Origin of the sequence: Aquimarina litoralis (genome assembly GCF_019295435.1) — a bacterium.
Lineage (GTDB): Bacteria > Bacteroidota > Bacteroidia > Flavobacteriales > Flavobacteriaceae > Aquimarina > Aquimarina litoralis_A.
In genome coordinates this window covers 1-57,671 of sequence record NZ_WEKL01000022.1, presented here as the reverse complement: position 1 = coordinate 57,671, position 57,671 = coordinate 1, and the positions used below count along the sequence as shown (strand labels likewise).

28 protein-coding genes (1 of these 28 running past the window's edge) are annotated in these 57,671 nt (G+C 33.3%); 12 read left to right on the top strand and 16 right to left on the bottom strand.

The genetic code is table 11. The annotated features are described in order from the left end of the window. The 4 genes from GBO31_RS13000 to GBO31_RS12985 all read right to left on the bottom strand — a co-directional run. Positions 1-1,985, bottom strand: partial view of a CHAT domain-containing protein gene (locus GBO31_RS13000; RefSeq protein ID WP_219008788.1) — the 5' portion only. The gene continues 790 nt to the left of window position 1, outside the view; the window shows 1,985 of its 2,775 coding nt (coding positions 1-1,985); the start codon lies at positions 1,983-1,985; its stop codon lies beyond the left edge, outside the window. Between the two features lie 9 nt (positions 1,986-1,994). After that, complete coding sequence (locus GBO31_RS12995; RefSeq protein ID WP_219008787.1) at positions 1,995-2,597, bottom strand: hypothetical protein; 603 nt, start codon at positions 2,595-2,597, stop codon at positions 1,995-1,997. A gap of 1,035 nt (positions 2,598-3,632) precedes the next feature. Beyond that, positions 3,633-4,109 carry a hypothetical protein gene (locus GBO31_RS12990; protein WP_219008786.1) on the bottom strand — a complete coding sequence of 159 codons (477 nt, stop codon included), beginning with the start codon at positions 4,107-4,109 and terminating at the stop codon, positions 3,633-3,635. A gap of 1 nt (position 4,110) precedes the next feature. Next, positions 4,111-4,683, bottom strand: a complete 573-nt coding sequence (locus GBO31_RS12985) for an RNA polymerase sigma factor (RefSeq protein WP_219008785.1) — start codon at positions 4,681-4,683, stop codon at positions 4,111-4,113. A 130-nt stretch (positions 4,684-4,813) separates the two neighbouring features. On the opposite strand from GBO31_RS12985, the gene GBO31_RS12980 reads away from it, so the two are divergent. From GBO31_RS12980 to GBO31_RS12950, 7 genes are all read left to right on the top strand, one after another. After that, on the top strand, positions 4,814-5,152 hold the full coding sequence (locus GBO31_RS12980) for a DUF6249 domain-containing protein (protein ID WP_219008784.1): 339 nt from the start codon (positions 4,814-4,816) through the stop codon (positions 5,150-5,152). 254 nt (positions 5,153-5,406) lie between these two features. Further along, positions 5,407-7,125, top strand: coding sequence for a serine hydrolase domain-containing protein (locus GBO31_RS12975; protein WP_219008783.1), 1,719 nt, complete (start codon positions 5,407-5,409; stop codon positions 7,123-7,125). A gap of 140 nt (positions 7,126-7,265) precedes the next feature. Then, on the top strand, positions 7,266-8,393 hold the full coding sequence (locus GBO31_RS12970) for a trypsin-like peptidase domain-containing protein (protein WP_219008782.1): 1,128 nt from the start codon (positions 7,266-7,268) through the stop codon (positions 8,391-8,393). 347 nt (positions 8,394-8,740) lie between these two features. Continuing rightward, positions 8,741-9,805, top strand: coding sequence for a serine hydrolase domain-containing protein (locus GBO31_RS12965; RefSeq protein WP_219008781.1), 1,065 nt, complete (start codon positions 8,741-8,743; stop codon positions 9,803-9,805). 254 nt (positions 9,806-10,059) lie between these two features. Next, on the top strand, positions 10,060-10,446 hold the full coding sequence (locus GBO31_RS12960; RefSeq protein WP_219008780.1) for a hypothetical protein: 387 nt from the start codon (positions 10,060-10,062) through the stop codon (positions 10,444-10,446). Between the two features lie 91 nt (positions 10,447-10,537). After that, complete coding sequence (locus GBO31_RS12955) at positions 10,538-11,188, top strand: hypothetical protein (RefSeq protein WP_219008779.1); 651 nt, start codon at positions 10,538-10,540, stop codon at positions 11,186-11,188. Positions 11,189-11,406: 218 nt separating this feature from the next. After that, positions 11,407-11,595: a hypothetical protein gene (locus GBO31_RS12950; protein WP_219008778.1), complete on the top strand. Its 189-nt coding sequence runs from the start codon at positions 11,407-11,409 to the stop codon at positions 11,593-11,595. Positions 11,596-11,676: 81 nt separating this feature from the next. On the opposite strand, the gene GBO31_RS12945 is transcribed toward GBO31_RS12950, so the two are convergent. The 8 genes from GBO31_RS12945 to katG form a co-directional block, all read right to left on the bottom strand. Next, positions 11,677-12,261: a hypothetical protein gene (locus GBO31_RS12945; RefSeq protein ID WP_219008777.1), complete on the bottom strand. Its 585-nt coding sequence runs from the start codon at positions 12,259-12,261 to the stop codon at positions 11,677-11,679. Positions 12,262-13,585: 1,324 nt separating this feature from the next. Further along, positions 13,586-13,813, bottom strand: a complete 228-nt coding sequence (locus GBO31_RS12940) for a hypothetical protein (RefSeq protein ID WP_219008776.1) — start codon at positions 13,811-13,813, stop codon at positions 13,586-13,588. Positions 13,814-13,852: 39 nt separating this feature from the next. Next, positions 13,853-16,849, bottom strand: coding sequence for an immunoglobulin-like domain-containing protein (locus GBO31_RS12935; RefSeq protein WP_219008775.1), 2,997 nt, complete (start codon positions 16,847-16,849; stop codon positions 13,853-13,855). Positions 16,850-16,997: 148 nt separating this feature from the next. Then, entirely contained in the window at positions 16,998-17,822 is an 825-nt protein-coding gene (locus GBO31_RS12930) for a T9SS type A sorting domain-containing protein (RefSeq protein WP_219008774.1), read from the bottom strand. A gap of 262 nt (positions 17,823-18,084) precedes the next feature. Then, positions 18,085-26,514: a hypothetical protein gene (locus GBO31_RS12925; protein WP_219008773.1), complete on the bottom strand. Its 8,430-nt coding sequence runs from the start codon at positions 26,512-26,514 to the stop codon at positions 18,085-18,087. A gap of 38 nt (positions 26,515-26,552) precedes the next feature. Further along, the gene (locus tag GBO31_RS12920; protein WP_219008772.1) at positions 26,553-31,763 is read right to left on the bottom strand and encodes a matrixin family metalloprotease; all 5,211 of its coding nucleotides are present in this window, start codon (positions 31,761-31,763) and stop codon (positions 26,553-26,555) included. 285 nt (positions 31,764-32,048) lie between these two features. Further along, a complete protein-coding gene (locus tag GBO31_RS12915) occupies positions 32,049-33,755 on the bottom strand; it encodes a 7TM diverse intracellular signaling domain-containing protein (protein WP_219008771.1) in 1,707 nt (568 codons plus the stop codon). Between the two features lie 294 nt (positions 33,756-34,049). Further along, the gene (gene katG / locus GBO31_RS12910) at positions 34,050-36,323 is read right to left on the bottom strand and encodes a catalase/peroxidase HPI (protein WP_219008820.1); all 2,274 of its coding nucleotides are present in this window, start codon (positions 36,321-36,323) and stop codon (positions 34,050-34,052) included. 134 nt (positions 36,324-36,457) lie between these two features. Between katG and GBO31_RS12905 the strand changes: the two genes are divergently transcribed. Beyond that, on the top strand, positions 36,458-37,393 hold the full coding sequence (locus GBO31_RS12905) for a hydrogen peroxide-inducible genes activator (RefSeq protein WP_219008770.1): 936 nt from the start codon (positions 36,458-36,460) through the stop codon (positions 37,391-37,393). Between the two features lie 199 nt (positions 37,394-37,592). On the opposite strand, the gene GBO31_RS12900 is transcribed toward GBO31_RS12905, so the two are convergent. After that, positions 37,593-44,366, bottom strand: a complete 6,774-nt coding sequence (locus GBO31_RS12900; RefSeq protein WP_219008769.1) for an ELWxxDGT repeat protein — start codon at positions 44,364-44,366, stop codon at positions 37,593-37,595. A gap of 621 nt (positions 44,367-44,987) precedes the next feature. On the opposite strand from GBO31_RS12900, the gene GBO31_RS12895 reads away from it, so the two are divergent. Beyond that, positions 44,988-46,574, top strand: a complete 1,587-nt coding sequence (locus tag GBO31_RS12895; protein ID WP_219008768.1) for a tetratricopeptide repeat protein — start codon at positions 44,988-44,990, stop codon at positions 46,572-46,574. Between the two features lie 221 nt (positions 46,575-46,795). Here the strand turns inward: GBO31_RS12895 and GBO31_RS12890 are convergent, their stop codons facing one another. The 3 genes from GBO31_RS12890 to GBO31_RS12880 form a co-directional block, all read right to left on the bottom strand. Continuing rightward, entirely contained in the window at positions 46,796-49,471 is a 2,676-nt protein-coding gene (locus GBO31_RS12890) for a TonB-dependent receptor (RefSeq protein ID WP_219008767.1), read from the bottom strand. A 106-nt stretch (positions 49,472-49,577) separates the two neighbouring features. Beyond that, positions 49,578-50,486 (bottom strand): FecR family protein, encoded by a 909-nt coding sequence (locus GBO31_RS12885; protein ID WP_219008766.1) that lies wholly within the window; start codon positions 50,484-50,486, stop codon positions 49,578-49,580. An 84-nt stretch (positions 50,487-50,570) separates the two neighbouring features. After that, entirely contained in the window at positions 50,571-51,092 is a 522-nt protein-coding gene (locus GBO31_RS12880) for an RNA polymerase sigma factor (protein WP_219008765.1), read from the bottom strand. Between the two features lie 471 nt (positions 51,093-51,563). Between GBO31_RS12880 and GBO31_RS12875 the strand changes: the two genes are divergently transcribed. From GBO31_RS12875 to GBO31_RS12865, 3 genes are all read left to right on the top strand, one after another. After that, entirely contained in the window at positions 51,564-55,913 is a 4,350-nt protein-coding gene (locus GBO31_RS12875; RefSeq protein WP_219008764.1) for an immunoglobulin-like domain-containing protein, read from the top strand. Positions 55,914-56,042: 129 nt separating this feature from the next. Then, positions 56,043-56,729: a fibronectin type III domain-containing protein gene (locus GBO31_RS12870; RefSeq protein ID WP_219008763.1), complete on the top strand. Its 687-nt coding sequence runs from the start codon at positions 56,043-56,045 to the stop codon at positions 56,727-56,729. A 269-nt stretch (positions 56,730-56,998) separates the two neighbouring features. After that, positions 56,999-57,671: hypothetical protein (locus GBO31_RS12865; RefSeq protein WP_219008762.1), on the top strand; the 673-nt coding region annotated here is incomplete at its 3' end.

Below are 57,671 nucleotides of genomic sequence, written 5' to 3'. Positions count from 1 at the left end.
CTTTTGTCTTCGATTACATATCGAATTGTTTTATCCCTGGTATTTAAACTTTCAAATGGCACAAAATGTAAAGGTCCATCTGGCATAATTATCAAGTGTTCTTGCTGTAAATCCTTAATAAAAGGTTTTAGAATTAAATCATAAACATACTTTGTTTTTCTCGCTAATAAAGAAGTATCTGATTTCGAATTACTAAATAAGTTATAAATTTCTTTGATATCCTTTTCAAAAGAATCTGGAATTTCGATTCTATCCAGATTTTTATACTCTTTTCCAATGCTAATCACATATATTGCTTTATCACCATAGAAATAAGAAATCATGGTCTGATTCTCAGAAAGAGATTTCTGAATAGTACTAAGATCGCTTACCTGGGTATTATATTTTAAATCGTAATATTTTTTGTAGTTTTTTTCTAAGGTGTCTATAAAGGATCTATGTTTTCGTTTTACTTCAAACAATTCATTTTTTAATCTATCACTTGGTTTTTTGTTGATACGCTTTTCTAACTTTGTAATCTTAACTTTTAATTGTTTCTCTTTTTCAATTAAATCTTTCGGAATCCCTACAAAATTATTAGCTTTAGAACTTAGTAAGGTCTCTAACAACAAAGAACTCTTACTCTTTTCTGAGTAATAAAATGCTTTCTTAATATATTTTTCGTCTTTAGTATCATCATATAGATTATAAGTTGCTTCTAGTGCATTCTCAAACATTAGGAATGTATCTGCCATTAAGGAAAGTTTATCGGTATGCACTCTAAATGTAGGTCTAATCTTATCCAACATTGAAATTGAGCTATCTGCTACTTCTAGGGATTGCTTATAATCTGATAATTTGTTGAATACGTCTATCTTATTTTTTAATGTTTTTAAAATCAATCCTTGATCAATATTAGACAATACTTTATCTTTCGAAAAACTCTCAATTACCTTATCAAAACTTTTTGTAGCCCCATTTAAGAAATTAAATTTCTGGTGTAACTTTCCCAATAAATAGTGGGATTCAGAAACCTCATAATGCGACTCGTTTTTCCATTTGTTTTTGATAAACTCCGCATTCTTGGTTAATGCCAGTAAAGCATTGTTATAATCATTTTGTTGTTCAAAAACCTTAGAATTCGCTTTATAATAATGATCATACATTGGGTGGCTCTCAGAAAACTCTTCCTTTATTAGATTAAGATAGTATCTCGCACTATCCAATTTCTGAAGTTTCAGGTAATTTTCTATCAAGTGTTCATAAGCTACAAGAACCCTATTATTAGACTTTTTCGTAAGTTTTCTGTAGAATGGTAAACATTTTAGAATGTATGAATTGGATTTCTGATAGTTTTTATTAAACCTATATACATCAGCAATATGCATCAGAGTGCTAAAAGCCAAGGATTTATTTTTAGTTTTAGAATTAGCTAATCGTAAATTTTTCTTATAATATTCTAAGGCTTGATTATATTTCTTTTCTTCGGCATGAATAGCTCCCACATATATGTTGCTTTCTATCCATAAATGTAGAAAGTCTTCCGAAAGGATTGAGTCAGGCAATTTTTCACAAACAGAAATAACTTTTTCAAAAAAAAATTTAGACTTATCATACTCCTTAATTTCATCAAAGTATTGTCCTTTAGTATAGTTGAATTGACATTGACGCTTTATTCGATTATCTAACCTATCAAAAGCATTTTTAAAAACAATAGTCAGCGAGTCAAGAACATCAATGTTCAGTTTAATTTGTTCTAAATCTTCATAATTACTAGCATCCCACGAATCTACTATATAAGCTTCATATAGATTTGAAATATCAGAATTTTTTAATGCCATTAATTTAACCTTATCTAAATAATAGGTAACAGAATCTCTATCATTAAAATAAAAATCATAAGCTTTTTCTAGATGATATTGGATTTCTTTTTGAGAAAATTCTTTTTGAGAAAAAATATTAAATGAGAAAAAAAAGCTAACTATTACAAAAAAAATATACTTCATAAGAACTATTTATTTTTGTAATTGATTAAATTCTTTCTTCACAAATTCAACATTTGATATTGTAAATCTTTCTATCTTATTATTTGGAAGTTTTTCTTCAATCGTGATATCATATCGAATATTTGTCTTTAAAAAGTTTGTGTTTTTATTAATTGACTCACCTAATTTGAGGTTGCTAAGTTTTACTTTATCAAATGCTATATTAGTTATTTTCCCCGTTTGTTTCTCTTTAAATGTAATCGTATACGGGTTTGGTGCAATACCAGGATTTGTAAGTAAAATATGTGTAAAAAGATACGATGGACAACTAGAAGGCATACATTTTCCTGGGGGGGGTACACTTTTAGCAAGACAATTTATAGGTTCGGTACACGCGGAAGGACACATGTTCCCGATTTTTTTACAATCTACATCAAATCTTTCTTTTATACTTGTTAACTCTTCTTCATCGGGTTGTTCTTGTTCAAGACTATCGATTAGTGCTTTTTGAGAAGCTAGATACATAAGTTTCAGATCATCAATACTTGTAGTATTTTTATAGGGGTCACAAGAGATAGATATGCTTGCTAATAGAACTAAAATTTTGCTGTAACATACTATTTTACATTTCATAATCAATTGGTTTTAAGATTAATTCTCCAATTAATAATTGAAGTCCAATAAAGTTAACATTTCTTATTAAGTTTTATATGAATATTCTCAATAATTAGATCATTTAAATCATTCAACATCTTTATAAACAGAATTTTAAGCCTCTAAATAAAAATCTTTTATAGAAGAATTAATGTATTCCTTGAAAAGAATATCTGGAAAAACTATATACTAAAAAAAGCAGGATAAAATTGTCAAGCTTAATTAAAAAAATGTCATGAACATAGCAGTCCTATCCTTGGACTTTAGGGTTATGAATTAGATGAATACCTATACTTCACAATTTATATTATTAATAGCTATGCTTTAAGATTTATAAGTCTAGAGGTTTAATCTGATGAAAATTTATTTTTGTGTTTGTAAATTAAACTGAATATTATGTCAAATAATGATTTTTCAAATCATTTGATAATCTGATAATTAAATCAACATCTTGTTCGAAAAAGTTTGAACTATTTCCCGTTGAGGTCACAATACTAAATAATCCCTTGAAAATCAATAGGTTTTATGGGATTGTTGATTTTAAATAATTAGTTAAGATGTTGAAAATCAGAGTTAATAAGTTCGAATCCTGTCTGGGGCACTAAATATTGTAAATCCCTTTTAAATACTAGTGTTTACAATGTATTTTTTTATGAAATTTGCAAGAATATATAATTTACTGATATTCAATAACAAAAAGTTTGAACTATTCATCTAGGTAAAGTAGGAAAAGGTTTACTGAAATTTATTAATAAGACTGCATAAGGATAAAAAAATATCATTTTGGATACATGATTTTATTAATGGAAGTAGACAAACGAATATATCCACTAATTAAAAAAGTATATTCCGGATAGGAGTAGACTTAACCCTTTTTTCGTTAATAAAAATTTGTTTTTAGATAMTCTGAGCATAAAAAGATTCGATGAAATATTTATATGACTTCCTACCTGATTTAAGTATTGGATAAAAGTAGAAAATCAGAGCTATTTGAAAAAACATTGAATTTATATACTATTCACTTAATGACATGTTCTTTTTAATAATGGAATCTAGTAGGATCAAAATAGTCAAGACCATCATACTAATCCAAAACACTTTTGGTATATTATATAATGCTTGAAACCATTCTACATTGAAAAAGGATTCATCGGATAAATAAAGTACGTTAAAAAAAAGCGCATCAATTACTAAAAAAAGATAACCTATAATTAATATGCTTATTGCCATAGTTTTTAAAGATACTATTGGCTGTAAAGCTGGTTTTTTAGCTCTATCCTGTATTTCTCTCATTGTTTTAATCGAAAAATCACTTGGTGCCAACGGCAATAGGTTTCTTCCCAGATTTTTTTCTGATATTATTTCTATCTTTTCATCCAATGTAGATTCCTCACTTAAGAAGGTGATCACATTTTCTGTAAAATCTGGACTTGGAGTATCTAATTGTACAGATTTGATAAACTTGATAAGAAGTTCGTCCTTTCTTTTCATCCTATAAAATTGAACTTGTATCCCCATTTAGCAAGATATTAAGCTTTTTTCGTATTTTTTTTCGAGCCCTAAATAGCTTCACTTTCACATTGGTGACAGATAAGCCTGTGATGGAGCTAATTTCCTCCACGGTGTTTTCGTCAATATAAAACAAGGTTACCAAAAGTCCTTCTACAGCTGGTAAAGAGTCGATAGCAATTTTAATAAATTTCTGCTGCTCTCCTATTTTAAGATCTTCAATTTGCGAACTGGAATTCGTCTGAAAATTCTTTTCGTCATTTGTTTCTATAGACCTAGTATCAATCTTGTTTTTTCGTTTATGATATAGTGCCGACCGATATGTTATAGTGTATAACCAAGTTGAAAATTTGGACTCAAACTTGAACTCTCCTATATTCTGATAAGCTTTTATAAAACTTTCTTGGGCGACATCTTCAGCATCGATAGTGTTACCTATAATTTTTAAAGCTAATGCATATACCATGTCTTTATGTTTTTCTACCAGATAAGAAAAGGCGGTCAGGTCTCCTTTTTTTACTTTATCAATATATATTAAGTCGTTTTTAAAACCCATCTTATATTTAAGATGCAAGTTTTTAAGATCACGTTACAGTTTCGGATCATATTAATTAAAAAGTTTACAAGTTTATGTAACCTGAATCGTCATTCTTGCATCACATTAATAACAATAAAAATTATTTGTAATGAATGGAGATATTATAGTACCAATAACATTTATAGTTTCGATTTCTGGACTTATTTATCTCTATCTGAAGACGAGACATCGAGAACGTATGGCTATGATTGAAAATGGTGTGTCCGCAAGTTCACTGTATAATAAAACCAAGATCTTAGCAATAACTTTAAAAATTGGAATGGTCAGTGCTGGAATTGGTATTGGTATTTTAATTGGGAATTTTGTCAATTATTTATTTACAGTAGAGGATGCTAATGTATTCTATTTTGCATTCACATTTATATTTGGTGGATTAGCACTTATATTGAACTACAGAATTGAAAAAAACAAGATAGACGACTATTAAAGTGGTAAATATATTTTGTGTATTCTATTCGATATACCTAAAAACTCGAATTATTCCACAGAGCTTAATTGATAATCAAGAAATACAATCCTAGTATAAGGGAAAACTTAGGGGAATTATTTTGATATCAAGATTCGGCAATAGTGTTTTGATATTCACAAATAGCGAAAAAGAGCATTGAATTTATTAAGAATTAGACCTAAAGTTATTAGATACCTGTACCAAAATAATTGAAAGAATTTAAAAGTAATAAAATGATAAACAAACAATTTAGACAACTCCTTTTTGTAACACTTTTTGTATTACAAAACGTAATGATTAATGCTCAACATAATAAGGGTATTGATAAGATTGATAAGTTAATGGAGCAGGAAATAAATCATCTTTTTAAATCTTGGGATATAGATGATACTCCAGGAGCTACTGTAGCTATTATAAAGAACAATACCATTGTATTTAAGGGAGTATACGGTTTTGCAAACCTTGAATTTGGTATAAGAAATACCCCATCAACCCTTTTCAATATTGCTTCGAATTCAAAACAATTCACGGCATATGCCCTCTTAAATTTGGTGGAGGAAGGAAAAGTTGCTTTAGATGATGATATTAGAAAGTATATTCCAGAATTACCAGATTTTGGAAAAACTATTAAAGTGAAGACATTAGCACAGCATACCCATGGTATAAGAGGTATCACTTATTTATTAGGTATGGCTGGTTGGAACATTGAAGATGTGATTTCTAGAAAAAACGTTTTAACACTACTTAGTCAGCAAAAAGAGTTGAACTTCACTCCTGAGACAGATTTCTCTTATAATAATTCTGGTTATATGCTATTGGCAGAATTAATCGAACGTGCATCTGGGAAACCTTTTCATCAATATCTAAATGAAATCATTTTTCTTCCATTAGAAATGAAAAACACTGTTTTGTTTGAGAATAATGAGAAAATCATTCCTAACCTCGCAAGTCCATATTTCTTTGATGGCAAGAGCTATAAGAAAGGTATAAGAAACTCAAAAGATATCGTTGGAAATACTGGCATACGCACAAGTATTGAAGACTTGAGCAAGTGGGTCATTAATTTCGAAAGACTAAAAATTGGGAGTAAAAAGCTCTTTGATAAATTAGCTAATACCGTGATTTTGAAAAATGGTGATACTTTGAGCTACGCTTTTGGGCAGAGAGTATCGAGATATAAAGGCAGAAAAGTCATTAGTCATGGTGGAGCCGATGCTGGCTATAGAAGCCAAATTTTAAGATTTCCTGACGAAAAATTATCCATTATTGTTCTCACAAATGATGGATCATTGAATGCAGATGAAAAGGCTTATACCATTGCGGATATTTACCTAGATAATAAGCAAACATTTGGAGGTAGAAAGTCTATTGATACTATACAGAAACCATCAAGAGCTGTTGCTAAAGAAACATTAAAAAGATATGTGGGTAAATTTGAGCTGCAACCAGGTTTCATAATGGAATTCAATGAAAAGGAAGAACAACTGTACATAACAGCAACTGGACAGGGTACACTTCCTTTAGAAACCATTAATGAAAAACAGTTTCAAATTAGAAGAATAAGTGCCACAATTACCTTTGTGAAAAATAAAAATGGTGATTTTGATACGTTGATTTTTAATCATAATGGTCAAAATTCCAGAGGCAAAAGAATAAAATATCATGTGGACAATTCAAAACTTCAAGAATATACAGGTTTTTATTATAGTCCTGAACTGCGTACTACTTATGAATTAATTCTTGAAAATGGAAATTTGATTGCTAAACATCAACGGCAAGAAAAAACAACATTGTCTCCCTTAGATCATCATAAATTTTCAGGTGATACTTGGTTTTTTGGAACACTTTTATTTGAGGAAAAGGATAATAAGATTAAGGGCTTTATTGCTACTACAGATAGAGTTGAAAATTTAGTATTTAACAAGGTATATCAACCTTTTACCTACCAATAAAATTTGTCTATACAAAAATACAAGACAAATAGAATTCATAAAACTAAACCTCAAAATTAATAACTAAGTGTATTTCTTTAATATTTGATATTCTTTTAATAGTAACTAATAAAATGATAAAATATTCAATTTCTTAAAACATGAATAAACTTAAAATTTTCCTGTTAACCATTATTTTTACAAGTTGCGCAGTAAATCCTCAAGAATCTTGGATTGATCAACCAAAAGAACAATGGCCAGCAATTGCAATGATAAATAATGTAGAATATAAAAATGGGGAAAGCTATATCCATTCTTCTTTTGAATATGCTGGAACAGGATTTCTAGTCGACACAGGATCTGATACCTTGGCTGTAACTGCTAAGCATATACTTTGGATTGCTAAGACTAAATCGATGAATTCTGTAGATTTACAAGGAAACTTGAAAAAATGGATAATGCATCCCAAAGGCAACCCTAAAGACTCTGTTGTTATTACGAAACTCATAAATACAGACTCTTCTGAAATACTTAATGGACCTAAATCAACAATTACTGAACGTGATTGGATTGTTTTTGAAACAGGATATATTTCTCCTAAGATAAAACCTTTAAAACCCAGATATAATGAGGTTAACATTGGCGAAAGTGTTTATTATTTTGGATGCCCATATAAAGATAAAAAATGTGTAATAAAAGAAGGTGAAATATTAGAAATCGAAGGTAGTAGAATTGTGTTTTCATCAAAAGCGGAAGCTAATATAGCTGGTGCTAGCGGTTCTCCAATTGTGGATCAAAATGGGTTATTAATAGGAATTGTAGGAGGTTCTGCAACAGCTAAATCTACTGGAGCAAATGCTATATATGGTACTTCTACGAAGTATCTTAAAAAAATTCTTACCAAAGAACAACCATTAAACGTTCCTCTCATTTCTGTTGGAAATGTTATAAAAAAAGTAATTCTTCAAGAAGGGTTAGATGCGGGTATCCAAAAGTTCAATATTTTGAAAAAAAATAAGGATAACTATTTTATATATAATTTTTCACCGGAAAAGATTAATGCATTGGCGGATGAATTTATTGAAAATGAGGATTATGATACAGGTATTGGACTTTATGAATTAAGTATTAAAGAACTTTCACTTACTGGGACTTATACCAAATTGGGGAATGCCTATCTAAAAGTTGATAAAAAAAACAAAGCAATTGACGCTTTTAAAACTGCAATCAAATTATGGCCTGATAATGAAGAAGCCATTAACAGACTAAAAAGACTAGACGAAAATTGAAACAAGTCCTTAATAATATTTTTTAGTTCAAGTGTTTTAATTGTTATGGTAACGTCCAGAATTGGATGGAAAATATTATTTTACTATTTCTTTTTGTAAAGAGCACTTTAGGGGGGAAACTTATAGTTTGAGGGGGCATAAAAATTATATAGGTATTGTGTACTTTGAAAGTTTTTTGAATTTCTAATCTGTTGCATACTTAAAAATGTTCTTAGTACTTAATTGGGAATCAAATGTATCCAGATTCCTTGTAATTAGCTTTTAAAATTCAAAAAAAACTTTATTAGACTGTAACAATCTATTTTTTTCATCATCCTTATAAAATACTAATCCTTATAAACTAAATCATGAAAAATATCAGTCTATTAATTGCTCTAATTGTATCATCATCGATATTTTGCCAATCTAATGATTTCGAAAAGCCACTTCAAGATTATATCTTAAATCACTCATTTAATGGTAATATACTGATACAACAAAAAGACAGTATTATATTTTCTAAGTCATATGGATATGCAAATGAAGAATTTAAAGTGCCTAATAAACTGAATACCAGATTTAGGATAGCTTCCGTGACAAAACTATTTACCTCGGTTTTAATATACCAACTTGTCGAAGAGGGAAAAGTAAAATTAGAAGATAAAATTGGAAAGCATCTCCCAGAATATAATGGAGAAGCTAAAGATAAAGTAACAATATACCAATTGCTCACATCAACTTCTGGTTTGCAGGATTATGAAAATAAGGGTGATGAGGTATATGAAAAAAGACTAACGACTGACCAAATCGTGGATAATTATTGTTCTGGACCATTACAACATGTTCCAGGTGAAAAATTTAATTATAATAATGCTGATTTTGTTATACTTGGAAAGATTCTTGAAAGCATTTACAAAAAAACTTTTTATGAAATCCTTAGCCAAAAAATTATCAAACCTTTACATCTTACAAACACTGGTATGTTTAATTATTCAATCGTAGATAATTTAGCTCAATGTTATTGGTATAACGAAGAAACCAAAAAACTAGAACGAGATATTCCGTATTTTGTTGAGAATTATTATGCTGCAGGAGCAATGTATTCAGATGTAAAGGATTTGCTTACTTTTTCGAATTCACTTCATAAAGGGAAGTTAATAAGTAAAAATACTTTAAGAACACTTTTAACACCACAAAACAATGTTAAAGATCGTGATAATTATGCCAGTGGATTATGGGTTTATGAATATAACATATCCGATAAAGAAAAGCATAAAGCAGCTTCTAGACAAGGAAATATTTGGGGAGCAGAAGCTATGGTTTTAAAAATTTTTAATAATGATATTACTATAATAATATTATCAAATAACATTGGTGATCAGGGAATGTGGGATTTAGTTTGGAAAATTAAGCGTATTATTTACAAAAAGTAAATAAACTACAACACATTAATAATTCAAACAATTTTTGTGCTTTTAGTAGGTAAAATATTTAAGAAAATGAGTAATTGATAATCGTCTTATAATGTTAGATATAAGGAAGTTACAAAAGAATATGATTTATATTGTAAAATAAGTTTAGATTCGGCTCTATTACTAATTGAAAATGGGAAAAACATATAAACATTATGAATAAAAACTTTCTAATAATATTTTTAATAATATTTATCCCTGATTCTTTTGCTTGTATGTGTACAAAATTTTGGAATGAATGGAATGAGCAACAAACTTCTCAAATTATTGAAAGCAGTGATATTATTTTCATAGGTAAACTGATGGCGTCTTCAAATGATTGCTATGAATTTGAAGTTATTGATGTGTTTAAGGGGAGTGTAAATATAGGAGCAACTTTGGAGGGTTATTATCTTACATCTTGTTCTGGTTTACCAAATGTAAAAGGAAAATGGATATTTTATGGAAATTATAGATTAAGAAACGATAATAGAGTCTTAAATTATAGTCAATGTAGTCCTACAAGAAACTTAAGTAGAATTTCAAGAAAAAGAAAACAAGAATACCTAGATAAAGAACTTAAATTACTTAACACGTGTTTTGATAAAAACATAGTTCTATAATTAAAATTATAAATACCATAGCTCGGATTTTCTGCTTTTAACCATTGCCTATATCTGAGAGGAGGTCTGTCATGAGAATTAAAGTTTAAAAATGAAGAAAGATTTACTTTTTATTCTTTTATTGGTCATATTTTCTTGTAAAAATGAGCAATCTAAAATAACGAAACGTACACAGAACCACAGTCTAATTATTGAAGAGATTGGATCTATCAATGACAGATGGATTACAGGAAATGTTACTTATTGGATAAGAACGAAAGAGGACAGCATTTGGACTGATATTCAACCTAATGACACATTGACTTGCATTAAACCAGAGGATACGACAAAATACACTAAATTTTGGAGGCGTAATAAATTCAATTTGGTAATGAGTGACTACTTATCAATAGAAAAAAACTTATTACTCAATCCCTTTACTGAAAACAAAATTTCAGAAACAATTATATACTCAAGAAAAATAAATGAAAATGTAGAAACAAGAATTGGGTTAATATATAATTATAGTAATAAAACTAGTGAATCTTTTATCCTAGATTCAATACATAGAACTAAGAAAAAGAAAAATGAACTAAAATTAGATAACATGTCAAAACACCTTGAAAAAAATAGTGTATATCTATGTCAAACAGCTTTTAATGAAATTTCACGAAAAAAGTTTCCAAAATTGAATGCTTCATATCGTGCAATAAGTTTAGATTCTGCTCTATTAGTAATTAACAAATGGAAAAAACAATATTAATATGAAAAAGTATGTTTTAGCACTATTATCTATTTTATCTTTTAATTGCAATAAAAAAAATGAAAATCACAAGTCATAAAAGTACAGAAGGTAGAAAAACCTATATTCTATAGTATTCAAACTTTAATAGGATCAATATAGGAAAAATTAAGTCAAACTTTTTAATTCAAAATAAAAGGATTTTTCATACTCTTAGATATAATTATATAAATGTTAGAATGTTTGTTGATCCAATGCAAAAAGATGAAAAATGGCAGAAATTTCAAAAAGAACAATTTAATTCATCTATTCAACCGTATTATTATATTCTAAATCCTAGAGGAGAACAATTAGTTGATGGAATGGACATGAAAACCGCTAAGTTGAAACTAAAAGATGATTTGCTAAAATATAAGAAGAAAAACTAGTCAACATTGTATAATAATTCCCTTGCTTTTCTTTGGATAACAAGGATTATAAATAATTCGAATGGAATGAAAATGTTTAATTCAATTACAAATGATCTGATTTGCAGTAAACAATAAATCACCACTATTTTTCATTTCTCTTTTTGTTTGGGGCAGAAATTCATTCAAGCAATCGCCAAAATATTTTTTAATAATTTCGACACTCTTCTTTTTATTTCGATTTAGTTTAATAAAAACAATTTCATTTCCACTATTATCAAAGATGCCAAAATAATCCCTATAAAAGGTGCTATCACCTGACTTTTTCATTCTATATGTCACCCCTAAAGTATACTCATCATTTTTAGCTACTATTCGGAAAATATATGGGCGTTTTGCATTCGGATCCAATGGAAGATGAAGTTCATTTCGTATAACTATCTTTTTTACATTGGATTTTTTAATTTTCATATACTCCCCTTGTTTACCATTTTTATTAGGTCCTATTACATGAACATATTTACTAAAACTAGTCACTGTTTTACCCGGATGGAGTTCAATGAATTTCCCGTCTTTAGTTAATAAATAATTTTTTATTTCACTTTTTTCATTAACTGTTTGACCATAACAAAATGTGATAATCAGATTAGAAGAAAAAAATAGAAATAATTTAATTAAATATTTCATTGAAGGTTAGTGCATATTATTTTTCAAAAATAAATAAAACAACTTAAATTTATGAAGCGATTTTATTTATTTCTGTATGGTGAATTGATAAACTCTGCTAAAACATAGAAATGAACAACCAAAAAATGGTAATGGTTGAAAAAAAATAGAACTTCGGATAGATTAATTATCTAAAATTCTATTAAAAAATTAAGCAAAATTGTAATTTGAAAAAGTAAAACTCATTTACACTTGAAGCTGGTCTTTTTTACCCCGAAAGTGTGGTTTTTCTCTTTTTAAGTAATTGTAAGGTAGTTTATGATCTTTCTTAAACTATAATATATTTGCAAATTAATTTATTACTATGTCAAATACTTGTTTTTTAAATCCATTGATAATCTGATAATTAAGCTAGCATCTTCTTTCAAAAAGTTTGAATTATTTCTCTCCATGTTTACTAACTATTGCAAATCCCTTGTAAACACTGATATTTGCAAGGGATTCGTTTTTTGGATATAACTCGTGATAACATGCGAGTTTTTGATTTTTGTATCTAGAGGTTTAAACACCCCAGCTAGGTGTACTAAGAAAAGATTTACTTAAGTTTATTAGTGGGAGCAGGATTTGAACCTACGACCTTGATTTTATGAACCCTTAGGTTCAAGAATAGAGTAGAAGTGAAGTCACATCATTCTGGCTAATTTATACTAAGCAACTTTAAAGTGCTCTGCTAATTCTTTGATTTTCAACAATTCTTTTTCAAAAGGGTTCGACATATGTTCATTCTGGGTCACATCAAACAAGAAACCACGGCATTTGGCGTGGTTCTTTATTTATGGAAAAGCCAAACGTAGTTTGAAGCTTTGGAATAAAATAAAGAACTAGAGCGCTAGCTCGTGGTTTCTTATTTGGAGGAGTGAGCTTCAAGGGATCAACACAGTTAATCCAAAATGTGAATTGCAAACGTAGTTTGAAGCTTTGGAATAAAATAAAGAACTAGAGCGCTAGCTCGAGGTTTCTTATATGCAGGAGTGAGCTTGAAGGGATGAACAAAGTTAATCCCTCCACGATTACAAAACATTGCAAATCCCTTTTGAAAATTAGTATTTACAAGGGATTTGTTTTTAATTAACCATAGTTTTGCTAAAAACATTCTTATACAAAAAACTGCTCAAAATTAATTTTGAGCAGTCATCGTCATGAATTGCCAATTTGAATTTATATAAAGCCCCTTAATTCTCTATATAAGAACTAGCAATTTATTAGATTATCAAATCAAGCAAAAGATAATCGTAGAATGATATACAACAGTATTGTATAAAAAATTGTGAGGGTTACCTGTAACCTATATTTCAAGATTGTCTTCTTTTTTATCATAGGTTGTTTTTTTTAAATTGTTTAAATCATTTAAATCATTTTGTAGATTAGTTTCTATCTCTTCGAGCGATGCTAATTTTTCTTTTAATTGTTTTAATTTATTTTCCATAGATAGCAAAGAGTCTACAGTATTGTCCATTGAAACCGAACTGATAAAACGTAAAAACTTTTTTAAAAATTCTTGACTCTTTGCCATCTTGTTAATTTTTACTACATAAAACAATCATCAACTTGTTTACTTTTTAAGCACTCGTTTGATAGCATTTCCTTTCTCAGTAAAAATGTGCAGAAAATATACTCCAGCTCCAAATTCACTCATTTCAATACTATTATTAGCAGTTTCTAGTATCTTTTGTCCTGTGACGCTATAGATAATCACTTTTTTAACATCTAAAGAAATAAATAATCTATCAGTTGTTGGGTTCGGATATATTTCTAATCCATCAATCTCATTATCCTCTATCCCTAAAACAGAAGAAACGGTTACTGTTCTGATTATTTCTGCTGCTGCATTACCTGCTGCATCCATTACATTATAGGTAATAGTGTACGTTCCATCTACCGAAGTGTCTACTGGATTTACAACTACAATATTTGCAGTAATATCTCCATCTAATGAATCACTTGCTGTTGCTCCAGCATCTGTATAAACTTCTCCTTGCGCTATTTCTAATGGATTATCTCCTAATAAGGTAATCACTGGAACAGTAGTATCTTCTACGGTAACTTCTCTGGTAACTTCTATAGCTGTATTTCCTGAAGAATTCGTTACGTTATAGGTAATGGTGTACACTCCAGGTACAGCCGTATCTACTGGATTTACAGTAACAATATCTGCTGTGATATCCCCATCTACAGAGTCGCTTGCTGTAGCTCCTGCATCCGTATAGGTAGTTCCTGCTTCTACAGTTACTGTTGCATCACCTGATAATGTTATTACTGGTACAGCTGTATTTACTATGGTTACTTCTCTAGTTACTTCTACAGCTGCATTTCCTGCTGCATCGCTAACATTATAAGTTACTGTATATACTCCTAGTACAGCAGTATTCACTGGATTTACAGTAACAATGTCTGCTGTGATATCTCCATCTAATGAATCAGATGCTGTAGCTCCGGCATCCGTATAGGTAGTTCCTATTTCTACGGCTACTGTTGCAGAACCAGATAATGTAATTACAGGAATAGTTGTATCTGACACCGTTACTTCTCTAGTTACCTCCAGCGCAGCATTTCCAGCAGCATCGCTTACATTATAGGTAACAGTGTACACTCCTGGTACGGAAGTATCTACTGGGTTTACAGTAACGATAGCTGTTGTGATATCTCCGTCTAAAGAGTCAGATGCTGTTGCTCCTGCATCTGAATACGTAGTTCCTGCTTCTACAGTCGTAGTTGCATCTCCTGTTAAACTAATCACCGGGATAGTTGTATCTGCTACCGTCACTTCCCTTGTTACTTCTATAGCATCATTCCCTGCTGCATCACTTACATTATAAGTAACAGTATACACTCCAGGAACAGCTGTATCTACCGGATTTACAGTAACGATGTCTGCTGTAATATCTCCATCTAGAGAGTCACTCGCTGTTGCTCCTGAATCGGAATAGGTAGTTCCCGCTTCTACAGTCACAGTCGCATTTCCTGTTAAACTAATCACAGGTATGGTTGTATCTGAAACAGTTACTTCTCTTGTAACTTCTACAGCAGCATTCCCTGCTGCATCACTTACATTATAGGTCACCGTATACGCTCCTGGTACGGATGTGTCTACTGGATTTACAGTAACAATAGCTGCTGTAATATCTCCATCTAGAGAGTCACTCGCTGTTGCTCCTGCATCTGAATATGTAGTTCCTGCTTCTACAGTTACAGTCGCATCTCCAGTTAAACTAATTACAGGAATAGTTGTATCTGCTACCGTTACTTCTCTTGTTACTTCAATAGCAGCATTTCCTGCTGCATCACTTACATTATAGGTCACCGTGTATACTCCTGGAACTGTAGTATTCACTGGATTTACTGTAACAATGTCTGTTGTAATATCTCCATCAAAAGAATCACTTGCTGTGGCTCCGGCATCGGAATAGGTAGTTCCTACTTCTACAGTCACCGTTGTGTCTCCTGCTAAACTAATCACAGGAATGGTTGTATCTGCTACAGTCACTTCTCGTGTTACTTCTATAGCATCATTTCCAGCAGCATCACTTACGTTATAAGTAACAGTATATACTCCTGGAATAGAAGTGTCTACGGGGTTTACCGTTGCAATGTCTGCTGTAATATCTCCATCTAAAGAATCGCTTGCTGTTGCCCCTGCGTCTGAATAAGTAGTTCCTGCTTCTACGGTTACTGCTGCATCTCCAGTTAAACTAATGACAGGAACCGTAGTATCTGCTACCGTTACTTCTCTGGTAACTTCTGTGGCAGCATTCCCAGAAGCATCACTTACATTATAGGTAACGGTGTATACTCCTGGAATAGAGGTGTCTACTGGGTTTGCCGTAACAATATCAGCTGTGATATCTCCGTCGATATCATCCGTTGCTGTTGCTCCTGCATCAGAATAGGTAGTTCCAGCTTCAACAGTCACCGTTGCATCTCCTGTTAAACTAATTATAGGTGCCGTAGTGTCCACAACTATAGTAGCTCCAGAAGAATCGAAGGTATCATTGGTAATTTGAACTCCAGGGTTGTCTGTACAATCTGGAAAACCAAATGTTGTAGGACCACAAGCAGTAAAGAACTGATCTAAAAATACAGCTCCAGTTTCAAAGGTGATCATAGGTTCCTCATTGATATCCGCATATTTTATTTTAATACTAAATAAATGTTTAGGAGTACTGGTTACATTATTATCAGTAATTGCGCCACTACTTAAACCTTGCTGGAAGGAGGTAGAAACTCTGGAACTAGTATTGTCGTTAGCAATAAAAGAACTATATGCAGGCAATACATACACTTCTGCCAAAATAGAACCATCAGGTTGTAAATATTCGAAATTATTATTGGCATCAATATTTTCACCAAAAGCAGCCGTATTGTAGTTAAAATAGATTTGTCCAGAACCGAGTTTGAAATCAGATGTAGATGCTATGTAAATATCAGCTTCATAAAAGTCATCCGTTCCATCATTGGTGTTTCTAGCATTCTCAAAGGTGAATGTAATGTCCTGTGCGCCGACTATTGTAGTAAGTAGCATCAGTAGGGTTAAAAGGGTATTTTTTTTCATGTCTTTTTAGGTTTAATTTTATTATAAGTAGTTGTTATGACCTTACATTTTGGCAAATAGCTCCCTATTAGCTGCGCTATGGGGTATGGGTAAAAGCGGAGTACTGCAGCTAATAAAAGGATACTATGTTGCCTGCGATATCTTTTGGTTATTCCTTAATCAGCTTGTAACTTTTTTGAGAGTTTTGACTATCTACTTGTACAAAGTACACACCAGTTTGTAGTTGTGAAATATTAATGGTGTTCTCCAGTGAATGACTAGATAGCATTTGTACTAATTTGCCATTGGTATCTGTAATACGGATATCTGTTGTGGTATTCCCTAAACCCTGTATTAAAAAATGTTGTTTTGCCGGATTAGGATATAAACTAACTGCTGCGATCTCTTGCTCTTCGATATTTAAAGTTTGTAAAGAAGCACCACTGGAATCGTAAGTGTCATTCATTAATTGTTTACCAGGTAAATTAGCACAATCAGGGAATCCAGCTTTAACACCAGTTTTGAGCATGCTTCCGCATGCAGTAAAAAACTGATCTTGATACATCACTCCTTCTTCAAAAGCAATCATAGGATCTTTAGTTGCGTCTACATATTGTAATTTGATATGAAATAAAGGCTTAGAAGCTGTAGTTACATTTTCTTTGTTGATAGACTCTGCACTCACTCCTTGTTGGAAGGCAAAAGAAACTCTATTATTAGTATTGTCATTTTGGATAAAGCTTTTATAGGCTGGTAATGTATAATTTTCGCCTAAGATATAACCAGGTTCATACGCATATTGAATCCCACTATTTTTTGAAATATTAGCTCCAAAAGCTTCTGGATTGTAGGTTAGGTAGATTTGGCCAGATCCTAATTTGAAGCCTTCTGAAGCTTCGATCATAATATCAGCTTCATAATAGTAATTTCCATTTTCGATACTTTTTTGAGCATTGGCAAAGGTAAAATGAATGTCCTGTGCTTGAATTGTCATACTAGTAAGTACTAGTAGAACCAAAAATTGTAGTTGTTTATTTCTTAAATTGTAAGGTAATTTCATATGTTTAGATATTAAGGGGTTTTATAAAATATTTACAAGTGTTATCATTAGGTATTTCTTTACTGCAATAGTACGGATCATGGGTTGACAAACCAATAAAACAAGGCGGACAACTAGGCGTACATAATTGTATATTGTTGTTTTACAGGTGTTTTTGTTAAGATATTTATTATAAGTACAATGCTTTGTTTGTATTTTAAAATTGTTCTCCTTTTCCAAGATTAGGGTTTAATACATTATTAATGTCCGTATTCTGAACTTGTCCGTTCATATCCAGATCGGCATCACTATATCCAGAACTTCCCAAAAGATTGATCATCTCACTAACATCTGAGTTCTGGATCTGACCATTGCCATCATAATCTCCTGAAGGCATGGCAAAAAAACCGTCTCCCATATCTATAAGTGCATTGCTAGCGTTGTAGACATTCGTATCTGTAGTCATATCTAATGTAAGCGCAGTACTCGATAAAGAATGAACGGTATTGGAACTAATGGTTAAGTGATTTCTATGTGCTACAGCTATATAATAATTGCCAGCTGAAGCATCTAAAGAAACAGCTGAAGTTCCATCCGTATCCACAATATTGCCATCTCTTAATAATAGCGCTGATTTTGTAACTAAAACTTCCGTAATATCTTCAGAATTTCGCAGTTGTATGGCTACCCAATCAACTACTGCCGAATCTCCATGAGTATCAAAAACAGTAGACTCGCAGGTTTCACTTGCATTGTATGGCGATGTAGTTGGTAATACATCATTATCTCGTAAATCATCGTGCATTACAATACCTTCGCCAGCGTTGTCATAAGCACCTTCTAAAATTACTTTTACTGAAACCAATACCTCATCAGCTTCACAGCTCGTTTCATTGAAACTTGTTTGATCATCTACTGATGTCCAATTTGTGGTACTGTAGGCGGCATCATCTACTAAAACACAAGTTAAATCTGGGTTTCCTGTAATATCAAAATTATTAATATTAGTATTTCCTCCGCTCTGAAGATTCAATTCTTGAAGTTGTCCATCGGTTGCATAAAAATCATTCAATGTCACTTGATTGGACAAATCTAAACTTGTAATATTGGTTTCTCGAATGCTTACCGTATACAATCCTGAGGAATCCTCAAAATCTAAAGAGGATACTGCTGTATTATCTATACTTACCAATCCTAAAAGTGGATTATTTGCAATAGTTACCGATGCTAAAGAGGTACAATTATTACAATACAACTCTAAGAAGTCTTCTAAATTACTCAGATCTATGGCTGTTAATTGCGAGTTGTCATTAACCTCTAACCATTCTAACAATGTATTATTACTAAGATCTAGACTAGCGATATCATTTCCATCTAAAAAAGCGGCAGTTAAAGCAGTAAGCATAGAGATATCAATACTTGTTAAACTGTTATTATACAGTACAATTTCTCGTAATAGCGTGTTATTAGAAAAATCCAGATCAGTAATACTATTCCGCTCTGCAGATAAGATTTCTAAACTTGTATTTGTATTAATATTTAAAGAAGTAAGCTGATTATCATCAATGTGTAACTGTTCCAATTGATCACAATTGGTCAAAGTAGCTTCTGTAATACTATTATTTGATGCATATACGATTTCTAAGCTAGTATTGTTTGAAAGATCCAAACTGGTTAGACTGTTATCACTTACGTAAAAGTGTGTTAAACTGGCAAAATCCTCAATCCCTGTTAAATCTATAATACCTTGATTAGAGATATTTAAGTTTGTTATTTCTTCTATGTTTTTTGTGGGTATTTGCCCATCATTTGCAACATCATCATAACTGCTCAATGCTGCTTCAAAATTGGCATCTGAAATGGTAGTATATCTACAATAGGTGTCACTGAAACTAGTTTGATCGTCTTTTAAGGTCCAATTCGTTGTACTATACTCCGCATCATCTACACGAACACAGTATAAATCTAGGTTTCCTGTAATCTCAAGTTCATCAATATTGGTGTTATTTCCATTTTTTAGATCAATCCCTGTTAATTGACCATCTGTTGCAAATATGTCCACCAAAGAAGCATTGTTTGATAGATCTAAATAGGTAAGTGCTGTTCCTACAACATTCAAAAATCGTAAGCTAGGTGCTCCACTTAGATCAATTTCAGTAATCGAAGTACCATCTAAACTCAATACATCTAGGTTACTATTACCTTCAATCGTAACTGATGCCAATAGACTACAATTATCACAACTCACATCGTCTAAATTTTCCATATTACTTAGATCGATAGCCGTTAATAGAGCATTATTGTCTAGCATTAATTCATCCAAGTTTTCACTACTATCACTTAGATCTATATCCGTAAAATTATTTCCTTCTAAATTAGCAACTTCTAAATATATAGCTCCTGAAAGATTGATGCTTTCCATTGCATTATTGCTTAGGTAAATCTCTTCTATTGCTGTATTATTTGATACATCTAAGCTCGTAATTTGGTTGTCATCTGCATCTAAATAGGTTATTTTAGTATTCTTAGAAATATCTAGAGCTGTTAACTGATTTCCTCGAATATCCATATAATATATGTCAGTATTATTACTAAAATCTACAGCCGTTAATTGATTGTCACTTAGATTGATAATTCCAAGATGTATGTTGTTTGAAAGATCAATTTCCGTCAAACTATTATCATATAAACTTAGATTGGTTAATGCTCTAAAATCCTCAATCCCACTTGCATCTGAGATAGATGCGGCTCCAATAGATAGATTGGTAATCGATTCAATATTGGAAGTTGGCACTTGTCCGTCTCCAGAAATATCATCATAACTACTCAAAGCAGCTTCAAAATTAGCATCAGGAATTGCCGTATATCTACAGTAACCATCCGTGAAACTGGTTTGATCATCTATTAACGTCCAATTCGTTGTGCTATACGCAACATCATCCACTCGCACACAAGTTAAATCGGGGTTTCCTGTAATTTCAAATTCATTAATATTCGTATTTCCTCCATTTTTCATATTGATACTGGTTAGCTGTCCATCTGTGGCAAATACTTCTAATAATGAGGGATTATTTGATAAATCTAAATAGGTAAGTGTGGTTCCTGTAACAGTTAAATATCGCAAACTAGTCGCCGAACTTACATCTAACTCCGTAATTAAAGCACCATCTACAGTCAAGCCATATAAATTGGTGTTATTTTCTAATAAAATTGAAGTTAACGCCGTACAGTTTTCACATTCTACATATTCTAGGCTTGTCATATTACTAACATCAAGAGAAGTTAATAGAGGATTATCATTTAAACCGATATTCTTTAAAGAATTAGCACTATCACTTATATCGATACTAGTCAAATTATTATCCCTTAAGTACAACTCTTCCAATACTGTTAGTCCTGAAAGATTCAAACTTTCCATTCCATTATTATGAAGATACGCCTTTTCTAATAAGATGTTATTTGATAGGTCTAAACTCGTAAATTGATTATCATATGCTCTTAAATCAGTAAGTTTGGTATTAGCAGAAAGATCTAAAGTTGTTAATTGATTTCCTTCTATATCTATGTAATCTATTTCAGGATTATTAGTTAGGTCTAATTCTGTAAGTTGATTGTCATACATAGCCAAAGTCTCCAAATAAATGTTATTTGAAAGATCAACTTCTGTTATGCTATTAGTACTTGCTCGTAGTGATATTAAGGCAGTAAAATCCTCAATACCTGTTAAGTCTGAAATCGATTTTACGTTTATTGATAACTCTGTAATTGTTGCAATAGTAGCTGTAGGTATTTTTCCATCTCCTTCAATATCATCATATGATGAAAGTGCTGCTTCAAAATTCGCATCTGGTATTGAGGTATAAAAACAATCATCATCATAGGTATAATCACTACTAAAATTAGCTTCTGCATATTCCACATCGCTTACAGAAATACAACTCAATTCATCATTACCACTCAAATTAAACTGTGTAATTTGTGAAAGATCAATATTTCGCATATCAAGACTGGTTACATTGGTATTGAGCAATTGCACTCTGGTAAGTACGGTGTTATTACTCAAATCTAAGTCACCCAATTCTGCTCCTATAATGCTGACATAATTTAAGTTTACTGCTTCGCTAAAATCTGGAGATACTAACGCATCACTATTCACTTGGAAATTTTGTAATGCTTCGTTCCCTTGTAAAGTTACTGAAACCAAATTATCACTATCTCCTGAGACAATACTTAAACTAGCTAAGTTTGAAAAGTCAAGTGTATCAAACTCGCAACCATCAAAATAGAAATATTCTAAGGCTGTATTACTTGAAAGATCAATGCTTTCCATTCCTGTATTAGCAATACTCAATGTTGTTAATTGTGTTAAGCCAGTTATATTCAATGTTGAAATTGGGCTTCCATCTAATTCAATGGTTACTAAGGCTGTATTATTAGAAAGATCTAAGCTTGTTAAATTGGTGTCTTCGGCAGATATTCGAGTTAGATTCGTATTGTTAGAAAGATCAAGATCTGATGTAAAATTAAGATCATCAACAGCAAGTTCTTCCAAATTAGTATTTGTAGAGAGATCTAAGTTTGTTAAACTATTAGCTCTTAGATCTAGATCTTTTAAAGCAGTGTTTTTACTTAAGTCTATTTCAGCAATTGTATTTGAATTCGCTTCTAGTTCTTCCAACGCTCTAAAATTCTCAATTCCGGTTAAGTCACTTATTTCTTTAGAACTCACATCTAACTCCGTTATTCCAATAATATTTTCTGTAAGTATTTGTCCATCTCCCGAAATATCATCGTATCCTAATTCGTATAATACTGCTTCAAAATTTACATCTGGAATTTGAGTGTATTCGCAATATTCATCCGTAAAACTAGTTTGATCATCAATCGTAGTCCAATTGGTAGTACTATAGATAGCATCGTCTACCAAGACACAGGTTAAGCTTGCGTTTCCATCTGCAGCAAAAGAGGTTATATTTTCATTGTTTCCATTTTGCACATCCAATGTAGTTAGGCTATTGTTGGAAACATTGATGAGTGTTATTTTAGAATTATTACTTAAATCAACTTGGGTTAAATCATTGTCGTTTGCTATAAACCATTCTAACTTCGTGTTGTTGCTTGCATCTATAGCTGAAATGGAATTGTTAGCAATAGAAAACTCTTGTACTTGCGTATTATTTTCAATAGACAATTCTGTTAATTGATTGTCGTTTAACCATAAGAATATTAACGAAGGATTGTTGCTTAGATCAATATTAGTTATTGCATTGTTATTAGCAAATAAATATAATAGCGAACTACTATTCGTAACATCTAAAGAAATGATATCATTATGAGTCGCATACAAATACTCTAAAGCTGGGTTATTACTTAAATCTAAGTTTTCTAATGCACTATATGAAACATTTAAATAGGTGAGTTTTGTATTTGCTGAAAGATCTAAACTGGTAATTGCACTGTTCTCTAAAATCAATCTATCCAGTTCTGTTAATGCAGAAACATCAATACTTTCAAATGCGGTATAATTAGCTCGAATCGTTTCAATTTTTGTGTTTCCATTGAAATCTAAGCTGGCTAAACTTCTATTATCATTACATTCAATAGAAGTAATACTGCCATTTGTTGGTAAAGTTATCGAAGTTAAATCATTAGAAGCTACATCTAACGTTTCCAATAAGGTTTGATTACTCAAATCTATGGATGTTAAATCGTTGGATCTAGCATCCAAATTTATTAAAGCTATAAAATCCTCTATTCCTGTTAAATTGGTAATACCGTTACTACTGATATCTAAATCGGTAATCGTTTCAATCAATCCTGTTGGTACTTGACCATCTCCAGAAATATCATCATATCCTAAAGTTTCCAAAGCTGTTTCAAAATTCGCATCTGGAATTGAGGTATATAAACAATAGGTATCTGTAAAATTGGCTCCATCAGGAATCGATGACCAGTTTGTTGTACTATATGCTGCATCATCTACTAACACGCAAGTAAGACTATCATTACTTCCTATAGAAAAACGTGTAATACTTGTGTTCGCTCCGTTTTGAACATTTATGTAAGATAGACTCAAATTATTATCAGCTTGCACTGAAGTTAGATTAGGACAATTTTGAAAGTCTAAGCTCTCTAAATTTCCAAGGGCACTTAAAGTAACTGAAGATAATGCTGTGCTATTACTTAAATCAATACTAGTAAAAGCATCATTAAATAGGATAAATAATGTATGCAATTCTGGACTTGATGTTAGATCAAGCGTCGCAAATGCATTATCTCTAGCAACGAATTCTTCTAACAAAGTACATCCTGAAACATTTATACTACTTAAATTTACATTATCTCTTACTTGTAGTTTCTTTAGATTTACGTTATTAGAAACATCCAATGTTGTTAAATCATTATCGTTTACATTGAGCTCTTCTAAAGCCGTAAAATCTTCAATACCTGTTAAATCGGCGATAGACTTATTTCTTACATTTAAAGTCGTAATATCTTTAATTAATTCTGTTGGTACTTGTCCATCACTAGAAATATCATCATAACTACTTAGTGCAGTTTCAAAATTCGCATCGGGTATCGCTGTATATTCGCAATAGGTACTACTATAAAAAGTTGTATTATCAATACTTGTCCAATTGGTAGTACTATAATCTACATCATCCACTAAAATACAAGTCAAATTATCATTATTATTGGCTACAAAATTGGTAATACTTGTATTTACACCATTTTTGATATTTATGCTCGATAAATTTGTGTTATAGTCTATTTGTACACTTGTTAAGTTTACATTGGTAGTCAAATCTATTTCATCTAAATTATCTTCATCACTCAACGTTAATGAAGTTAATCCCGTATTTGCTGACAAATCAATCATTGACAATGCATTAGATGTCGCTACAAAAGTTTCTAATGCTGATAATCCTGAAAGATCTATACTTTCTAAGCTCTCATTCAGGCTAATTTCTACACTGGTTAAATTACTATTATTGGATAGATCTAGTGAAGTAATATCATTACTTGCGATATGTAGTGTTTTTAAAGCAATAAAATTTTCGATACCTGTTAGGTCTGAAATGGTATTTGAACCCAAGCTTAAACCGGTGATAGTTTCAATCAGTGCTGTAGGTACTTGTCCGTCGTTAGCAATATCATCGTATGCACCTAACGCATTTTCAAAACTTGCATCTGGAATCGCTGTATACTCACAATAGTCAGTATCATTATAATACGAAATGTCATCAACTGTTGTCCAATTCGTTTGACTATAGCTTACATCATCTACTAAAATACATGTTAAACTAGCATTATTATTTGCTATAAAACTAGTGATAGTTGTATTGGCTCCATTTTTTACATTTAAAAAAGATAAGGCAGTATTGTAATCTACTTGAACCGTTGCTAAACTTGTATTATTACTTAGATCTACACTTTCTAAAGTCTCTAAGTTGCTTAATACAATGGAGGTTAAAGCTGTATTTGTACTCAAATCAATACTAGAAAAAGATGCATTATCAGTGATGGATAATGATGTTAATGCTGTATTAGCTGATACGTCTATGGTAGCAAATGCATTGCTCGCCCCAGTAATACTCTCTAACAGGGTACATCCTGATACATCTATACTTGCTAAATCTACATTATTACTAACAGTTAATGTGCTTAGATTCGTGTTACTCGAAAGATCTAAAGACGTCAATTCGTTTGTAGCAACATTCAATGTTTGTAAAGCAGCGAAATCAGCAATACCTGTTAAATCTTCAATTCCATCACCACTAACATTTAAAGAAGTAATTCCTTCAATATTAGCTGTTGGTACTCGTCCATCACTAGGTTCATTATCATAGCCTAATCCGTCTAAAGCAAGTTCAAAATTAGGATCTGGGATCAATGTATATTGAGTACAATCCGTATCACTAAAATAGGTTTGAGTGCTTATATCTGTCCAGTTTGAGGTACTATAATCTTCGTCATCTACCAGAATACAATTCAATTCATCATTACCAGTAGCCACAAACTTGGATACATTCGTATTGTTTCCGTTTTGCATATTTAAATACGTTAATTCATTATTCTGTACCTGGATTTGGGTAACCGAACCATGATTGCTTAAATCTACACTCGTTAAATGGTTGCCATACGCACGGAATCGCACTAATGAAGTTGAGTTGCTTATATCTACCGTAGTTAGTTCATTATCGTTTACCTGTAAAATGACCAAAGCTGCTTGATTACTTACATCTAAGGAAGTAATACTATTTTCCTCAATTCGTATATCTGTTAATGCCGTATTATTGGTAAGATCTAGTGAGGTCAGATTATTTGCTAAACCCCACAATGTTTTTAGCGCTGTTAGGTTAGAAAAATCAACGGTACTTATGTTGTTATCACTAAAGTATAATGTTTCTAAGGCTACAAAATCTTCAATACCCGTTAAGTCACTAATATTCAAGCTTCTTACATCTAGAGAAGTGAGGTTTTCAATTTCTGAGGTAGGTACTTGCCCATCTCCTGAAACATCATCTGTAATAATAGTTTCTAGGTACGCCTCGAAATTAGCATCTGGGATACTGGTATTTTGTGCATGACCAGTCATGATACCAATGAAGCATACGAATTGTAATAAAAGATAATTTCTTTTCATAGTAAGGGGTTTAAAAGTTTAATAGGGAAGGGTTAGTATTAAAATTGCTCTCCTTTTCCGATATTGGGGTTTAATAAATTGTTGATATCTGTATTTTGTACTTGTCCATTCATATCCAGATCGGCTTCGCTATAGCCAGAACCTCCTAGAAGGTTAATAATAGCACTAACATCCGAGTTTTGTAGCTGACCGTTACCATCATAATCTCCTGACGGCATCGCATAATAGCCATCACCCATATCATTTAGGGCGTTAGCAGCATTTAGCACATTGGTGTCCGTAGTCATATCCAATGTAAGTGTGGTATTAGTAGACAAGGAATGAACGGTACTAGATCCAATAGTTAAGTGATTTCTATGTGCTACAGCCACATAATAATCGCCTTCTGTTGCGTCAATTCCGACCTCAGAAGCACCATCATAATCTACGATTGTTCCATTTCGTAATAATAAAGCAGATTTCGAAGCTAAAATTTCACTAATATCCTCAGAATTTCTTAATTGCACTTGTACCCAATCTACTACTGCAGTACTACCAGTTACATCAAAAACCGAAGCGCTAACGGTAATGGCATCTTCATATGGAGAAGTCGTAGGCAATACACCATTATCTCTTAGATCGTCATGCATAAGAATATCACTACCGCTGCCACCAAGATCAAAAGCTCCTTCTAAAACAACTGTCAACGATACAGACACGCCATCACAAAGAGTACTAAACGTAGTTTGGGCATCTTTACCAGTAAAATTGGTATTTGCATAATCTACATCATCAACTTGTACACAGTACAAATCTGGATTGCCAGAAATTTCTAATGTGGAAATATTTGTATTATTACCATTTTGTAAGTTCAAACCTGTTATGCCGTTGTTACTAATGTTCAGCTGTTCCAGTAACGTATGAGTACTTAAGTCTAGACTTGTAGTAATATCATTATTTTGACACAATAAGTATTTTAACTGTACATTATTACTTACATCTAACGCAGTTAAATTATTGTCATATATAAAAAGTGTTTCAAGCGATATCGAATTAGAAATATCAATTGTTTCGATAGCATTTGACAATGCTGCTAGATATACTAATTGACTATTGTTACTTAAATCCAGCGATGTTAAATTATTGCTGCGGCAAGACAAGGCCAGTAGATTCGTATTATTCGATACATCCAAATTGCTAATTTCATTCTGATATATATATAGTGTTTCTAAAGCAATATTATTAGAAGTATTTATACTAGTTAAATTGTTATCGAATACATAGATTTCCCTTAAAGCCGTGTTATTCGTAATATCCAGTTCTGTTAGACTATTTTTATAACCATCAACATCCTCTAAGTTTACATTTTGAGAGAGATCAATACTAGTCAGACTGTTTCCATTAAAATCTAATTTGATAATCTCTGGATTATTTGTAATATCTAATGAGGTTAACTTATTTCCTTGCACATATAAGGTATCGATAGCAGAATTATTAGGTAAACTGAGCTCTGTTAAATCATTATTACGAACATCTAAATATGTGAGACTTGTAAAATCATCTATACCAGTAAGATCGGCAATATCCAAATTACCCACCTCTAACCTTGTCACGGAAGCTATTGAATCTGTAGGTATAAGGTTGTCTCCTGGTATATCGTCGTATCCTAAGCTATTTAGGGCAGTTTCGAAATTACTATCTGGAATAGTTGTGTAAGCCTCGCATTGTGTATCACTAAAGGAGGTATGTCCATCAATATCTGTCCAATTGGATGTACTATATGTAATATCATCTACCAGAATACAGGATAAATTACTATTGCCTGTAGCGTCGAATGTAAGGATTTGACTATTATTGCCATTTTGAACGTTCAGCTGAGTCAAATCATTATCATAAACTTCTACCAACTCTAAAGCAGTATTAGAAGATAAGTCCAAAGTTGTAATATTATTTGAATACATCGTTAAAGATTTTAATGCCGCATTATTACTAGTATCCAATGTGGTCAGCTCATTCGAATATGCTGTGAGCTCCTCTAACTTATTATTCTGTGAAATATCAAGGCTAGTCAATCCGCAAGAATTAGCCTCAAGAGAAGTTAAATTTGTATTATTCGACAAATCAAGCGTTGTAAAAATATTCTCTGTTATATTCAAAGTAGTCAATGCTACAAAATCTTCAATTCCAGTAAGGTCTGTGATACTTTCATTGTCAACTGTTAAGGAGGTAATCGTTTCAATTAATTCCGTAGGCACTTGACCATCACCAGAAATATCATCATAATTTTGTGCATTTAATGCTGCTTCAAAATTTGCATCAGGAATGGCTGTATATATACAATATTCTGTTTCGGTAAAACTTGCATCGCTATCAATATTTCCAGACCAATTGGTATTACTATAATCTGCATCATCTACTCTAATACAAGTAAGACTCGTAGTATTAGTAGCGTCAAAAGATGTGAAATTTGAATTGTTCCCGTTTCTAACATCAACTGAACTTAATAAAGGATTATCAGATATATCTAATACAACAAGCGAAGTGTTGCTAGAAACATCAATGCTTGTGATATCTGTTTGTACAAGAACAAGTTCTCGCAAATTTATGAGTCCTGAAATGTTTATACTCGTTAGAGGATTATCCGTTATACTAATTGTTTCCAATAATGTGTTATTGGACAAATCAAGAGATATTACTCCACTTTGATAAAACTCTAATGTTGTTAAGGATACAAAATCTTCTATACCTGTAGTATCCTCGATATTGTTTTCAGGTATTGCCAAACTCGTTACATTTTCAATTAAAGCTGTTGGAACCTGCCCATCATTAGAGATGTCGTCATAACCAAGAGTTTCTAAAACTGCTTCGAAATTTGAATCAGGAACTGCTGTATATCTACAATATTCATTGTCAGAAAAGCTAGTGGTGGCCTCTACATTTGTCCAATTTGTTGTACTATAATCGGCATCATCGACTAGAATACAGCTTAGATTTGAGTTTCCATTGAAATTATGTGAAGTTAAATTTGTATTTGCCCCATTGCGTAGATCTAAACTAGTCAAAGAGTTATTACGAACATTGATTTCGTTCAAAGCTGTATTTTTAGTTAAATCAAGTGTTGTTAGGCTATTATTTCGTACGGCTAAAGCCTCCAGTAAAGGGTTGTTGCTCAGATCTATTTCAGTGAGGTTATTATATGCACCATAAATACTGATTAAATTTGGACTATTGCTTACATCAAGGGTTGCGATACCATTATCTCTGCAAGCAATTGAGACTAAAGCTGTATTTGCACTTACATCCAGCGTTGTTAAGCTGTTATTCCTTACCTGTAAATATTCTAGTGCTGTAAAATCTTCTATACCTGTAAGATCAGAAATACTTGAGTATTGAACATCTAATGAGGTTACAGTTTCTATTAAATAGGTGGGTACTTGTCCATCTCCTGAGACATCGTCATACCCCAACGCTTCTAAGGCAGACTCAAAGTTCGTATCAGGTATCGCCGTATATTCGTAAACCGTTAATGTTGCTTGATCTGTATTTAGAAACTCGCTACAAGCATTTTCAAGATACGCTCTATAAAAAAGTCCATTATAACTTGAAGGAACATTGGTTAATGTTAAGGTTGCTGTAGATGTTCCAGAATACACACTATCATCAGAAAGCATCGTCCAAGAGTTACCATCTGCACTACTAAACCAAGATGTAGTATCATTACCTGATGCCGTTACCGAAAATTGTATAGAACCATTTTCGCCAACGGTAGCATCTTGTGGATGCGAACTAATAGCAATGTCATCGCAACAAAATACGCTAGAACTCATCGCTGTGACACTACAACCAGGTGACTGTTCAAAAATACTCATAGTGTACACTGCAGCATCTACATCATCCGTACCTATGCTATATCTGTTCTCTCCAGCTCCTAAATTATAGTGCATAATAAGATCCGTATCAATTACGTGTCCTAGTTGATGCGCGTGACCTAATTCATGTAATGCAACCGTCTTGAAATCGTATTGCGAAGCCGATGGATCACCACTACCATAATACCAGTTGGTACTATCGTTCCAGGTAATATCTATCTCGTTAGCTATCGCTCTGTTTGTCGTACCACAAGAACCTAAATATCTGGTGGTTACTTGTCCTAATACTCCTGTAGAAAGTTCACTACCGTTATCAAAACGGACAACATTAATTCCGTCAGCTATTGATTCGTCGGTACTGGTGGTACTTCCAAAACTAAAGTTGATACCAGATTCACAATTCCACAATTCAAACGCATCCTCAAAATAGGTTTTGGCATCGCTGGTATCAAAATCGGTATGATACTCAAAAGTAAAACCTCCACTGCCATTATCGTCTTGAAGCGTTGAAGGATAATCTACCGTGCCAGATGTAGCGTTTAAATGACTATACGCAATGGTGAGAGGAACTGTGGTAACCTCACTATCATTATCAGTATCGATGACGGTTATACTTCCTGTACCTGCCAAATAAGGAATCTCAACCTGAATCTCTGTATTGGACCAGCTTAGAATTTGAGAATCCAACGCATAGGTGTAAGTTGTACCTCCATCATTGGCATTTGAAAAACCAACGGATCCGGTAGAACTTCCAAAATTGGTTCCAGTAATTGTCAAAACAGTTCCTGTACCAGCTGTTGCTGACAAAGGTGAAAAACTATAAATTATTGGAGTAGCTAAAGCTGCACGTTTTTGTTGTCTTAGTGGACGTTCTTTTAGTTGTGTATACCTACGTTTTGTTGTTTTTTGCACTCTATAGTACAAGTCATCTTCAATGGAGGTATATTTGAAAAATACGTCTGAAGCCTCATTAGAAACCTTATTGTACTTTACCAAACCTTGGACAGCACCCACCATTTCTAACAAATTATCAGAAACCTTAAGATCCTTCCTAAAATCCTTAAGGAAGAAAATACCTGTAATGCCTTTTGATAAGTTGGCTGCACTCGATGTAATTTGAATGTTTTCTCCAATTTGTCCGCCTGAGGTAACCACCTTTACGATTGATGTACTCGTTCCTTTAAAGTTTTTGTAGGATTCAATTTGGTGAACTGTATAAATATTTTGCCGATCAGAATCCCAATAACTATTACTAGAGATCACCTTTCCTTCAACAATTACGGATGCTTCCATAATGCGTTGTTCTAAAGAAACAGGTTCTATTAAGGCACTACATCCTTGACCATAACCAATAACACTACTTATTATAAATAGTAGTAGTAAGCAGACATGCTTTTTCATAAACTTAGATTTAGGGTAGAAAAATCTTATTCATTATTAACAGAAAGATTTTGAAAATCTTTGTTAACAATTTTTAACACTACAAAACTATTTTAATAGAATAATCTAGAGAAGAAAACGAAGCGGACACTTAGGGGGACAAGTATGAAAAATAAATGTAATAAAATGAATATCAGTGTGGTAGGTAAAATTTGATTTTAAAACCGAAAACAAAGTTTATCCCGAAAACATACATATATGAAATCTTATTACACGATATAATTAGGAATAATATATACTGAAGTATCAGATATTTTTTAAGTAATCTTCTAAATCATCGTCTACAGCTAATTCAAGTTTTTTTCGAATACGGTAACGAGATTTTCTAATAGCTTCTATGGAGGTACCACGCAAACGGCAAATTTCTTTTCTATTTAATCCGATGTAGAAATAAATACAAATTTCTAAATCTGTATCTGTTAGGTTGGGAGCTTTTGCCTTTAATCGTTGGAGATAATCATAATTCAGAATTTCAATATCATTCTTAATGGTATTAAGCTGATTATCTTCTACCAATTCCGATCTTAGGTTGCTGACGATACTATTTATAGATACAGTGTCATCATCATCTCTTTTAATTTTTTTTAAGTTATCCGCTAATTCTTTTTTTGACTTTAAATGATAATACGATTCATGAAGTAATTTAGAAATCCTAGCCTCATTGTTCTGTATTTTTTCATTCATTTTCTCTACTTCTAAAGTCATATCTAAAAGCATCGCCTCTCGCTTTTTAGTAATTTTATGATTTAAATACAATTGCAATATTACATACGTAAGTAATCCCATAATGACAACAAAACCTGTTTGTCTAAGCATCATTGCATTTAAAATATCATTAGTAAAAGTAGTAGAAAGAATAACTAAATTGAGTAATATCAATTTTGCAAAAGGTCTGTTATCTTTTATAGCTTTTATAATCAACCAAAATCCGGCGATCACATTTAAAAGACCAAAAATCTGAAAAATTGGTGCGCTATAAGTTCCATAAAAAACAGAGGTACTTAGTATATACACTACACCCAAAGCAGGAACAACAGTAAATAGTATCACTATTTTTCGAGAAAAATACCTAGGAAATAAATAATGATGATATAAAAACAAAAAACCAAGTCCACTATAAAAACATATATACCGTAATCGTTGAACCACTTCAAAAGAGATATTGGGAAAAATCTCATTAACAAATGCCTCTCCAACAAATAATTGCCTTGCGCCACCGGATAAACAGAAAAGACCAAAATATAAGAAATACTTTTCGCGATGAACATTCCTATAAATAAATATTTGATAACCTCCGAAAATTAAAATCAAAATGGTCATCAAACCTTCATAAGCGAACTTTCTTTTTTTAATCAAGAAAAACCTTTCTTTTTCATCAATTGAATTTTGAAGTGGGAAACCTCCTCCTAATCTCGAATTAGCACTGGATACTAAAAGCATTACATCTAAAAGCTCTTCGTTCGGAAGTTCTACAACAAGTGGGGGTATATCATCTTCAGAATCTATAAGATTTTTAGATATTTTTCCATGTGCAACTTGTTTTTCCCCATTGATCCATACTTCACATGCTCCTAAAACTCTGGACAAATTAAGAACGGCTTCTTTATTTAGGTCTTTTTGTTTAATAAAAAATCTATAGGTCCCAAAACCTTTTGGAGGATGTCCTATTTTTGTCCAAATGATAGCAGTCGAATTTAATGTGTCAGGCTTTTTAAGAAGGTTATCATTAAAAATACCTTGCGTATTTACAGGCCATTGCTTCCAATAGAATAATGGCTTTATGTTTAGAATAAGCTTTTCAGTTTTTTGAGCGTTCCAAGGTGAAAGAGTTATATATTCATTATCAGATGTAATAACATCGTGTCTTTTTGACAAACAACCTCTGATAAAAAAAAATGCAATACCTATTAAAAGGATCTTAGAAAAAAGAAGACTACGCTCTTTCAATCTCATAGATTAGAAAATTCTTGTTTATTGCAAAAATACTTAAAAAAGTAAGCATAGATTGATATCTAATTTGCAAATTATTCGCGAGAAAGATATTATTTTATTTTAAAATTATATCATGTTCTCTTTTAGTATATAGGGAAGGATTAATTGTGCTAGCTATGTAATCTCTCTATAATCACAAAAGCCTTACTTTTTATAGTAAGGCTTTTTTTACTAAGATTACTTTTTCACTTTAAACTCATTTTAAAGAACTTAAAGGGATTTATTGATGTTAAAGACACGGATATTTAATATGTGTTATATATCAAATCTATCTAACATCATTACTTTATTCCAAGCTGTTACAAAATCTTGAATGAAACGTTTTTTAGCATCTTCACTTGCATATACTTCAGATAATGCTCTTAGTTCAGAATTGGAACCAAAAATTAGATCTGCTCTAGTAGCTGTCCATACTTTATCTTTTGTCCCTCTTTTATAACCGTCAAATAAATATTGCTTCTCATCTGTTGCTTTCCACTCATAATCCATGCTTAGTAGATTCTGAAAATATTCATTTGTAAGAGCGCCTACATTGTTTGTCAAAATACCGGTTTCAGATGCATCATAATTGGCGCCAATGGCACGCATTCCACCAACTAATACAGTCATTTCGGGCACTGAAAGTGTCAATAATTGAGCCTTATCTACTAATAGTTGCTCTGTTGTAAGGGTGTATTCAGTTTGTTGGTAGTTACTAAACCCATCTGCCATAGGTTTTAATAGGTTCATTGCTTCTATACTCGTTTGTTCTTGTGTAGCATCCATTCTGCCTGGAGTAAAAGGTACGTTAACTGTTTGGCCAGCTTTCTTTGCAGCTTGTTCGACACCAACACATCCTCCTAAAACGATTAGATCAGCAATAGAGATCTTTTTATCGTTTTTATCAAAATCTGCTTTTACTTTTTCATAATAAGCTAACACGCGTTTTAATTGTTTAGGATTATTAGATTCCCAATTTATCATTGGTTCTAATCTGATTCTAGCTCCATTGGCACCTCCTCTTCTGTCAGAGTTTCTATAAGTAGCAGCTGAATTCCAGGCTGTACTTACGAGTTCACTATTGCTTAAACCTGATCCTGCAATCTTTTTCTTCAGAGATTCGATGTCTTTTGCGTTTACCAAGGTATGATCAACTTTTGGAATTGGATCTTGCCAAATAAAATTTTCTTTAGGTACTTCTGGTCCTAAATAAGTAGTGCTAGGTCCCATATCTCTATGAGTAAGTTTAAACCAAGCTTTAGCGAATGCTTTTTCAAATTCCTTCGGGTTTTTGTAAAACCTTTCAGATATCTTTTTGTAAGAAGGATCATGTAATAAAGCAACATCCGTTACTAACATCGTTGGCTTATGTTTTTTATTAGGATCAAAAGCATCTGGGTACATTTTTTTAGGATTTACCGCTTGAAATTGATGTCCTCCTGCAGGGCTTTGAACTAATTCCCATTCGTTTTCAAATAGTCCTTCGAAGAAACCATGACTCCATTTGTCTGGAGTTTCTGTCCAAATTACCTCTAAGTTCGAAGTTGTAGCGTCAGGACCTTTTCCAGATTTATAATTGCTTTTCCAACCTAATCCCATATCTGCTATTCCAGACGCTTCTGGTGCAGGACCAATATGGTCACCTGTAGCTTTACCATGTGTTTTGCCTATGGTATGTCCTCCAGCAATCAGCGCTACCGTTTCTTCATCGTTCATCCCCATACGTCCAAAAGAAATTCGAATATCTTTTGCTGCAGCAGCTGGATCTGGATTTCCATTAGGACCTTCAGGGTTTACATAAATGAGTCCCATTTGTACAGCGGCTAAAGGTTTCTCTAATTCTCTATCTTCAGAAAATCTTTCATCGTCTAACCATTCTTTTTCTGATCCCCAGTATACATCTGTTTGAGGTTCCCAAGTATCTACACGACCACCAGCAAAACCAAAGGTTTCAAATCCCATTGATTCATATGCTACATTTCCCGCTAAAATGAACAAATCTGCCCAGGAAATTGCTTGACCATATTTTTGTTTAATAGGCCATAGTAACCTTCTAGCTTTGTCAAGATTTGCATTGTCCGGCCAACTGTTCTGAGGTGCAAATCGTTGCTTACCTTCTCGAGTTCCACCTCTACCATCACCTGATCTGTACGTTCCAGCGCTATGCCAAGCCATTCGTACAAACAATCCTCCATAATGTCCGAAATCTGCCGGCCACCATTCTTGAGAGTCAGTCATTAAGTCTTTTAGATCTTTCTTAAGTGCAAAATAATCTAAGTTTTCGAACTCCTTTTTGTAATTAAAATCATCTCCAAGAGGATTTGATAGTACCGCATTTTTACGCAATACTGTTAGATCTAGAGAATTTGGCCACCAATCTCTATTAGATTTGGGGTTACCAGTGGTTACAGACCCTGTGGACTTTGATAGTTTATCAAAACCAAAAGGGCAACCTCCGCTTTCTGCTTTATTTGCTACTTCTGCATTACTAGTGTTAAATGAGGAGAATAGGAAAATGATAACACCGATTGCTAAAGCCCCAAAAGTCATTAAAATTCTAGAAAATGTCTTTTTCATTGTGTAATAGTTTAAGTTAAAACACAAAATTCATAAATATTTATTATTGATAAAAACTAAATTATGAATGTGATTATTGATGTTGTAGATAATCATTATCTTTGAGTATGAATATTCAACAATATCAATATGTATTAGCGGTGGTGCATTCTAAAAACTTTGCATTAGCTGCCGAAAAGTGCTTCGTTACTCAATCCACTTTGAGTACCATGATTAATAAATTTGAAAAGGAAATCGGGGTTAAAATTTTTGATCGAAAAACAAAACCGGTTACGATCACTAAAGAAGGTGAAAAAATAATCCAAAGGTTAGAAATTATTGTAAACGAGATAGACTTGCTTACCAATGTAGTGCAGGAAATAAAAGGGGATATGGTAGGTTCTTTGAAAATAGGTGTAATTCCGACACTTGCTCCATATTTGTTGCCTCTTTTTATAACAGATTTTGCAGATCGTTTTCCAAATGTAAGCATCAGTGTTAAAGAATTAAACACAAGTGATATACAGGATCAAATTTTAAAAAGAAATTTGGATATAGGTATTCTTGCATTACCTCTAAATCATAAAGAACTATTGGAGTATCCATTATTTGAAGAGCCATTTTTAATTTATGATTGTACAGATGAACGAGTAGATAATAAAGTTGCTCCAGAGGATTTAAATTTCTCTAAGATCTTTTTATTAGAAGATGGACATTGTCTAAGAACTCAGGTATATGATATATGTGAGTTATCTGAGCAATGTATAAAAACGACTAGTAATTTTAGAATGGAAAGTGGCTCAATGGAAAGTCTTATTCGGATAACAGAATCTAGAAAAGGAATCACAATAGTACCTTTTTTAGCAAAGAGCATGTTAAAACATGAAGCCGCAACTTGTATAAATGAATTTAAAGATCCTGTTCCAGCCAGATCCGTTGGGTTAGTGACGCATCATTTTTTTGCAAAAAAGGTACTATGTGAGGCTTTGGTAAAACAAATACAAGACTCGGTTGCCAGCATAATACCATCTAAAAATAATGCTAAAATCATTTCTCCTATTTGAGGTAATGAATTTTGTGAAAATTCTGACTCTGCTATTAAATTTAATTGATAGGAGTTATGTATGTAATTCGAGTTTTTAGAAATATTGATGTTTAATAAGCCGATAAAAAATACTTTAATTTCCAAATACAAATAAGCGGGAAATCCTAAGAAAAGAAATCCCGCTTTTAAAAGTTTATTTAAAGACTATGCTGTTTTAATTATTCTTTGAGAAATTTTCTCACGATCGTTTTTCCTCGATAATCGAAATATAGAATTTCCACCATATAAATACCAGATTGCAATCCTGTAACATCAATTATTTCATCTTTTGTATAATCAAATATACGCTTCACTAATTGTCCATTGACATCATAAATAGATAAACGGTTATTAGAAGGTGTTTCAGAAATTCGAATATGATCAATTACAGGATTTGGATAGAGCTTTATGAGTTCATCCTGAATCTGTCCCGAAAGAACAGTTAAAGACCTGTCGATAAAAGTAGCAGCATGATAATTTTCATTTCCATCTTGATATGCAGAAATAATTACAGATCCTTTTTTATGAATCGTCGCCATATTACCTGAAATAGATACGATACTTGGATCCGAAGAACTATAAGTGATTGCTAATCCAGAGGAAGCAATTGCGTTTAATTCAAATGCTGGATTTCCAAGTTTTACGTTTGATAGTTCATCAAAAGTGATGAATTGATCGGCCTTATTTATTTCAAAACTATTCGTTATGAAGTTAATCTGGTAATTAGGATGGTTCAATGTTCCCTGATTAATAGGGTAGCTTCCCACATCTTCCCCAGCTGTTCTTGCTAAAGTCCCATTTAGGATATCTCCAGAAATCAAACTACTAGAAGTAATTGTATATGTTAATACTGGTTCTGTAGCTCCAAATGTTTTACTTTGATTAGCATCAGCAGTAACCGTAATTGCTCTTGGATTTACCGTTAGCATTTGCGATACATCAACGGCAGCATTGTAATTGTTATTTCCAGCTTGACTTGCTGTAATGGTTGTACTTCCAACTCCAACAATGGTTACCGTATTTCCTGAAACGGTTGCTACAGAAGTATTAGAACTTGTATAGGAAATTGCTAATCCAGCATCAGAAGATGCAGTTAGATTAAAATCTGCATCACCATAAGTTGCATCTGCTAGATTATTAAAAGTAATTACCTGATTTACTCCAGTAATTTCAAAATCATTACTTATGAAAGTTATATCGTAGTTTGAATTACCTAAAGTTCCTAGATTGATAGGATAGAATCCTACATCTTCTCCAGCTGTTCTTGCCAAAGTTCCGTTTAGAATATCTCCTGAAATCAAACTACTAGAGGTAATTGTATAGGTCAATACCGGTTCAGCACTTCCAAATACTTTAGATTGACCTGAATCAGCAGTAACCGTAATTGCTCTTGGATTTACCGTTAGCGTTTGTGATACATCAATGGCAGCATTGTAGTTGTTATTTCCAGCTTGACTTGCTGTGATGGTTGTACTTCCAACTCCAACAATGGTTACCGTATTTCCAGAAACAGTGGCTACAGAAGTATTAGAACTTGTATAGGAAATTGCTAATCCAGCATCAGATGATGCATTTAGATTGAAATCAACATCGCCATAAGTCACATCTGCTAAACTAGCAAATGTAATTACCTGATCTGCTTTTGTAATTTCGAAATCATCACCAACGAAAGTAATATCATAGTTGGCATTATCTAAAGTCCCTTGATTGATAGGGTATAATCCTACATCTTCTCCAGCTGTTCTTGCTAAAGTTCCATTTAGGATATCTCCAGAAACCAAACTTCCAGAGGTAATTGTATAGGTCAATACTGGTTCTGTAGCTCCAAATATTTTAGATTGACCAGGATCAGCAGTTACTGTAATTGCTCGTGGATTTACCGTTAGTGTTTGTGATACATCAACTGCAGCATTGTAGTTGTTATTTCCAGCTTGACTAGCTGTGATGGTTGTACTTCCAACTCCAACAATAGTTATTGTATTTCCTGAAACAGTGGCTACCGAAGTATTAGAACTTGTATAGGAAATTGCTAATCCAGCATCAGAAGATGCAGTTAGATTGAAATCCGCATCACCGTAAGTTACATCAGCTAAACTATTAAAAGTAATTACCTGATCAGCTTTCGTAATTTCAAAATCATCACCTACAAAAGTGATGTTGTAGTTTGTATTATCTAAAGTCCCTTGATTGATAGGGTATAATCCTACATCCTCACCAGCTGTTCTTGCTAAAGCACCATTTAAAACATCTCCAGAAACTAAACTTCCAGAAGTAATTGCATAAGTCAATACCGGTTCAGCACTTCCAAATACTTTAGATTGCCCTGAATCAGCAGTGACTGTAATTGCTCTTGGATTTACCGTTAGTGTTTGCGATACATCAATGGCAGCATTGTAATTGTCATTTCCAGCTTGACTTGCTATGATGGTTGTGTTTCCAACTCCAACAATGGTTACTGTATTTCCTGAAACGGTTGCTACAGAAGTATTAGAACTTGTATACGAAATTGCTAATCCAGCATCAGAGGATGCAGTTAGATTGAAATCCGCATCACCATAAGTTACATCTGCTAAACTAGCAAATGTAATTATCTGATCAGCTTTCGTAATTTCGAAATCATCACCTACAAAAGTGATGTTGTAGTTGGTATTATCTAAAGTTCCTTGATTGATAGGATATAATCCTACATCCTCACCAGTTGTTCTTGCTAAAACTCCATTTAGAACATCTCCAGAAACCAAACTTCCAGTGGTAATTGTATAGGTCAATACTGGTTCTGTAGCTCCAAATATTTTAGATTGACCAGCATCAGCAGTTACTGTAATTGCTCTTGGATTTACCGTTAGCGTTTGTGATGCGTCAACCGCAGCATTGTAGTTGTTATTTCCAGCTTGACTTGCTGTGATGGTTGTAGTTCCAACTCCAACAATAGTTACTGTATTTCCAGAAACAGTTGCTACAGAAGTGTCTGAACTTGTATACGAAATTGCTAATCCTGCATCAGAAGATGCAGTTAGATTGAAATCCGCATCACCATAGGTTACATCAGCTAAACTAGCAAATGTAATTATCTGATCAGCTTTAGTAATTTCGAAATCATCACCAACGAAAGTAATATCATAGTTGGTATTATCTAAAGTCCCTTGATTGATAGGGTATAGTCCTACATCTTCACCTGTCGTTCTTACTAAAGTTCCATTTAGAACATCTCCTGAAACTAAACTTCCTGTTGTAATCACATAGGTAAATGTTGGGTCAGCAGTATTGAATACTTTATTTTGACCAGCATCCGCAGTTACTGTTATGGATCTTGGAAGCACGGTTAATGTTTGGGAAACATCAATAGCCGGTTTAAAATCTGGATCTCCTGCTTGAGATGCAGTAATAGTTGTAGTACCTGCACCAACAATCGTTACTGTATTTCCTGAAATAGTAGCTACCGAAGTATCAGAACTGGTATAGGATATTGCTAATCCTGAATCTGTAGTAGCAGACAAATTAAAATCCGCATCACCATAGGTTACATCAGCCAATGCTCCAAAAGTGATAATTTGTTCTGACTTCCCAAATTCATAAGCTCCAATATCTATAGTATTGGTAGTGTCTAAATCTCCATCAATAATCCGATCAGCACCTCTAAGATCTTTGGTTTGAAAAGTTGCGGTATTGTTTCCAGCATCTACTAATGGAGAACTCCCTTGTAAGGTAAAATCTTCATTCGCAACATCTTTAAATAATACATCCGTAATCGTAGTTCCATCAATATTTCCTGTTCCTGAAGGATTTTCTCCTTTTAAGTAACTGTAAGTTGCGGTTAACGTTCCGGTATTTGTTGTATTATGATTTAGCGTATGATTTCCTGCTACTACAGTATTTTCTAAAGTTATATTTCCTGAGTCGTTTCCAAAGATTCCATGAGAAGCATCTGCTGGACTATTGTTCGCTATAGAACAGTTCACAAAACTCATTGTTCCTTCTGCAGCATAAACAACATTAGTTGTTAGGCCTTCGTTTCCATAAAATAAACAATTTACAAATTGGTTATTGGTACCTGAAATTTGATAAATAGCTCCTCCATTTTGTGCTAAGTTGTTTCTAATGATACAATTAACAAAACTGTTGTTATTCGCATTTTTTAGAAAGATTCCTCCTCCATTGGTATCTTGTAAAAAATTACTATTGGAATCATATTCTGCATATCCGTCTTCAATGATAAAACCATCAATGAGTACATTATCAGTATTTAGCAAGTGCAATAAGGTGTTAGAATTCCCTAATGAACTATTAGGTATTCCTATATCTCCACTAAAAATTGTTGGGTTACTTACCCAATCTCTTTCTGAGAGGTTTGTTTCTGTACCATTAAAACCTCCATAAATTTTAAGATTATCAGGGATATAAAAAGTATCATATCGATTATTTCCAGCTTTGTAGCTTCCTTGTTGTACCCAAATTTCCTCTATGCTAGAACATTCTGTAGCTAGTTGTAGCGCGTGTTGAAAAGAAGTTGCTTCTGCCCAAGAATTTCCATAATTTGTTGCTTCTCCAGTTGGTGTTACATAAATAATGTTGGATGTAATTACATTACAGTCGAAAGGTTCATATGCCCATGCTTCTTCTCCATAGATACCATCATCGGCATTAAAAAATAATCTACCATTAGAAACCACCATATCATCCAGAGAAGAACCGCTAGGACCAGGTCGCATATCTGCTGCTAATCGAGTACCTTCTGCGGTACCATCGGTAACCCATAATTCAGATCCCCAAATATCATCATTTGCGCGGAAATATATTTTACCTTGTAGTACAACTAATTCACGGACGCTGCTGCCACCGTTTCCTTCCCGAATATCTACCGCAAGCTTTGTACCTGCTTCGGTACCATCACTTTCCCATAACTCATCTCCATGAATACCATCATTAGCTTTAAAATATAATTTACCATTATAACTTACCAACCATTGCGGAGAAGACCAAGAAGTTGATGGGTTAATATCTTTTACCATTTGAGTACCTGCTTCTGTACCATCTGATACCCATAATTCACCTCCATGAATCGCATCATTGGCCTGAAAATATACTTTGTTATCATGTACTGCAAAATACCTTGGACTTGAATGAATACCTGCTGCGGCTATATCCTTTACTAGTCCTGTACCTGCTTCAGTACCATCCGTTACCCATAATTCATACCCATGAATACCATCATTAGCACTAAAATATATTTTATTATTAAAAGCTATCATATCTTGTATCCCTCCACCAGTAGCTCCTGGATTAATATCTTTTACCAATTGGGTTCCTGCATCAGTTCCATCTGTAACCCAAAGTTCACTTCCATGGATACCATCATTGGCTTCGAAATACAATTTATTATTTAACACCGCTCCATCATCAGGAGAAGAACCTGAGCTTCCTGGATTAATATCTTTTACCAGTTTTGTGCCTGCTTCGGTACCATCAGTTTCCCAAAGTTCCCTTCCTGCAACCCCATTATTCGCTTCAAAATATAGCTTTCCATTAAGTACTCCTAGCATTGTGTCTGCTCCGCCACTACTTCCAGGCCAAATATCTTTTACTCTTATTGTTCCAGCTTCGGTACCGTCGCTTTTCCATAACTCATTTCCATAGATATTATCTCTGGCACGAAAATACACTTCGTTATTATAATCAATAAAATCTTTTGCGTTAGAAGCTGAACTGCCTTGTGAAATGTTAAAAAATTGTTGCGTTCCCGCTTCCGTACCATCGCTTGTCCATAATTGATTTTCGTTATTTTCATCAGAAGCTCCGAAGAATAACTTATTATCAAAGACTGTCATATGTCGAATACTAGAACCATAAATTCCTGTAAAGATATCCTTAACTAATTGTGTGCCTGCTTCCGTACCATCAGTGACCCATAACTCACTTCCCTCTGCATTGGTATAAGCTGAAAAATATAGGTTACCTTGGTAAAGGGTAAACTCATCAAAAAAAGAATTTCCTGTTGGGTTAAAATCCTTTACTAATATTGTTCCCGCAGGTGTGCCATCTGATTCGAAAAGCTCACGACCAACCAGTCCATTATTGGCTTGAAAATATAATTTATTATTAAAAACAGTTATATCGGATAAATCTGAATTTCCAGTAGGGTTAATTTCTACTGCTAATTGGGTTCCAGCTTCAGTACCGTCGCTTTCCCATAACTCTGTATTATAATTACCTCCAGAAGCAGCAAAATATAATTTTCCATTATAAACCACTAAATCTCTTGGACCTCCAGAGTAATACATAGTTGGATCGATGTCTTTTACCAATTGGGTTCCTGCTTCTGTTCCATCAGTTACCCATAATTCTGTACCTAATGTTCCTTGACTAGCAGCAAAATAGAGTTTTCCGTTATATTCGGTAAAGTTACCCGGAGAAGAACTGGTATACATATCTCCTACATTAATGTCCTTTACCATTTGAGTACCCGCTGTAGTTCCATCGCTAACCCACAATTCTCTTCCATGAATACCATCATCCGCTTCAAAATAAAGTTTTCCATTAAACACAGTGATATCATTAATTTGAGAGTCATTAGGACCTGGATTGATATCCGTAATACGTTGCGTACCCTCTGGTGTTCCATCCGTCACCCATAATTCTTGACCGGTAGCATTATCATCGGCTCTGAAATACAATTTGTTATCCAATATGGTTAAGTATCGTGGGGTAGAGCCAGAACTTCCTGCATCTATATCTACTAATAATTTTGTACCTTCAGGTGTGCCATCGGTTTCCCATAATTCATCACCATATTCTTCATTTTCAGCACTAAAAATGAGTTTACCATTAAATTCGATTAAATTTTCAACGTCTGCTCCAAAACTGGATTCGGTATTGATATCTTTTAATAGATAAGCACGTTGAGCACTTATATAACCAGTAAAAAAGATAAATAGAAAGGGTAAAAAATGCTTCATACAATAAGGGGGCTTTTTTTAAATAATTTTACAGTGTTCTATTGGTATACAGCTTCAAATCTGAATACCCTATTTTTTATTGATATTTTTCGATAAAAAGTGATAAGCTGTAAAAAAGAGTGTTCAAAAAAACAAAAATGAACGTGATTTGTGAGATGATCAATTACTGTGAATAACGGCTGCAAAAATATGCTGTTACCCAGTTTTTTGCTAAATATGTACCCCTACAAAAACCCCTACAAAGAGTATTTGTACTGTAATTACCTCCTTCTAAAAGCCCATAAAATTTATTTATTTTTAAACTGAAATTAATCACATTTGAAGATACTGCTTCCTCCTTTGAAGGAGGATTGGGGAGGATGTTAAAAAACATTTGTACATCATTGTGACTTGTTGACAATTAGTATTATCTTAAAAGGAAGGTGTATATAGCTTGAAACGAAACAATTTGCTAAATCTATACATAATAATTGCTGAATAAGGTTTCGAGGTTTTGTAATAGTAGTGATTCCTCTTTGATCAGAATTCCTATTCCTAGTTTAGTATATTTACAGCATCAAAGTGTAAGCCACTCTTAAAATGAAAACCCTCTCTTTTATATGTTTCTTCATATTACTGTCCATGGACCTCCATCTGTATGCACAAGATGGAGATACTTTGATGGTAAAGTTGGAGAAGGCGGTGCAACAAGCTTCATCAGATTCAGAAAAAATTGATGCATTAATTATATTAGGGGATTATCAAATTACCAGAGATTTTAGAAAGGCTGAGAATCATTTGTTGAATGCGCAAAAACTAATAGAAGAAATAACTCCAACAGGAAAAGATAAAAGATTAGCAACTGTTTATGAAGCATTAGGAATTGTAAGTAAACGAAAAGGAGACTACCCAAAGGCAGTTGATTATTATTTAAAGGCTATCGATTTATACAAACAATTAGAAGATGCTTCGAATGTTGCGGATATCTACCATAATTTGGCAATGGTTTTCAGAGATCAAAAGGAGTATGATAAATCTATTGAATACTTTAAAAGAACCATTCAGCTAAAAGATAGTTTACAAGAGGAGACTGGAGTCGCTATTGGATACAATATGATGGGAGTAGCATATCGCCAATCCAAACAAATGGATTCGGCTTTTGCCTGTTATCAAAAAGCAAAAGCGACGTTCATTGAATTAAACGATGAAGAAAATTTGTATCGGGTAAACTCCAATCTAGCGGCATGGTATCATACTAAGAAAGCGTATCAAAAAGCCATTGATATCTATAAAGAGAATTTAGATTTTGATATCAAAAATAATAAACAGCTTTCCTTGCAACGGGTATATTATAATTTGGCTGGTAGTTATATGCAGCTCAAACAATATACTAAGGCGTTAGTTTTTGCAAATAATGCATTAGAGATAGCAAAACAACAAAAGACAAAAACAAGAATTTCTAGATCTTATTTGAGAAGAAGTTTTATCAAGCGCAAACTAGAAAATTATAAAGAGGCGCTGGAAGATTATAGGATGCATAAGAAATATTCAGACTCCGTATTTAATATTGAAAATGCTAAAAAAATACAGGCACTAGAATTGAATTACCAGTTTGATCAGGAGAAATTGGCAGATAGCCTGCAGTTCGTAAAGGAGAAAAGTGAACTAAAATTGATCACTGATACTGAACGTGCTAAGAAAAAACTATATCTCATATTATTACTCGTAAGTCTAGTTGCTTCTATATGTATTGCCTATTTGATTAGAAGGATTTATAAGAACAGGGCATTGACAGTAGCTAAAGCTTTGGAAAAAAATAAAAAAGAACTAGAAGAGTTTACGCAAAAGTTACTTATAAAAAGTAAAGAACAGGAAGAACTCAATAAACAATTGGATGCATTAAAATCCGAGATTGGAGAAAAAGATTCCTTAAAAAAATTACGAGAGATAGCAGCAGCTAAGATCTTGACCAAAGATGATTGGTATCATTTTAAAGAGAAGTTCATCACTGTATATCCTTCTTTTTTTGATGATATCAGAGAAAAGGGCTATGAATTAACACCTTCAGAAGAACGATTGGTCGCTATGGAAAAATTAGGGTTAGATACACGTCAAATTGCCAATATGTTAGCAATATCCGAAGATAGTGTGATGATGAATCGCTATCGCATTCGAAAAAAAATAAACGCTCCCAAAGGAGCGCCTATTTTAGATTATTTGGAAAAATAATAAACTAGCTGTTTGTGCATTTAGTTTGAAGAACATCTCCCTAAATCCCTCTTCGAAGAGGGACTCTTTTTGCTCAAGATCTATTCTCGATCGTTCTGCTGTCACGATAGCTATCGGGAGTCGAAGTATAATTTTTCTTCATTTCATTACGAAAAATCATTCGAATTGACACTGTTCTTTACTATTTCTTTCAAAATGTACAATGGGTAATAAAGTATACTTTAAAATCTGATTCTAAATACTGCATTTGGTGTAAAACCTAAAGAAAATCGTTGAATCACCTGTTCTAAGATTACTTCCAGTTCTTCAGGAGAAGAACCATCTGTTCCTGGTATTGCGATGCCACCATCATCTAGCGGTTTTCGTTCTGCTTTATACACCAAATCTAATGGTCTTACTCTGTTGTAAATATTTAGGAATGATAAACCAACTTGTGATTTTAATTTTTTGTTCCCTGATTTTATGTTGAAATCATACAAAATAGAAGCATCTAATCTATGGAAATCAGGAAGTCTGTCACTATTTACCGCTCCAAAGTTCACAACACCTGCATTTTCTCCATCAGCATCGATCATAATTTCGTAACTGTTGACAGGAGTAATCGGTTTTCCTGTTCTAAATTGCCATCCTAGCGAGAACTGCCACTTATCTAACTGATAGGAACTTGATATTCTGAATTGATGTGCAATGTCATTATTTCCCGGAAATTTATCTGGAGTGTCTGCCAGATTCGGAAACTCAAAAGTGATATCATTATAGGTATATCCAGCCCATATTTTATAATTATTCCATCTGTATTTTAGTAAAACATCCAACCCTACGATAGTACTACTTCCTTCCTCAAGATTTTCCAGCGGATTACTAAATCCATTAGTAAAGGTGGTGAGTCCATCCAATTCCTTATAATAGGCATCAACATMGATATTTAAATTTTTGAAATGATATAGTAATCCTCCAGAAATTTGATTACTACTTAATAATGGAAATTGGTTGTCATCAGAAAGACGCCATAATTCATTTTCTAGTCGTAGTTCTGTATGATTAAATTCAATTAACTGAGAGATCGGTTGGTTTCTTCGCTCAACCGCTGTTTTAAAACGAATTTTATCAGACAAAGGATATTCAAAATTAATACGCGGTTCTACTAAAAACTGATCCAGCGAACTGTAGTGCACCAATCGAATTCCCCCATTGATCAGCCCTTTATTTCTAAAGTTGAATGTATATTCACCAAAAACTGCATTTTTTAAATTAGTATCATCCTGATTAGAACTTTCTAATTCTGCATCCACAGGATTTTCTTTACTAATGATGATATCTAAATCAGTATACGATAATTCATAGCCTAGTGTTAGGTTTTGAGTTTCTCGGATAGTAGTCATCGAAGTGAATTTTACTCCAAGATCTACAATATCATTTTTACGAATGTTAATTTCGGCTAAATCTAAAATTCCATCATCAGTTTCATCCTTTATTTCATCATTTTGATAAAAAGAATTGTATTCTGAAAAATAGGCAGAAACCCTTTCTCGCTGTCTTTCATTGGTTGTATGATCCCATGATAGACTTAATCCTTTATTTTGTGTGATTAAAGAATCCACCACAAATTCTTCTCCATCTGCGGTAAAATCAAAGTCCAAACGATTTCGAGTATATAAAGCGCTTAGTGCAATATTATTCTTTTCGTTAGGCTTTATAATCAGTTTAGTGCCAATATCTGTAAAAGAAAAATCGGTATTACTGGTCTCCGGACTAAAATCGTCATCCGTTTCTAATTCTAACACATTGCCATTAACATCTCTGGCAACCCCAAAATTGGTAAAGATTTTATCTTCATAACTGTGATAGGTAGGTGTTTCTAAAAGATCAGCATAAGATCTTCTGGCAAAAGCATAAACCGCGACTTTTTCGGACACAGGTATTTTAGCAAAACCGTTCACTGATAATCCATCAATTTCAAATCCTCCTGTTGTGGTTTCTGGAATTTTAGTTCCACTTGAAATATCGATAATACCTGAGATGCGATCTCCATAAGAAGCACTGGTACCTGATCTAAAAACGGTAGCTTTTTGAGTAGCAAATGGATTGAATAGCGAAAACATACCATAGAAATATCCCGTATTGAATAATTTGATATCGTCATAAAGGATTAGATTTTGATCTGGAGAACCTCCACGGATCTGAATTCCTGTAGCAGATTCATCTAGCGTAGAAATACCAGGAATTAGCTGAATACTTTGTGCAAGATCAGGACTTACTAAACCTGGCAGAATTCCTAATTTTTCAGAATCTAAAGTTAATGACCCATCTTTGTTTCTGTCAATACCTGTAGTTACATATCCAAATACGACTACTTCATCAAGTTCAGAGCCTAATGGATTTATATAGATGTTTTCACATGGATTGCCTACAGCAAGCGTAATATCCTTGTCGTCATATCCTAAAAATGAAATGGATATCGTAGCAACACTTGCTCTTACATTTTCAAAGCTAAAAAAACCTTTTTCATCGGTTTCTGTAGTTTCATTACGATCCATTTGTATCACCACATAAGGTAAAGGTTCATTTGTGGTACTATCTAATATATATCCACAAATAATCCTTGGAACTGAGATAATAACCTGCTGAGCGGATACAATTTCAAAATCCAGTTCTGTTTGCTTTTCCAGTTCAGATAATACATCTTTCAATGCTATGTCTTGTGCAACAAGGGTAACTGTTTTGTTAGTTACAGCTGTTGGGTCATAAGAAAAGACAATCGAAGTCTTTGTTTCGATATCTGTTAAAACTTCTACTAGAGGAGTTTTGGAATAATTTAGAGTTAAATTTTCTTGAGCATACCCAAAAGTGATACCTAAGAGTAATGCTGCAAATAATAAGGGGATTTTTGCTTGCATTTTTAAGGGTTTAAAAAACAATGATAAAATATGGGGAATTTATCATCAAATATAAAGGTCAGTGATCAATAAAATGACCTATTAGGTTTATTAAGTTATTACAAATTTAAGGCAAATTTATAGTTGTTTTATCTTCAGAAATTTCATAATTAATTCCAAGAGGTGTTAAAGTTGATTTTAATGCTGTTTCTAGGTTGTTATGTAAAAAACTTCCTGTAAATAATCTTGAAACATCAGTAGTAGTGTATATAAATTTAATGCTGTACTGGCGTTCCATTTCATGAAGAACTTCTTTCAACGGCTGTTCTTTAAATACACTAATTCCTTTCATCCAATTGGGTTGCTCTACTGCATTTTTCTCATTGATTACGGTATTCGTATCGGATAGCACTATTCTGTCATTTTTGCGTAAGATCTGATGTTTAGGCTTATCGCTTTGATCAAATCGTACAACACCTTCATAACAGTCTAATTCAAATATATCTCCTCTGGTTTTTATATTAAATTGAGTTCCCAATACTGAAACTGTTCCATGGGTAGTTTCAACGGCAAACCCTTTACTTTTTTGTATATTAAAGAAAGCCTCCCCTTTTAAACGAACCTTTTTATCGTTCATCCAAAAAAAGCGTTTGTGTGATAATTCAGAACCAGCATTTAGTTGAATAGTAGAACCGTCGGGTAGGGTAACGGCTAACTGTTCTCCATAGGCTGTTTCATAAGTTTTGGTAGTATTAAGTGCACCAATTACTCCTAAGATAATTGCTACAGAAGCGGCAATAGCATACCATGTATTAGTAGAACGCTTTCGGGTTTTACCAAAAGTGATTTGTTCTTTGGTTCTAATTAGCGCTTGTCTTTTATCAATAGGAGGTGCTTTAAAGTTCTGAGCTTCTTCATTGATATGATAAAAGAGCTTATAAGYTTCTGAATTCTTAAACTCAGAGAGCTCTTCTTTACTTAACTCACCAGCTACCCAGCGAGCAATAAAAGTTTCATCTGATTCATATTTTTCCATAATTATTTTACGTTTAGGTTCTTAAGCGTTTAAGAACCCTCTTGTATTTAGTACAGCTAAGTTCTGAGATACCCTATTTATTTTTTAAATTTTTATTTCATCGCCTAATAATTTCCGTAAGATTAGAAAGGCTTTGCTCATTCTTCTTTCCACGGCTTTTACAGAAATATTGGTGATTTCAGCAATTTCTCTATATGTTTTTTTATCAATACGACTTAGTAAAAATACTTCTCGTTCTTTAGGTGCAAGTTTGCCTATGCATTGTTCCAGTTTTTGTCTAAACTCTTCAGTTTCCATAATAAATTCTGGGCTTTCATAGTTTTTATCATTCCGTGGAGTATTTTCATAGCGCAAAACCACCTTTTTATGAGCAAATTCATTTAAAAGTGCGTTATTACAAATCTTAAAAATTAGGGATTTGGCAGTTTCATAGATGACATCCGCGCATTGTTTCCAAAGTTTTACAAAAGTATCCTGAACGATATCCTCGGCCTGTTGAAGATCTCCACATTTATAATACAGATAATTCCTCGCTGATTCGTAGTGAGTATTAAAAAGGGAATCAAAGTTCCTTTCTTCGCAAACCGATCGTTTTTCTTCGGACATCTAACGGATATATGGTTGATTTTTCAAAACTATTAAAAAAAACAGTATGCTAAAATAGTTTCATTAAAATCTATGAAAGAATGTTTTGTAATACCTTGTTTTTTATGGGTTTTGTAGCTCTTTTAAGAATTTTTGTAGGGGTAATTGTAGGGGTGATTGTAGTGTTGTTTGTAAGGGTAGAATTTTAGTCTTATCCATCTTGTTAGGATACTTTTGCAGCGCCTAAATCAAAATGATCAATTAGTATAGAACTGATGCTACAAAGCACAACTTCCACTTTTTTTAATCTAAAGAATTCCTCGAGGCTCTGCCCTGGGGATAGTTGGATTCAAGAAATTTTTTATTGGCTTTTTGGTTTTTTATCGAAAAAATAAAAATAAAAATAGGGTATCTCAAAACTTGCTTGTACTACCTACAACACAGAGATACTGTGAGACAATTAAAAACAAATAACTTTTAAACCCCTTTTCTATGAAAAAAATACTACTATTTCTAGTGTGTTTTGTTTGTACCTACCATATGCAAGCGCAATGTGGTCCAGGACAAGATACAACTCCTCCTGTCTTTGGTGATGCCGGAGACGGTTCTATGGCAAGACCTTTTCGAAGCTTAGCATCCTCTGTGGTAGGTGGTGTGCCAAGTGGCCGATATTACTTTAGTTTTGATGGTAATACATTCCAAGGAGAATTGGATAATGACACCGATGGCGGTGGATGGCTAATGATCTTAAACTATGTACACGTAGCAGGAGATAATTCTAATCTAACCGTTCGTAATACAGACTTACCTTTATTAGGTTCTTCTACCTTAGGAGATAATGAAGCAGGAACTGCCAATTGGGGACATTTCGGAAACCAATTAGCAGCAGCTATTGATTTTGAAGAAGTTCGTTTCTATGGAGTGACTACAGGGCACTCCAGAGTAATTAATTTTAAAACGAGCTACCAACGAGTACTGGATTATGTAAAAACAGGATCCGGTTCTTTTGATGGAATTCATGTAAGTACAAATTACACGGTTTTTCCCGATCATACGGCTTTTATTCCAGAACGAGGATTTAACGAATTTGCTAATCAAGGAGATTTGGCTTTAACTAATTTTCCATTTTGGGCAGCAGGATCTTACCACTGGGGAATTCGCGGTGGTGGAAGCCGTTGGGAAGTGGATGATTTTGCAGTGAATGCTGCTAGTACTATTCATAGAGTATGGGTGCGTGGTGATTTGTCACCTGCTGGTGGAAATGAAATTACCGTACAATTAGATACTACAGGAAATATTTCTATTACTCCTGCTGATTTTGATCCAATTGCTATAGATAATTGTGGTACGGTGAACTTTAGTTTAAGTCAAACTGATTTTGATTGTACCATGCTAGGAGCAAATGTAATTCAACTGATTGCTACCGATGATCAAGGCAACAGTACTCCAATGGATGTTACAGTAAATGTTGAAGATGTTACAGGTCCAGAAATTAATATCGCTGCGGATTTATCGATTCCATTTGATCTAGATCCGATGACCAATACCTTTACCTTAACTGCTACAGATTTAGGATTGACTACTCCTGATAATTGTGGATTACAAAATATGACGATCAGTGAAACTGATTTTGATTGCAGCTCGGTTGGGTTTAGAAGCATTACCATTACAGCAATAGATGTAAACAATAATGAAACGGTACGAAATGTAGGTATTCAAATTAGAGATACTATTGATCCTGTTGTAAATTGTGTAGCTCCTTTCACAGCATTTTTAGATGAGCAAGGAGAAGTAAGATTAACACCAGAAGATTTAGGTACTTTTTCGGATAATTGTTCTACGAATGCTTTTTTAAGTAGAAGTTTCTTTAATTGTTCGGATATAGGGGATAATACAGTTACCTTATTTGTTCAGGATAATTGGGGTAATCAAGTGAGTTGTGATGTAGTAGTAACGATAGATGTTGCTTGTCCTACGGATATAATTGTGGACAATGATCCTAATGCTTGCGGAGCTATGGTGAATTATACCAATTCAAGCTGTTATACATTAATCTCAGGATTAGATAGTGGAGCGTTTTACCCATTAGGAACAACAACCAATGTCATCGAAATTACAGATGCGAGTGGTACTACTTCTCAGTGTACGTTTGATGTGACGGTAAGAGATACCCAAGCACCTTTATATATAGCGCAAGATCAAGTAGTAGTATTGGATGCAACAGGTACTACAACCTTAACTCAAGATGATCTAATAGGAGTGCATCCTTCTGCACCTCAGTACCAAGTAGAGACTTCAGGTACTTTTGCGCCTGTTGATATTAGTGCGATTGGTACAGAAATTACATTGGGAGACGATGAGTTTTCTGACCCATTACCGTTTGATTTTATTTTCGATTTCTATGGGAATCAGTATACAGAATATTATATCTCATCTAATGGATTTATCTCATTTTCTGKAGATGATGATGGATGTTGTGATGGAGATCGACTTCCAGATACTGATGAACCTAATAACTTGATTGCTTTTGATTGGAACGATGTAGATCCTGGTAATGGTGGAACCATACGATATGCTACCATAGGTACTGCACCAAACCGAATTGCGATTGTAGATTTTGATGCAGTAGAACATAATAACAGTAGTGTAGATCCAACAACGGTGCAGGTAAAAATGTTTGAATCTAGTAATAGAATCGAGATTCATGCCACAAGTATTCCATCAACAGCTGTAAATAATCAAAGAAAAACACAAGGTGTTGAAAACTTTAATGGAACAAGAGCTGTAGCGGTACCAGGACGTAACTCTACCATATGGTCTGCTACGAATGATTATGTAGCATTTGTGCCAAGTACAGGTCCTTATGACAATTGCGGGATTGATACCATACAAATGACAAACACAACATTTGACTGTACGAGTCTAGGTATGAATCAGGTAGATATTACGATTACGGATGTCAATGGAAACATATCTCAACAGACTGCTAACGTTAATGTAACTACAATTGATAATACACCTCCTGCGATCACATTGAATGGAGATAATCCACAAATTATAGAGTTAGGTGATGGATATACTGAGTTAGGAGCAACTACAGATGATGGTTCTCCAGTGATGATTGATGCTAGTGCTTTTCAGGATGTAGTAGGAAGTTATCAAATAGTATATAGTGCAGCAGATGCTTTGTGTAATGATGCAGAAGTAATACGTATCGTAATTGTACAAGATACTACGGCTCCAATCATTACATTAAACGGAGATAATCCACAAATTATAGAGTTAGGTGATGGATATACAGAATTAGGAGCAACCACAGATGATGGATCTCCTATAACGATAGATAGTTCAGATTTTGTAGATGCCGTAGGAAGCTATGTGATACAGTATAACGCAACGGATGCTAATGGAAACGACGCCATAGAAGTTACGCGAATGGTAGAGGTGGTAGACACCACAGCGCCAGTAATTACTTTGAATGGAGCTAATCCACAAATTATTGAACTAGGATCTGGATATACAGAATTAGGAGCAACAACAGATGATGGATCTCCTGTAATGATCGACAGCTCAGATTTTGCAGATGTAGTAGGAAGTTATACCATACGTTACAACGCCACAGATGCCAATGGTAACAACGCGATAGAAGTTACTCGAACAGTAGAGGTAGTAGATACAATGCTGCCTGTCATTACCTTAAATGGAGCTAATCCACAGATTATTGAATTAGGAACTGGATATGTAGAATTAGGAGCGACTACAGATGATGGTTCTCCTGTGATGATAGATAGTTCTGATTTTGTAGATGCTGTAGGAAGCTATGTAATACGCTACAATGCTACAGATGCGAATGGAAACAGTGCTGTAGAAGTTACTAGATCTGTTGAAGTAGTAGATACAACAGCACCGGTAATTACATTACTAGGAGCTAATCCACAATTTATAGATTTAGGAACTGGATATGTAGAACTTGGAGCAACAACAGATGACGGATCTCAGGTAATTATTGATGCAAGTGATTTTGTAGATGTGATAGGAACGTATAGTATTCGATACAATGCCACAGATGCTTCAGGTAATATGGCCACTGAGGTTATCAGAACGGTAGAAGTAGTAGATTTTTGTGCCTTGGATGTGTTGCCAAGTAATAATTTTGAAGTGATTGCTGTAGCAGAAACTTGTGTGGATAAAGACAATGGAATCATTAGCATAAATACATTGGAACCACAAAATTATATCGTAACAGTAGGAGGAGATACACATTACTTCAACTCATCTGTAGATATCCATGGAATGTCTCCTGGAACTTACACGGTGTGTATTTCAATTGATGGATTTGCAGGTTGTGAGCAGTGTTTCGAATTAGCTATTGGAGAAGCTGCTACCTTAGCAGGTAAAGCAGATACTGTGATGAATGCTGATGAAAGTAAAGTGGCAGTTGCCATTGAATCTGGTACACCTCCTTTCTTAGTAAAAGTGAATGATCAAGTAATAGGAGAATATGCATCCAATGATTTTGAAGTTGCGGTGGTACATGGTGATATCATGGAAGTATCTTCTAGTGTAGCTTGTGAAGGAACATTATCTAAAACAATTGATCTATTCGATGAAATTAGTGTGTATCCTAATCCAACTAAGTCTAATGTATCTATGAATTTACCAGCTACGAATAAAAGCACTATTGGTATACAGGTAAGAAATGCGTTAGGTATGATGGTAATGACAGATACCTATAGTGTTGTTGGAAATAGGGTGAACATACCAATGCAGCATTTACCTACAGGAATTTATTTTATCAATGTAGAAGGAAGTACTAAAACTTTTAAAATCATAAAAGAGTAATCAGTAGAAAAGATCCACCACTCAAGATGGGTGGTGGACTTTACATAAAGAATTTGCTGAAAGATGATTATAAAACGAATGAATGAACTTAAGCGAATTCAATTGATGAATAATATAAAAGATAAACAAATGAAAAAAATATATACCATTTTACTAAGCTCATTGATGTTATTTGCTTGTAGTACAGAAGGCATTGATGATAACGGAGGTCTTGATAATAACGCTCCATCTATTCCGAGTTTGTTGTTTCCAACGAATAATTTGATATGTTCCAACATTGATTTAGAGTTCGAATGGGATAGTTCTATCGATGATCAAGGAGACATCATTTCCTATCAGATAGAAATAGCATTGAATGCGGCATTTACAAATATTGTATATAGCGCTAGTACGTCTCAACCTACTAGAAGCTTCAATCTAGAAAAGGGAACAACCTATTTCTGGAGAGTAAAAGCGATGGACAATCAACAAAATGAAAGTGTGTATTCTGAAGTAAGAACCTTCGTTACAGAGCCAGAAGCTGGATTTAATACCATACCTCAAATTCCTGCTATTGTTTCTCCTGACTTAGGATCGGTAACGAATGATAATATTGTAGCGCTTCAGTGGGAATCGAATGATGCTGATGGAGATCCATTAGTATATGATGTATACTTTGGAGAAACAAATCCGCCGGCATTATTAGCAGAAGATATTGATCAAAATGCATTTGGAGTAGATGTGTTACCGAATAAAAGATATTACTGGAGAGTAGTGGCAAAAGATAATCAACAAGGTGTTGCTATTGGACGTGTATGGTACTTTGAAACCAATTAAGATGTAGCAATCATAATTTAGTAGTTAATTTTTTTTACTACCCTTTCTTATTAGGATATAAGGAAGGGTAGTTTTTTTATGTAGTGTATGGATAGATCTATTTCATATGGAAATTGAAGTAGACATTAGGTTCTTCAAAGAATACTTCGGGTTAGAAATGACGATACCATTGTGAGTCTTTTATCGAAAAAATAACGATAAAAATAGGGTATGTAAGAACATGGCTGTACTAGAAGTACATACCCAAACTTCTTTTAATAAACCCGCTTATGAAACAAAAATACGCTACCCCAAGAGTTTTAATGTTCTTATATGTATTAACAATAACTTCTGGACTTTTTGCCCAAGTTGTCAATTACCCTTTGGAAGGAAATTTGAATGATATCTCAAACAATGTTTCTGGTACATTTTTAGAATGGAATAACGCTTCTCCAGCACCAAATTACGTGTCAACACCTTCTGGCGGACAAGGAATAGATCTAGCACAAGACCAATATGTTTTGTTAGATAATTCTTTTCGCTCTTTGATTTCCAGTGATGATTCTTTTGAGATCGAAATTGATTTTCGATATACCTACACAGGAACGGGCAATGGTCGTAAACCTATTTATGGATCAAAGCCAACAGGTAATGCCAGTGCAGGATTAGTCCTTGTTGCTACTAGAAATAGTACAACTACTTTTGATATCCTGTTAGGATTAGCTGATGGTAATTTTGATGAGTCTTCTTTTTTTAAAGTAAACCCCTCACCCTTGAATACCAATGAAGAGATTAATATAAGCCTGAAGATAGATTTCGAGGCAAAATCATGGTTTTTTAAAGCGAACAACGTATATAATTTTGGTTTTATTTCAGAAGGATTTGATATGACTATTTTTAAGAATACCCTTCAAAATCTTCCCGCGTATCTTGGTTGGCAAGTGAATCATGGTCCCGATATGG

Bases quoted from the DNA above. Each gene is read 5' to 3' on its own strand.
- GBO31_RS12950 (WP_219008778.1), top strand. From the start codon at position 11,407: ATGTTTGTTGATCCAATGCAAAAAGATGAAAAATGGCAGAAATTTCAA.
- GBO31_RS12930 (WP_219008774.1), bottom strand. From the start codon at position 17,822: ATGACAATTCAAGCACAGGACATTCATTTTACCTTTGCCAATGCTCAA.
- GBO31_RS12895 (WP_219008768.1), top strand. From the start codon at position 44,988: ATGGACCTCCATCTGTATGCACAAGATGGAGATACTTTGATGGTAAAG.
- GBO31_RS12920 (WP_219008772.1), bottom strand. From the start codon at position 31,763: ATGAAAAAGCATGTCTGCTTACTACTACTATTTATAATAAGTAGTGTT.
- GBO31_RS12925 (WP_219008773.1), bottom strand. From the start codon at position 26,514: ATGAAAAGAAATTATCTTTTATTACAATTCGTATGCTTCATTGGTATC.
- GBO31_RS12880 (WP_219008765.1), bottom strand. From the start codon at position 51,092: ATGTCCGAAGAAAAACGATCGGTTTGCGAAGAAAGGAACTTTGATTCC.
- GBO31_RS12985 (WP_219008785.1), bottom strand. From the start codon at position 4,683: ATGGGTTTTAAAAACGACTTAATATATATTGATAAAGTAAAAAAAGGA.
- GBO31_RS12945 (WP_219008777.1), bottom strand. From the start codon at position 12,261: ATGAAATATTTAATTAAATTATTTCTATTTTTTTCTTCTAATCTGATT.
- GBO31_RS12975 (WP_219008783.1), top strand. From the start codon at position 5,407: ATGATAAACAAACAATTTAGACAACTCCTTTTTGTAACACTTTTTGTA.
- GBO31_RS12980 (WP_219008784.1), top strand. From the start codon at position 4,814: ATGAATGGAGATATTATAGTACCAATAACATTTATAGTTTCGATTTCT.
- GBO31_RS12955 (WP_219008779.1), top strand. From the start codon at position 10,538: ATGAAGAAAGATTTACTTTTTATTCTTTTATTGGTCATATTTTCTTGT.
- GBO31_RS12905 (WP_219008770.1), top strand. From the start codon at position 36,458: ATGAATATTCAACAATATCAATATGTATTAGCGGTGGTGCATTCTAAA.
- GBO31_RS12995 (WP_219008787.1), bottom strand. From the start codon at position 2,597: ATGAAATGTAAAATAGTATGTTACAGCAAAATTTTAGTTCTATTAGCA.
- GBO31_RS12935 (WP_219008775.1), bottom strand. From the start codon at position 16,849: ATGAAAAAAAATACCCTTTTAACCCTACTGATGCTACTTACTACAATA.
- GBO31_RS12990 (WP_219008786.1), bottom strand. From the start codon at position 4,109: ATGAAAAGAAAGGACGAACTTCTTATCAAGTTTATCAAATCTGTACAA.
- GBO31_RS12940 (WP_219008776.1), bottom strand. From the start codon at position 13,813: ATGGCAAAGAGTCAAGAATTTTTAAAAAAGTTTTTACGTTTTATCAGT.
- katG (WP_219008820.1), bottom strand. From the start codon at position 36,323: ATGACTTTTGGGGCTTTAGCAATCGGTGTTATCATTTTCCTATTCTCC.
- GBO31_RS12960 (WP_219008780.1), top strand. From the start codon at position 10,060: ATGTGTACAAAATTTTGGAATGAATGGAATGAGCAACAAACTTCTCAA.
- GBO31_RS12965 (WP_219008781.1), top strand. From the start codon at position 8,741: ATGAAAAATATCAGTCTATTAATTGCTCTAATTGTATCATCATCGATA.
- GBO31_RS12915 (WP_219008771.1), bottom strand. From the start codon at position 33,755: ATGAGATTGAAAGAGCGTAGTCTTCTTTTTTCTAAGATCCTTTTAATA.
- GBO31_RS12900 (WP_219008769.1), bottom strand. From the start codon at position 44,366: ATGAAGCATTTTTTACCCTTTCTATTTATCTTTTTTACTGGTTATATA.
- GBO31_RS12870 (WP_219008763.1), top strand. From the start codon at position 56,043: ATGAAAAAAATATATACCATTTTACTAAGCTCATTGATGTTATTTGCT.
- GBO31_RS12970 (WP_219008782.1), top strand. From the start codon at position 7,266: ATGAATAAACTTAAAATTTTCCTGTTAACCATTATTTTTACAAGTTGC.